At 47.1% G+C, this 54,600-nt stretch carries 55 protein-coding genes; 29 read left to right on the top strand and 26 right to left on the bottom strand.

Going from position 1 to position 54,600, the window contains the following annotated elements; translation table 11 throughout:
* Positions 1-44: 44 nt before the first annotated feature.
* Positions 45-719 (bottom strand): hypothetical protein, encoded by a 675-nt coding sequence (locus tag L976_RS20800; RefSeq protein WP_047539733.1) that lies wholly within the window; start codon positions 717-719, stop codon positions 45-47.
* A gap of 269 nt (positions 720-988) precedes the next feature.
* Between L976_RS20800 and L976_RS20795 the strand changes: the two genes are divergently transcribed.
* On the top strand, positions 989-1,444 hold the full coding sequence (locus L976_RS20795; RefSeq protein ID WP_047539732.1) for a GNAT family N-acetyltransferase: 456 nt from the start codon (positions 989-991) through the stop codon (positions 1,442-1,444).
* A gap of 57 nt (positions 1,445-1,501) precedes the next feature.
* Here the strand turns inward: L976_RS20795 and L976_RS20790 are convergent, their stop codons facing one another.
* Positions 1,502-2,689, bottom strand: a complete 1,188-nt coding sequence (locus tag L976_RS20790; RefSeq protein WP_047540837.1) for a benzoate/H(+) symporter BenE family transporter — start codon at positions 2,687-2,689, stop codon at positions 1,502-1,504.
* Positions 2,690-2,818: 129 nt separating this feature from the next.
* Between L976_RS20790 and L976_RS20785 the strand changes: the two genes are divergently transcribed.
* From L976_RS20785 to L976_RS22525, 3 genes are all read left to right on the top strand, one after another.
* Positions 2,819-3,394, top strand: a complete 576-nt coding sequence (locus L976_RS20785) for a helix-turn-helix domain-containing protein (protein WP_047539730.1) — start codon at positions 2,819-2,821, stop codon at positions 3,392-3,394.
* Between the two features lie 95 nt (positions 3,395-3,489).
* Positions 3,490-3,813, top strand: coding sequence for a rhodanese-like domain-containing protein (locus tag L976_RS20780; protein WP_037425005.1), 324 nt, complete (start codon positions 3,490-3,492; stop codon positions 3,811-3,813).
* Between the two features lie 36 nt (positions 3,814-3,849).
* Positions 3,850-4,014, top strand: coding sequence for a hypothetical protein (locus L976_RS22525; protein ID WP_037423241.1), 165 nt, complete (start codon positions 3,850-3,852; stop codon positions 4,012-4,014).
* Positions 4,015-4,075: 61 nt separating this feature from the next.
* Here L976_RS22525 and azoR read toward each other — a convergent pair whose 3' ends face one another.
* From azoR to L976_RS20750, 6 genes are all read right to left on the bottom strand, one after another.
* Positions 4,076-4,672 (bottom strand): FMN-dependent NADH-azoreductase, encoded by a 597-nt coding sequence (gene azoR / locus L976_RS20775; protein ID WP_047539728.1) that lies wholly within the window; start codon positions 4,670-4,672, stop codon positions 4,076-4,078.
* Between the two features lie 133 nt (positions 4,673-4,805).
* Positions 4,806-5,243 carry a thioesterase domain-containing protein gene (locus tag L976_RS20770; RefSeq protein WP_047539726.1) on the bottom strand — a complete coding sequence of 146 codons (438 nt, stop codon included), beginning with the start codon at positions 5,241-5,243 and terminating at the stop codon, positions 4,806-4,808.
* A 39-nt stretch (positions 5,244-5,282) separates the two neighbouring features.
* Positions 5,283-5,720 carry a D-aminoacyl-tRNA deacylase gene (gene dtd, locus L976_RS20765; protein WP_047539725.1) on the bottom strand — a complete coding sequence of 146 codons (438 nt, stop codon included), beginning with the start codon at positions 5,718-5,720 and terminating at the stop codon, positions 5,283-5,285.
* A gap of 15 nt (positions 5,721-5,735) precedes the next feature.
* Positions 5,736-6,338, bottom strand: a complete 603-nt coding sequence (locus L976_RS20760) for a hypothetical protein (RefSeq protein ID WP_047539722.1) — start codon at positions 6,336-6,338, stop codon at positions 5,736-5,738.
* Positions 6,335-7,291 (bottom strand): alpha/beta fold hydrolase, encoded by a 957-nt coding sequence (locus tag L976_RS20755; protein WP_156143218.1) that lies wholly within the window; start codon positions 7,289-7,291, stop codon positions 6,335-6,337. The genes L976_RS20760 and L976_RS20755 overlap by 4 nt, the downstream gene beginning before the upstream one ends.
* A 45-nt stretch (positions 7,292-7,336) precedes the next feature.
* The gene (locus L976_RS20750) at positions 7,337-8,350 is read right to left on the bottom strand and encodes a virulence factor BrkB family protein (RefSeq protein ID WP_047539720.1); all 1,014 of its coding nucleotides are present in this window, start codon (positions 8,348-8,350) and stop codon (positions 7,337-7,339) included.
* An 81-nt stretch (positions 8,351-8,431) separates the two neighbouring features.
* Between L976_RS20750 and L976_RS20745 the strand changes: the two genes are divergently transcribed.
* The 3 genes from L976_RS20745 to L976_RS20735 all read left to right on the top strand — a co-directional run bounded on the left by L976_RS20745 (position 8,432) and on the right by L976_RS20735 (position 10,861).
* Complete coding sequence (locus tag L976_RS20745) at positions 8,432-8,653, top strand: hypothetical protein (RefSeq protein ID WP_037423215.1); 222 nt, start codon at positions 8,432-8,434, stop codon at positions 8,651-8,653.
* 29 nt (positions 8,654-8,682) lie between these two features.
* Positions 8,683-9,336 carry a DUF2959 domain-containing protein gene (locus tag L976_RS20740; RefSeq protein ID WP_047539718.1) on the top strand — a complete coding sequence of 218 codons (654 nt, stop codon included), beginning with the start codon at positions 8,683-8,685 and terminating at the stop codon, positions 9,334-9,336.
* Between the two features lie 310 nt (positions 9,337-9,646).
* Entirely contained in the window at positions 9,647-10,861 is a 1,215-nt protein-coding gene (locus L976_RS20735) for a 4Fe-4S binding protein (RefSeq protein WP_047539716.1), read from the top strand.
* Positions 10,862-10,946: 85 nt separating this feature from the next.
* Here the strand turns inward: L976_RS20735 and katG are convergent, their stop codons facing one another.
* Positions 10,947-13,133: a catalase/peroxidase HPI gene (gene katG, locus L976_RS20730; RefSeq protein WP_047539714.1), complete on the bottom strand. Its 2,187-nt coding sequence runs from the start codon at positions 13,131-13,133 to the stop codon at positions 10,947-10,949.
* A gap of 375 nt (positions 13,134-13,508) precedes the next feature.
* On the opposite strand from katG, the gene L976_RS20725 reads away from it, so the two are divergent.
* Positions 13,509-14,537, top strand: a complete 1,029-nt coding sequence (locus tag L976_RS20725; RefSeq protein ID WP_047539712.1) for a diguanylate cyclase domain-containing protein — start codon at positions 13,509-13,511, stop codon at positions 14,535-14,537.
* 83 nt (positions 14,538-14,620) lie between these two features.
* Here the strand turns inward: L976_RS20725 and typA are convergent, their stop codons facing one another.
* The gene (gene typA, locus L976_RS20720; RefSeq protein ID WP_037425027.1) at positions 14,621-16,432 is read right to left on the bottom strand and encodes a translational GTPase TypA; all 1,812 of its coding nucleotides are present in this window, start codon (positions 16,430-16,432) and stop codon (positions 14,621-14,623) included.
* 974 nt (positions 16,433-17,406) lie between these two features.
* Between typA and glnA the strand changes: the two genes are divergently transcribed.
* Positions 17,407-18,816, top strand: coding sequence for a glutamate--ammonia ligase (gene glnA, locus L976_RS20715; protein ID WP_037425030.1), 1,410 nt, complete (start codon positions 17,407-17,409; stop codon positions 18,814-18,816).
* Between the two features lie 573 nt (positions 18,817-19,389).
* Complete coding sequence (locus L976_RS20710; protein WP_226871843.1) at positions 19,390-19,647, top strand: YceK/YidQ family lipoprotein; 258 nt, start codon at positions 19,390-19,392, stop codon at positions 19,645-19,647.
* Positions 19,648-19,789: 142 nt separating this feature from the next.
* Here the strand turns inward: L976_RS20710 and L976_RS20705 are convergent, their stop codons facing one another.
* Positions 19,790-20,911, bottom strand: coding sequence for an aminotransferase class V-fold PLP-dependent enzyme (locus L976_RS20705; RefSeq protein WP_047539710.1), 1,122 nt, complete (start codon positions 20,909-20,911; stop codon positions 19,790-19,792).
* A gap of 4 nt (positions 20,912-20,915) precedes the next feature.
* Positions 20,916-22,094 (bottom strand): PrnB family protein, encoded by a 1,179-nt coding sequence (locus L976_RS20700; protein ID WP_047539708.1) that lies wholly within the window; start codon positions 22,092-22,094, stop codon positions 20,916-20,918.
* 281 nt (positions 22,095-22,375) lie between these two features.
* Between L976_RS20700 and L976_RS20695 the strand changes: the two genes are divergently transcribed.
* The 4 genes from L976_RS20695 to L976_RS20680 all read left to right on the top strand — a co-directional run bounded on the left by L976_RS20695 (position 22,376) and on the right by L976_RS20680 (position 25,716).
* Positions 22,376-23,719: an anaerobic C4-dicarboxylate transporter gene (locus L976_RS20695; protein ID WP_037423187.1), complete on the top strand. Its 1,344-nt coding sequence runs from the start codon at positions 22,376-22,378 to the stop codon at positions 23,717-23,719.
* 211 nt (positions 23,720-23,930) lie between these two features.
* Positions 23,931-24,596 carry a CHAP domain-containing protein gene (locus L976_RS20690; RefSeq protein ID WP_047539706.1) on the top strand — a complete coding sequence of 222 codons (666 nt, stop codon included), beginning with the start codon at positions 23,931-23,933 and terminating at the stop codon, positions 24,594-24,596.
* A gap of 3 nt (positions 24,597-24,599) precedes the next feature.
* Positions 24,600-25,181: a hypothetical protein gene (locus L976_RS20685; RefSeq protein WP_047539704.1), complete on the top strand. Its 582-nt coding sequence runs from the start codon at positions 24,600-24,602 to the stop codon at positions 25,179-25,181.
* 22 nt (positions 25,182-25,203) lie between these two features.
* Positions 25,204-25,716, top strand: coding sequence for a M23 family metallopeptidase (locus L976_RS20680; protein WP_047539703.1), 513 nt, complete (start codon positions 25,204-25,206; stop codon positions 25,714-25,716).
* Positions 25,717-25,752: 36 nt separating this feature from the next.
* Here the strand turns inward: L976_RS20680 and L976_RS22520 are convergent, their stop codons facing one another.
* On the bottom strand, positions 25,753-25,911 hold the full coding sequence (locus tag L976_RS22520) for a DUF2986 domain-containing protein (RefSeq protein ID WP_037425046.1): 159 nt from the start codon (positions 25,909-25,911) through the stop codon (positions 25,753-25,755).
* Positions 25,912-26,214: 303 nt separating this feature from the next.
* Here L976_RS22520 and L976_RS20675 point away from each other — a divergent pair, with 303 nt between their 5' ends.
* A complete protein-coding gene (locus L976_RS20675) occupies positions 26,215-28,389 on the top strand; it encodes a TonB-dependent receptor (RefSeq protein WP_047539701.1) in 2,175 nt (724 codons plus the stop codon).
* A 77-nt stretch (positions 28,390-28,466) separates the two neighbouring features.
* Here L976_RS20675 and L976_RS22985 read toward each other — a convergent pair whose 3' ends face one another.
* Positions 28,467-28,586: a YqaE/Pmp3 family membrane protein gene (locus tag L976_RS22985; RefSeq protein WP_229777800.1), complete on the bottom strand. Its 120-nt coding sequence runs from the start codon at positions 28,584-28,586 to the stop codon at positions 28,467-28,469.
* Positions 28,587-28,806: 220 nt separating this feature from the next.
* Here L976_RS22985 and L976_RS20670 point away from each other — a divergent pair, with 220 nt between their 5' ends.
* The gene (locus L976_RS20670) at positions 28,807-29,985 is read left to right on the top strand and encodes a GGDEF domain-containing protein (RefSeq protein WP_047539700.1); all 1,179 of its coding nucleotides are present in this window, start codon (positions 28,807-28,809) and stop codon (positions 29,983-29,985) included.
* Positions 29,986-29,989: 4 nt separating this feature from the next.
* Here the strand turns inward: L976_RS20670 and L976_RS20665 are convergent, their stop codons facing one another.
* The 4 genes from L976_RS20665 to L976_RS20650 are packed head-to-tail and all read right to left on the bottom strand — an operon-like array spanning position 29,990 to position 33,262.
* On the bottom strand, positions 29,990-30,676 hold the full coding sequence (locus tag L976_RS20665) for a TIGR01621 family pseudouridine synthase (RefSeq protein ID WP_047539698.1): 687 nt from the start codon (positions 30,674-30,676) through the stop codon (positions 29,990-29,992).
* 32 nt (positions 30,677-30,708) lie between these two features.
* On the bottom strand, positions 30,709-31,965 hold the full coding sequence (locus L976_RS20660; protein ID WP_037423161.1) for a sensor histidine kinase: 1,257 nt from the start codon (positions 31,963-31,965) through the stop codon (positions 30,709-30,711).
* Positions 31,966-32,014: 49 nt separating this feature from the next.
* Positions 32,015-32,692 carry a response regulator transcription factor gene (locus L976_RS20655; protein WP_047539696.1) on the bottom strand — a complete coding sequence of 226 codons (678 nt, stop codon included), beginning with the start codon at positions 32,690-32,692 and terminating at the stop codon, positions 32,015-32,017.
* Between the two features lie 48 nt (positions 32,693-32,740).
* On the bottom strand, positions 32,741-33,262 hold the full coding sequence (locus L976_RS20650) for a hypothetical protein (RefSeq protein WP_047539695.1): 522 nt from the start codon (positions 33,260-33,262) through the stop codon (positions 32,741-32,743).
* A 409-nt stretch (positions 33,263-33,671) separates the two neighbouring features.
* Between L976_RS20650 and L976_RS23410 the strand changes: the two genes are divergently transcribed.
* Positions 33,672-33,836: a hypothetical protein gene (locus L976_RS23410; RefSeq protein ID WP_052184045.1), complete on the top strand. Its 165-nt coding sequence runs from the start codon at positions 33,672-33,674 to the stop codon at positions 33,834-33,836.
* Between the two features lie 38 nt (positions 33,837-33,874).
* Here L976_RS23410 and L976_RS20645 read toward each other — a convergent pair whose 3' ends face one another.
* The 3 genes from L976_RS20645 to pepB form a co-directional block, all read right to left on the bottom strand.
* A complete protein-coding gene (locus tag L976_RS20645; RefSeq protein ID WP_269430393.1) occupies positions 33,875-34,450 on the bottom strand; it encodes an EAL domain-containing protein in 576 nt (191 codons plus the stop codon).
* 45 nt (positions 34,451-34,495) lie between these two features.
* Positions 34,496-34,930, bottom strand: coding sequence for an IS200/IS605-like element ISShes8 family transposase (gene tnpA, locus L976_RS20640; protein ID WP_039978090.1), 435 nt, complete (start codon positions 34,928-34,930; stop codon positions 34,496-34,498).
* A 208-nt stretch (positions 34,931-35,138) separates the two neighbouring features.
* Positions 35,139-36,431 (bottom strand): aminopeptidase PepB, encoded by a 1,293-nt coding sequence (pepB, locus tag L976_RS20635; RefSeq protein ID WP_047539691.1) that lies wholly within the window; start codon positions 36,429-36,431, stop codon positions 35,139-35,141.
* A 230-nt stretch (positions 36,432-36,661) separates the two neighbouring features.
* On the opposite strand from pepB, the gene sfsA reads away from it, so the two are divergent.
* The 8 genes from sfsA (at position 36,662) to L976_RS20595 (ending at position 43,683) form a co-directional block, all read left to right on the top strand.
* The gene (gene sfsA / locus L976_RS20630) at positions 36,662-37,366 is read left to right on the top strand and encodes a DNA/RNA nuclease SfsA (protein ID WP_047539689.1); all 705 of its coding nucleotides are present in this window, start codon (positions 36,662-36,664) and stop codon (positions 37,364-37,366) included.
* Positions 37,367-37,529: 163 nt separating this feature from the next.
* The gene (dksA, locus tag L976_RS20625; protein WP_037414555.1) at positions 37,530-37,973 is read left to right on the top strand and encodes an RNA polymerase-binding protein DksA; all 444 of its coding nucleotides are present in this window, start codon (positions 37,530-37,532) and stop codon (positions 37,971-37,973) included.
* 139 nt (positions 37,974-38,112) lie between these two features.
* Positions 38,113-39,009: a tRNA glutamyl-Q(34) synthetase GluQRS gene (gene gluQRS, locus L976_RS20620; RefSeq protein ID WP_047540833.1), complete on the top strand. Its 897-nt coding sequence runs from the start codon at positions 38,113-38,115 to the stop codon at positions 39,007-39,009.
* Positions 39,010-39,292: 283 nt separating this feature from the next.
* Positions 39,293-40,594, top strand: a complete 1,302-nt coding sequence (locus tag L976_RS20615) for a polynucleotide adenylyltransferase PcnB (protein ID WP_047540831.1) — start codon at positions 39,293-39,295, stop codon at positions 40,592-40,594.
* Positions 40,594-41,082 carry a 2-amino-4-hydroxy-6-hydroxymethyldihydropteridine diphosphokinase gene (gene folK / locus L976_RS20610; RefSeq protein ID WP_047539687.1) on the top strand — a complete coding sequence of 163 codons (489 nt, stop codon included), beginning with the start codon at positions 40,594-40,596 and terminating at the stop codon, positions 41,080-41,082. Before L976_RS20615 ends, folK begins: the two co-directional genes overlap by 1 nt.
* Before the next feature lie 56 nt (positions 41,083-41,138).
* Positions 41,139-41,933 (top strand): 3-methyl-2-oxobutanoate hydroxymethyltransferase, encoded by a 795-nt coding sequence (panB, locus tag L976_RS20605; protein ID WP_037429053.1) that lies wholly within the window; start codon positions 41,139-41,141, stop codon positions 41,931-41,933.
* Between the two features lie 77 nt (positions 41,934-42,010).
* Positions 42,011-42,856, top strand: a complete 846-nt coding sequence (gene panC / locus L976_RS20600) for a pantoate--beta-alanine ligase (RefSeq protein ID WP_047539685.1) — start codon at positions 42,011-42,013, stop codon at positions 42,854-42,856.
* A gap of 299 nt (positions 42,857-43,155) precedes the next feature.
* Entirely contained in the window at positions 43,156-43,683 is a 528-nt protein-coding gene (locus L976_RS20595) for a hypothetical protein (protein WP_047539683.1), read from the top strand.
* 101 nt (positions 43,684-43,784) lie between these two features.
* Here the strand turns inward: L976_RS20595 and L976_RS20590 are convergent, their stop codons facing one another.
* Positions 43,785-46,292, bottom strand: a complete 2,508-nt coding sequence (locus L976_RS20590; RefSeq protein WP_047539681.1) for a S8 family serine peptidase — start codon at positions 46,290-46,292, stop codon at positions 43,785-43,787.
* A gap of 399 nt (positions 46,293-46,691) precedes the next feature.
* On the opposite strand from L976_RS20590, the gene L976_RS20585 reads away from it, so the two are divergent.
* Positions 46,692-47,111, top strand: a complete 420-nt coding sequence (locus L976_RS20585; protein WP_037414543.1) for a curlin — start codon at positions 46,692-46,694, stop codon at positions 47,109-47,111.
* 14 nt (positions 47,112-47,125) lie between these two features.
* Complete coding sequence (locus L976_RS20580) at positions 47,126-48,631, top strand: curlin (protein ID WP_037414540.1); 1,506 nt, start codon at positions 47,126-47,128, stop codon at positions 48,629-48,631.
* 140 nt (positions 48,632-48,771) lie between these two features.
* On the opposite strand, the gene L976_RS20575 is transcribed toward L976_RS20580, so the two are convergent.
* Positions 48,772-49,443 carry a helix-turn-helix transcriptional regulator gene (locus L976_RS20575; protein WP_037414538.1) on the bottom strand — a complete coding sequence of 224 codons (672 nt, stop codon included), beginning with the start codon at positions 49,441-49,443 and terminating at the stop codon, positions 48,772-48,774.
* 364 nt (positions 49,444-49,807) lie between these two features.
* Positions 49,808-50,416 (bottom strand): DUF2238 domain-containing protein, encoded by a 609-nt coding sequence (locus L976_RS20570; protein WP_037414536.1) that lies wholly within the window; start codon positions 50,414-50,416, stop codon positions 49,808-49,810.
* Between the two features lie 156 nt (positions 50,417-50,572).
* On the opposite strand from L976_RS20570, the gene serA reads away from it, so the two are divergent.
* A complete protein-coding gene (gene serA, locus L976_RS20565; RefSeq protein WP_047539679.1) occupies positions 50,573-51,802 on the top strand; it encodes a phosphoglycerate dehydrogenase in 1,230 nt (409 codons plus the stop codon).
* A gap of 135 nt (positions 51,803-51,937) precedes the next feature.
* Positions 51,938-52,891, top strand: coding sequence for a tRNA-modifying protein YgfZ (gene ygfZ, locus L976_RS20560; protein ID WP_047539677.1), 954 nt, complete (start codon positions 51,938-51,940; stop codon positions 52,889-52,891).
* Between the two features lie 55 nt (positions 52,892-52,946).
* Here the strand turns inward: ygfZ and L976_RS20555 are convergent, their stop codons facing one another.
* Entirely contained in the window at positions 52,947-53,963 is a 1,017-nt protein-coding gene (locus tag L976_RS20555) for a response regulator (protein WP_047540828.1), read from the bottom strand.
* A gap of 60 nt (positions 53,964-54,023) precedes the next feature.
* On the bottom strand, positions 54,024-54,600 hold a 577-nt coding region (locus L976_RS20550; protein WP_197062289.1), incomplete at its 5' end, for an Hpt domain-containing protein.

Raw genomic sequence — 54,600 nt, 5'->3', positions numbered from 1 at the left:
AATCACCATTCAATTCTGCCCGTCCTATTTTGCCAATGGTGCAACTATTTCTGTGCAGTTATTGATTTAACTAAAGGGTCTGAATTAAATGATATCCTATACTCATTTCCCCCTTTAGCATTGTTTGTAACCATTAAATAGTTTACATAACCAGACTTATTCATTGGACTATTATTACTAACGCTAAACTCATTGTAGAAATGAGTAAAATCATCTGACTCTGAAAATATAAAATATCCAAAACAAATTTTATTATCACATGACACACGGTACTCATTTAGAATAGAACTATATTTTGACTTATTTAAAAACTCACTAATACTGTTCTCAAAAACTATTGTTTCAAACGACTTGTCTGGCATTGTCGAGAAAACATCTATAATTTCGTAAAAGTTAGCTGAAGCCAAAATTGAATTTAGCTTAGTACTATCAACAACATTGTCATCACTAACTATCCCTGTATCATAACCTCCATTAAGCTCCATTTTATGCTCAGTCAAAGAGTGCAAGGAACTATCACTTGCTCGTGGTTCTTTTATATTTGTTAACACATCAAAATTAACATTAGCAGAGTTAGAATCATCGACCAAAACGATATGGCTATCTTTCATAAAGGATATATCGTTAACATTAGCTTCATTATTATTTTCAAAAAAATACAATGTAATAAAAATTAAAACGAGTAGAACAAATAAAAAGAAAACGCTCTTCCTTAACATAACAATCCCTGTAGTTTTAGTAAAAATTAAAACGCTTAATATAAGACAATAACATAATATGTTTTTACCTTGCCTTCAAACAAAAGTAAGCACAAGCTTTCTTGCTCGCCTCTCGATAAAACCAAGGGATGAAGCATCATCCTTTAAGCAAAACTCTTGGCCTACCCTTTGCTTAATCACCGCAGCGTTTTACCCCTAAAAACAACCAAACGCGATGACGTTATGATGGATAAGTGACAACACAGGGAATTTTAATCTTGAGAGCAACAATGAAAATAATACTAGATGATCTAAAAGGGCCTGAAATTGCAGCACTTTTAACGGAGCACCTTAAAGATATGCGGGCAACCTCGCCGCCGGAAAGTGTGCACGCATTAGACTTGGATGGCCTGCGCCAACCCAATATTCGCTTTTGGACACTGTGGGATGGCCGAAATCTGACGGGCTGCGGTGCACTAAAATGGTTAGATGCTGAACATGCAGAGATCAAATCGATGCGAACCGCAGCAACTTACAAACAACAAGGCGTGGCATCCCAGATTCTGCAGCACTTGATCAATGACGCCAAAGCCGCTGGCGTGCAACGCCTCAGTTTAGAAACCGGCTCGATGGCCTTTTTCCTGCCCGCACGTTCTCTCTACGCTAAGTTTGGCTTCGAGCTGTGTGGCCCCTTTGCCGATTACACGCTCGACCCCAATAGCCTGTTTATGACCAAAAAGCTCTAGGCCTCTTCACACATCAATCCACTAAGGTAGCAAACCTCAGTCTAGACCTAACCACAGCTAAGCTTTTGCCTGTTTAGTTGTGGTTAAGGCGCGATGCTTGTGCCAGTAATGCATTAAAAATCCGAGTAATAATCCCCAGAATGCACTGCCGATCCCCAATATACTCACACCCGAGGCGGTGACGAGAAACGTAATCACCGCCACTTCTCGCTCGTCGTTATCCGCGAGCGCTGCGGTTAGACTGTTGCCTATGGTGCCAAGCAGGGCAAATCCTGCAATCGCGAGCACCAATTCCTTTGGAAACGCGGCGAAGAGCCCCACTACAGTGGCGCCGAGTAAACCAGTGATAAAGTAAAACACGCCGCCCCACACTGCCGCCCAGTAACGGGTCGCGGGATTTGGGTCAGCTTCTTTACCCATACAAATCGCCGCCGTAATGGCCGAGAGATTAAAAGCAAAGCCGCCAAAGGGTGCAAACAATACGCCCATCAGACCCGTCACAGTAATTAATGGCGAGATAGGCGGGCGATAACCATGGCCGTGAAGCGCTGCCACCCCAGGCATATTTTGTGAGGCCATCGTCACCACAAATAAGGGCAGCGCCACGCCCACTACGCTGGTGACAGAAAACGCAGGCGCTATCCATACAGGGGCGGCGAATTGCAGCTCAAGCTTATCGAGTTGCAGGAGATCCAATTGATAACTCATCCCTATTCCCGCTACGAGGGTGAGTAACATAATGTGGCGCGGCGCCCAGGGCTTAAGCACAACAAACACTAATAACATCAATAGGATTAAACTCAGTTGAGTCTGCATGGCTTGAAACAGCCCTAAACCAAACTGCAGTAAAATCCCCGCTAACATGGCCGAAGCGACTGACTGTGGCATGATACGAATAAGCTTATCCATCCAACCCGCCATGCCGCATAGGGTGATCAACAAAGAGCTAATCAGGAAGGCACCGACGGCTTCGTGGATACTCAATCCCGCCAGGCTGGTGACCATTAGCGCCGCCCCGGGGGTCGACCATGCCGTAAGCACCGGATTTTTATAATAGAGAGACAGGCCAATACTGGTGAGCCCCATGCCGACCCCCAAAGCCCACAGCCATGAACTCATTTGTGCCGATGTCGCACCCACGGCATCCGCCGCCTGCAGAATAATCACCGCAGAACTACTGTAGCCCACCAGCACGGCAATAAAACCCGCCGATATTTTTGATAGTCCCAAAGCCTCGCGCCACATCATCCCTACTCCTAATCCTACCTTTGCCTCGAGCATCGCACCATTACCTGTGCGCTATAACGCACAAAATGGACAAGATAGCACCTGTGCGTTATAACGTACAAATAATTTTTTAAGTATCAGACCACAATGCAGACCATCAACAGCTATCTTGCCGCGACCCTAAAACAACTGCGCAGCCAAAAGGGTTGGAGTTTAGATAAAGCGGCACTCGAGACAGGCGTGAGCAAGGCCATGATAGGCCAGATTGAGCGCGGCGAATCTAGCCCCACTATTGCTACCTTGTGGAAAATCGCTAGCGGTTTTAATACCTCGCTCTCAACTTTTCTGGAGCCGACACCCGAGAGCCAAGGCGCGGTCTTTCGTAACGCCGATGCATTACGCCAAAAGCCTGCAACCGACGGCATGTTAGTGGCGTCGCTATTTCCCTTTGAGCCACGCTTTGGTTTTGAGATGTTTGAACTCACCCTATTACCGCACTATGAGCGCCTTTCCGAGCCCCATGAGGCGGGCGTGACCGAGCATGTGATTGTACTGAGCGGCACCATGGAAGTATTAGTCGATGGCCATTGGCAGCCATTACAGCAGAGCGAGGCCGTGCGCTTTGCCGCCGACAAACCCCACGGTTACCGCAACTTAAGCGATCAACCCGTGGTGTTTCATGATCTTATCCACTATCACAGGGAACCGCCTGCCACCGAGTAACGCCGACAAGCCAAGCACCCAACAGATTGCCGCTTGCGCTCACCAATTCATTAGAATAAACTTATTGAAAGTTTTCTAATCATAGAGGCAAAGCTATGTTTCAATCTTTACTGGCTAAATTATCTGGCAGCAGCAACGGTGAAAAATGTTGGCAATTGATTGATCAAGGTGCGCGCGTTATCGATGTGCGCTCACCGGAGGAGTTTGCCTCGGGTCATTTGCCTCAGGCCATCAACGTGCCGCTGCCAACACTCGACCAATGGTTGCATCAGGTTGACAATAAACAGCATCCCTTTGTGCTTTACTGCGGCGCAGGTATTCGTGCCCAAAAGGGCTGCGATATTCTCAAAGCCAACGGTTTTGAATGTGTGATCAACGGTGGTTCGCTAAAAGATTTAGTCTGCTGCCAGCCAAGCTAAAACCTAAGCAAAGCAACCATGCGTGAGGAGGTGCAGATGACAACAAAGTGCCCGCGCCCAACTAGCGGCGAACAACCGCCGCAGCCCAAAGTGGTTCGCGAAACCCGCTACAGCGTGAGCCGCAACCGTGGCCAAGCAAGCACTAAGGTTCGCTATATCGAAACCAACACCATATCCCTTGGCTGCAAGCTTTGCGAATAATCGCGTTCTGTGTAAACAAAAATGCCAGCATTTACGCTGGCATTTTTTATTATCTTTACGATTAAACCGCTAACTTATCGATACTGGCTTTAGCTTCGCTGATACCTTTTTGGTTGGCTTCTGGGCCCATGTTCAGCGCTTCAGCATATACCACTTCCACGTCGGTGATACCGATAAAGCCGAGGAAGGTTTTTAAGAAAGGCACAATGTGATCGGTTGGGCCATCTTTATGGGCGCCACCACGGGTGGTGATCAACACGGCGCGTTTGCCTTCTACTAAGCCTTTAGGACCGTTTTCGGTATAAGTGAAAGTCACACCGGCACGGGCCACAAAATCAATCCAGTTTTTCAGTTGGGTTGGAATGTTGAAGTTGTACATCGGCGCGGTGATCACGATTGTGTCGTTCGCTTTTAACTCTTCAACTAAGGCGTTCGACAGGTCGAGCATCTCTTGCTGACGTGCGGTTAACTCAGCGCCGCCACGTAGGCCAGAGGCGATTTCGCCATCAACCATTGGCAACACATCTTTACCCGCTAAATCGCGAACTGTGATGGCCGCGCCTTGGTCTTCCCATTTACCGATCAGGTGGTCAACTAACAAGGCAGATTGTGAATAACCGCCAAGAATACTGGATTTTAACACTAGGACTTTAGACATAATCTGCTCCGAAAATTGAAATTCTTGAGAGTCTTTCAGCTTGCTCTCGACTCTATGGGCTTAGTTTATTAGTCCATAAAAAAGAAAAAAAGCGGATAAAATTTGAGATTGATTTCGATTTTTTAGAAAGGTTTTACATTTTAGGCACACTAACATACAAGCCATCGAATTGGGCGCAGAGTTTTTCGTCACAAAAGAGTTGTACTTCGAGTTTTACTTTGGCTTTGCGCCCCCGTAGCAGCGGGCTTAAATTCGCATCCGGCCAACGTACTTTGACCTCGGGTGCACAGTCGACGGGCGCCAAGTAACGGATATGGGCATCGGCTAACACTATGTCGCCATCCACATTGAGGAGTTGCTGTTGCAGCCATACCATGCCCCAACCTGTGAGGGTCATAAGGGTATAAATGCTGCCCGCAAACATGGTGTGATGCAGATTGATATTCGGCGCGAGTGGCGCACTCACGCTCAATTCACCATCAGAAAATGACAGCGGCGCTATCTGCATAAACTCACTCACAGGTATAGTGCGGTGCCAGGTCTGGCGTAATTGGTTTAATAATTCGTCCATGTGCATGTCCTTACTGCCGTTGGCACACTGTCCTGTAGGTTAAACCTGTAAATGGAAGGTCACTGGGCCATCGTTGACGAGTTCAACCTTCATATCAGCAGCAAATTGCCCTGTTTCGGTGGTCACGCCCTTGGCGCGGCAAAAGGCGACAAACTCTTCATACAGGCCAAGCGCTTGTTCTGGTGTGCCCGCCCCCGAAAAGCTCGGCCTTAGCCCACGCTCAGTATCAGCGGCCAAGGTAAATTGTGATACCACTAAAAGCGAGCCTCCCGCTTGAGTCAAATTGAGATTCATTTTGCCGTTTTCGTCGGAAAACACTCGATAACTCATCACTTTAGTAGCTAGCTTTTCCATCTTCTCGCGGTTATCTTCCCGCTCAACCCCAAGTAAAACTAACAAGCCCTTATCAATTGCACCTATGGTTTGATTATCTACAGCCACACTGGCGCGGCTGACTCTTTGAATTAAAGCGATCACAACTTTTCCTTTAAATTAAGACTTAACAACGGGCATCAAAGGAATTGGGCGCAGATACTGCTCAATTCCCTCCGGCAAGGACTTAGCGATTTCAGCCAAGCCGCCATCGGTCCACAGCATAAAACGGCGAAGCTCCTCGATTTCGACCTTATCAGCAAAGGTCACAGTACCTTGGATTTGGATCACCGCACCTTGCTCGCGCAATACAAATTTAGCGAAGTTTAGCTTGGCGTTTAGTTCGCCAATCACCGCGGGCAGTTCAGGGCTGGCCTGCAACTGTGGATGCACCGCATAAAAACGGTTCATCAGAATACGGTCAATCCCCGCAGCATTTATACTGGGTTCGAGCATAAAATCATTATTGCCAAATTGCACCGCAACCTTATCCGCCCCGACTTTGGTGGCTAAATAGTTGGCATTAATTAAGGCCTGATACAAAGCATCAGCGGCGGCCTCATTGGTCATTCCCGCCAATTGCACCACTTTAGGCGCCACAGGGGCGCGAGCCTCAGTCGACTCGACAGCTAAAGATGACGATTGAGATTCTGGGGTTGAGGATGAGGTGGCCGCGCAAGCCGTTAATCCTAAAATGGCGGCAATAATCATAGCTAATTTCATGCAAACTCCTGTCGCTTTATCCAAGACCACATGGCTTGAATTTCGAGTGTGACGGCAAGTGAGAGTATTTCACTATTCAACGAATGCCCGCCATCAACAATAGTGTGGATTTGTATCCAAGGGTTATCGATTTTTGCCCCAAATGCGGCTAATAAGCGTGCCGGACAGACGGCATCCTGCGTGCCTTGTAATAGCAGAGTACGCGCAGAGACTTGAGATGTCACCCGTTGTAATACACTGAACATATTGAAGTAATCATTTTGCGCATAGTGCAGCTCAATTTGAGCTAAGGCGAATAGCGGCGGCGCAAGCCGCTTAGGTAGGCCAGTTGGTACGCCCGCTAGGGTTAATTCCCATTGGATCCAACGGCGGGCAAAGTCATGGCGAGTTACCTCATCTTGGGCGTTAAATCCTAGCTGATAGTGCGTAAATAAATCCGCCAATCCAATAGAAGGCGCGGCAAATTCACGGTATGCCTGTGGATATAACTGCGCTGCGCCCGAGGGCGCATAGAGCCATTCAATCCCTTCTTTTGATGGAATAAACAGCGCCCATAATACTTGAGCTATTACCCGCTCCGGAAATAACCCACTGTAAATTAAGGCTAAGGTGGCGCCAAATGAGCCACCCGCTAAGCACCAACGCGCTATGCCTAAGTGAATGCGAATCGCCTCAATATCGCTGATGAGTCCATTTAAATGATTGTGTTCCAACTCGCCAGCGGGCAGTGATTGCCCCGCACCACGTTGATCTAACAGTAAAATCCAATAGTGCTCGGGGTTAAATAAACTGAGCTCACTCACACTAGCGCCTGCGCCAGGACCACCATGCAGATAAAGCAGCGGGATACCCTGCGGATTACCATATTGAGCGAGGTGTAACTGCTGCCCATTGCCCATCATCAGCCAATCACGGCGGATAAAAGCGGCAAGCGGATGGGCATCAGTGATCATAGGTGGGATAAGGCTCGCTGAATGTCTTGGTGAATGATAACTTAGCTACGGCTTATCCAGTGTAGTCGATGAAGGCGCGTTTGCAGCGAGTTCACCAGTCACCTCAAGCACTTGGCTTGCTTGGGCAGATGTGGTTTCGGGCTCCGCGGCGGGTGTATCCTGCACCGCTAAAGGCTGCCCCTCGAGGTTAGTTTCGTTGATATCGCTGCTGGACTCATAGTCCAAATACTCGGGCATGGCGGCGGTAATTTCGGCGCCCAGCAGCACGATCATCCAAGATAAATATACCCAAACAAATAGAATAGGAATGGTCGCCAGCGCACCATAAATGGCTTCATAACTTGGAAATTTCGTCACATACAAGGCAAAACCTTTTTTCCCCAACTCGAATAGCAAGGCCGCCACCACTGCACCGAGTAGTGCGTGCCAAAACTTCACCTTTTGATTCGGCACCACCATATAGAGCAGTAAAAACGCAGCCACCGAAAATAACAGCGGCAAACGTTCGATAAACAGCGGCATTACGCCAGATAAGGTGTCGCCCTCAAACAGCTTTAACGACACCACATAGGAGGTCGCGACTAGGCTCGCCCCCACCAGCACAGGGCCTAAGGTAATCACCATCCAATACATGGAAAAGGCCACGACCACAGAACGTTTTTCCTTAGTGCGCCAAATATTATTCAGTGACTTATCAATGGCGGAGATCAGCATAATCGCCACCACCACTAAGGCCGCAATCCCCACCGCTGTGCCTTTAGAGGCATTACCCACAAATTCATTGATATAGACTTGTACCGTATCGCCCGCTGCGGGCAGAAAATTCTCGTAAACGAAGGCTTCAATTTGGCCGCGGATCCCCTTAAACACAGGAAACGCCGACAGCATAGACATAGTCACCGCCACCATAGGAACGAGCGATAATAGGGTGACATAGGCCAAGTGGCCCGCACGAATATTGATTTGATCTTCTACTAGGCGCTGGCGTAAATGCAGCAGGAAGTGCCAAATCCCAAGGAGTAAGACTCGAATTTGTGCCAGATCTATCTTCTTAGTCACGGGTTTCTCTTGATTCTGTTGGTATAGACTCGTTATCTTCGTACAATAAACACTTAATTTACAAGTCTAAGGAGTGAATTGATGTCACAACAAGGATCCACTGGCAATGTTATCGCCGCAATCGCTAGTCTGTTTTTCCCCGGCCTAGGCCAACTGCTACAAGGGCGAATTTTGGCAGCATTGCTATTCTTCGTGGTCACTGTAGTCGGCTACGCCCTTTGGTGGTTAATTGTGCCCGCGGTAATTGGTGCTATCTTTCACCTCTGGAGCATTATCGATGCGGCGCGTTTTAAAGCCGACTAACTTCATCTGACTCAGTGACGGAATACCCAATGAAAAGATTGATCACCTCTAGTCTGATAGCGGCAACGCTATTACTGACGGGCTGCCAGAGTGCCTATTACGGTGCCATGGAAAAAGTGGGCTACCACAAGCGCGACATTATGGTCGACAGAGTGAAAGCCGCGAAAGAATCCCAAGAGGATGCGCAAAAAGAGTTCAGCTCAGCACTCGAGGAGATGCAAGCCCTACTCAACCACAATGGTGGCAACCTCGAAAAGGCCTATAACAAGGCTAAAGATGAATACGAGTCAGCCCAAAGTGCCGCCGATGATGTAAGTAATCGCATCAACAAAGTCGAAGATGTTGCCGAGGCGCTATTCGATGAGTGGCAAACGGAAATTGGTGAGATCAGCAAAGCGAGCCTACGCCGCAACAGTGAAACTAAGCTCAAGGAAACCCGTCGCTCCTACGAGCAGTTGATTAAAACCATGCGCCGCGCCGAATCAAAAATGCCGCCCATTCTCACCGCTATGAAAGACAATATGCTGTATTTAAAGCATAACTTAAATGCCCAGGCGATAGGCGCGATTAAAGGTGAATTTGCCAACTTACAAACGGATATCTCAGGCTTAATCAAAGAGATGAATAAATCTATCAACGAGTCTACTCGATTTATCGAGGCCCTTGATAACTCAAAAGGGTAAGGCCATTTAGCTTGCTCAAACTGGCTGTTAATTCCGTCAAACCAATCTGAATTAACAGCTTAGCACTGATGCTCTAACCCTCTAAACACCTCGGCAAGCTGCGATGGCGGTTTGCTGTTGATTTTATCCTCCCTGCATTCCCAGTTTCGTTTGTGCAAGGCTAAGATTTTTAGCTTTGTGAGCGATGGCGCGCTTTAGTGTGATGATTCAATCAATATTGGATCTAACGCACAAATTCACTTTAGGCTCATAAACTTATCTACAAAAGATTGCTCAGATTGAATACGTGTATTCTATTTGCAGTATTAACATGACCTTTATTGAATCCCTTACCCTAATGTTGGCCCTAATGTATATTGCCTCCCTAAGCTATTGGAGTGGTAAAAAATGGGGAGCAGTAACCACCTTACTCCTGAGTGTTGGCGCCGTGGCGATTAGCCTCTACTGGCCCTTGGCGCTCGCCCTAATCATTGCCTTGCCCCTTGCACTTATTGCCCATAAGTTTGCTCCGGTGGAGTATAAGGCCGAGATAAAAATCAACGCCCTGCGTGAAGGTTGCCAACACCTGCTCGCACTCTCGTTGTTTTTAGTCGCCATCCAATACTGCATTAATGCTATCCAACTCAAACAAGGGGTCACGCCTTGGTTAATGCGCCCTGATGTTGTCGATGCCTTTTTGCCCATCGCCGGCGGGATTGAATTAAAAGCCATATTGACGCTCAACCTGTGGGACCAAATCCATCCCGCCGCCGCAGTGATGCTCGCCGCCGTGCTACTCACTGGCCTACTCTGTAAACGCGCCTTTTGTGGCTGGGCCTGCCCCTTAGGACTTGCCGGCGAATACCTTTACGCCTTGCGCAAACGCTTTATCAAAGCAGAACTTGCGCCCCCAGCATGGCTAGACTGGCCACTACGGATGCTGAAATACTTATTACTGCTAGGGCTGTTTTATGTAGTGATCGGCATGCCAAGCGAGTCGATTCCCTATTATCTGCAGGGTAACTACCACAAGATTGCCGACCTTAAGATGGCACTGTTTTTTGTCACACCAGGGCTTATTACCTTAGCCTGCTTTGCTCTTATCCTCGTCCTCGCCGCATGGCGTCGCCAAGGTTTTTGCCGCTACTTGTGTCCCTATGGTGCCATGCTCGGACTGTTAAGTTTTGCCAGCCCACTCAAAATCCGCCGCGATACTCAGCATTGCCTGATCGAAGCCAAGGGTATGAAGTGCGACAAATGCACCCGCGCCTGCCCAGCCAACATCATAGTGCATACCAAAACCACGGTTCGCAGCGACGAATGCCAAGCCTGTATGCGCTGTGTGGCGGCCTGCCCTAAATCGGCGGCACTCGGTTTTGGCCTTAAATCGGGTCACAGAGTTAGCCATAAAGGATTGTTAGTCTTGTTATTATTGGCGCTCTTCCTCCTGCCACTCGGCGCTTATTTAGCCGGGTTCTGGCATAGCCAAACACCGGACGCTATCCGCATGGAACTTATCCAAGTGATTGACCGAGTGGGTCATTAACTCTCTGATTTGTTAATAAGAGACATAAAAAAGGTGCAGTCTAAGCTGCACCTTTTATGGTCACGATAAGCTTGAGTGCCAGTGACTAAGCCAAATCGAACCTGTCGGCATTCATTACCTTAGTCCAAGCGGCCACAAAGTCATGCACAAACTTCTCTTTGGCATCATCCTGCGCATAAACCTCAGCATAGGAGCGCAAAATCGAGTTAGAGCCAAACACCAGATCGACACGGGTAGCGGTCCACTTCACTGCGCCAGTTTTACGCTCGACTATCTCATACAAATTAGTACCCGCAGGCTTCCAGTTGTAGGCCATATCGGTAAGATTCACAAAGAAATCATTAGTTAACACACCCACTTTGTCGGTAAACACGCCGTGGCGTGTACCGCCATAGTTAGTGCCCAACACCCGCATTCCCCCAACCAACACTGTCATCTCATGGGCGGTTAACCCCATAAGTTGAGTGCGATCGAGCATCATCTCCTCGGGCTGAACTATATAATCCTTTTTCTGCCAGTTACGATACGCATCGTGCAAAGGCTCAAGTACGGCAAAGGATTCCACATCGGTCATTTCCTGCGTGGCATCACCACGGCCAGGCATGAAAGGTACTGTGATATTGACTCCCGCAGCGTGGGCGGCCTTTTCAATCGCCGCAGCGCCACCGAGGACAATCAAGTCGGCAATACTGACCTTTTTGCTTAAGCTTGCCTGCAACGCGCTCAACACCTGCAATACTTTTTGCAAACGCTCGGGTTCGTTGGCCTGCCAATCTTTTTGTGGTGCTAAACGGATCCGTGCGCCATTGGCGCCACCGCGGAAATCCGAGCCTCGGAAGGTGCGCGCGCTGTCCCACGCGGTTGCGACCAATTCGGAAACACTGAGTCCCGAGGCTAATAATTTCGCCTTCAGGTCGACAATCTCACTGGCATCCAAACGATAATCAACGGTTGGGATGGGGTCTTGCCAAATCAGCTCTTCACTCGGCACTTCTGGCCCTAAATAACGGCTCTTAGGCCCCAGATCGCGGTGAGTTAACTTAAACCAAGCACGGGCAAATACCTCGGAGAAATAGGCGGGATCTTGATAAAACTTCTCGGAGATCTTGCGATACTCGGGGTCCATTTTCATCGCCATATCCGCATCGGTCATGATGGGGTTAAACTTGCGATTCGGGTCGCCCACTGAGACGACTTTATCTTCCTCTTTAATATTAATAGGTTCCCACTGAGAGGCGCCCGCGGGGCTTTTTTTCAATTCCCAATCGTAATTTAACAGTAGGTGAAAATAACCGTTATCCCATTGAGTGGGATGAGTCGTCCAAGCGCCTTCGAGACCACTGGTAACGGTATTCGCGCCAGTGCCTGGGCCTTTTTTGTTGAGCCAGCCCAAACCTTGGGCCTCAAGTTCTTCGCCCTCGGGTTCAGGGCCAAGATCCTGTGCCTTACCATTGCCATGGCATTTGCCCACCGTATGACCACCGGCGGTTAAGGCCACGGTTTCTTCATCATTCATCGCCATTCGTGCAAAAGTGACACGCACATCTTGAGCGGTGCGCAGTGGATCGGGTTTACCATCAACCCCTTCAGGATTCACATAAATCAGCCCCATCATTACGGCAGCTAAGGGATTTTCAAGGTCACGCGCGCCCGAATAACGGCTGTTAGGATTATCACTTGGCGCAAGCCATTGTTTTTCAGAGCCCCAATAAATGTCTTTTTCAGGATGCCAAATATCCTCTCGACCGCCGGCAAATCCATAGGTTTTTAAGCCCATAGACTCGTAGGCCACATTACCCGCGAGGATCATCAAATCTGCCCATGAGAGTTTGTTGCCGTATTTTTTCTTAATCGGCCAGAGTAAACGGCGGGCTTTATCAAGGTTGGCGTTATCGGGCCAGCTATTGAGTGGGGCAAAGCGTTGATTACCCGTCCCCGCACCGCCACGGCCATCGGCAATGCGATAGGTTCCCGCAGAGTGCCATGCCATGCGGATCATCAAGCCACCATAATGCCCCCAATCGGCTGGCCACCAATCTTGGCTATCGGTCATAAGAGAATGTAAGTCCTGCTTCACGGCAGCGAGATCAAGGGTCTTAAAGGCTTCACGGTAATTAAAGTTGGGATCCATGGGATCCGTCTTCTTATCATGCTGATGCAAAATATCGAGATTTAGTGCCTTAGGCCACCAATCCATATTGTTGCTGGCAACGGCTGAATTTGCCCCATGCATCACGGGGCATTTACCTTGAGAGTGTTGAGTCTTGTCCATGGAATATTCCTTTACTTATGGCTAACGAAGGGAATGACCCTATAAGGCGTCATTAGGCTTATCTGGTTTGGACGTCTTCTAAAACGTTTATCGTTTGCATTAATCCCTTCTGCACTGTTCCAAAGTAACGATTAATGCACCATTCGGTCTGTATACTAAACAAGCAAAATGACAACATTTCAAACTTTTGCCACTAAAGCTAGGTAACTGTAACAAGAACAGCAAACCCTAGCTCAAAAAGCGGGCACAGATCACACTATTGGTGGTTTTTACATCACTATCTTGATTTTAATCAGAACGGAAGATGGTTTTATCACTAATACTCATCTCAAATAAGAACAATAAAACGCTTATATTCTTACTTGAGGTGAATCTATGCGACAGAGACGCTTGCAACTTATGCAGTCACTTTTTGATGAATATATTGAGATGTACGCTGCACGGGATGACAAACTCACAGCCCGCTTTAGCGATACTTTTAGTGGTTATGCAGGTAGCAGCGATATTCTTGTCACCAGTAAAGATGAATGGGTAAAAATAACCCGTCAGGACTTCGCCCAAGTCCCCGAACGGATCCATATTGAAGTATTAGATCTTTCACTACAGGATCTTGCCGAAGATATTATTGTTATTACAGCGTTTTTCCATATACACCTCCCTATTCCAGACTCGATACTCAGCCAAGAAACCGCAAGGTTAGTGCTGATTTTTCGCCAAGAAAGCAACGATTGGAAAATCGTCCATAGTGGAATATCCATTCCCTATGGTTTAGCAAAACAAGGCGAAATTTACCCGATGACGAGTTTAGAAGAGCGCAATCGAGAGCTAGAGTCCATTATACAAGCGCGAACCTATGAACTTGCCGAAGCGAACAACAGACTCGAAAAACTCAGCAATACCGATGGGTTAACCAATATTGGCAACCGTAGATTGTTTGATCAAATGCTGCAAAAGGAATGGAGTCGTGGGCAACGCAACAACACGCCACTCTCGCTTATCATGCTCGATATTGACCACTTTAAATTATTTAACGATTTTTATGGCCATCTCGCTGGAGATGATTGTCTCAAGATGCTGGCGAACAGCTTATCTCAATCAGGTCGTCGGGCAGGTGAATTGGTTGCACGCTATGGCGGCGAAGAATTTGTTATTTTACTCCCCAATACGGATCACCAAAGCGCACTCGACACCGCCAAGCACGTACATCAACTTATTCAATCGCTTGCTATACCCCATATTAAAACAGACATAGGAATTGTCACGGTCAGCGTGGGGGTCGCGTGTTTACTCCCCTCAGATAGACATAATGCCTTAGAATTAGTCCACCAAGCAGATACCGCCCTTTACTTGGCGAAGTCCGCAGGTCGTAACTGCATACGCTCAGTACATGAACCTGAAATATAGCCATTAAAAAGCCCCGCTAAGTTGCCTTAGCAGGGCTTTATTCACTGTATGGCAGTCACTTTACGTGACCACCACAACCACCATTAACCGCGGCTAGCGCGCTTACGGTCGTTTTCAGTTAAGTGTTTCTTACGAACACGGATGCTCTTAGGTGTTACTTCAACTAATTCGTCATCATCGATAAACTCAAGCGCTTGCTCGAGTGTTAAAGTGATTGGCGTAGTCAGTACTTGAGCTTCGTCAGTACCAGAAGCACGCATGTTAGTTAGCTGCTTACCTTTCAGGCAGTTAACTGTCAGGTCGTTAGAACGTGAGTGAATACCCACAACTTGACCTTCGTAAACTTCGGCTGCGTGGCCAATAAACAGACGACCACGGTCCTGCAGACCGAACAGTGCGAATGTCAGCGCCTTACCCGTAGCGTTAGAGATCAATACGCCGTTAGCACGTTGACCGATATCGCCACCTTTGTGCGGACCGTAGTGATCGAATGAGTGGTAAATCAGACCAGTACCAGAAGTTGCAGTTAAGAACTCAGTTTGGAAACCAATTAAGCCACGGCTTGGGATGATAAAGTCAACGCGCACGCGGCCTTTACCGTCAAGCTGCATATCTTTCATCTCAGCCTTACGGATACCCAGCTTCTCGATGACTGTCCCTTGATGCTCTTCTTCAACGTCAACGGTCAGGGTTTCGTATGGTTCACACAGTTCGCCATCGATGGTTTTTAAGATAACTTCTGGGCGAGAAACCGCTAATTCATAACCTTCACGACGCATGTTTTCGATCAGGATAGATAAGTGTAATTCACCACGGCCAGATACCGCGAAACGGTCTGGGCTGTCGGTTTCTTCAACACGCAGTGCCACGTTGTGCACTAATTCCTGTTGCAGACGCTCAAGAATGTTACGTGATGTCACGTATTTACCTTCTTTACCTGCGAAAGGTGAAGTGTTGACTTGGAACGTCATGGTCAGCGTTGGTTCGTCAACTGATAGTGGTGGTAGTGCTTCAACATTACCAGCGGCACACACAGTGTCAGAAATCTTCAGCTCGCCTAAACCAGTAATCGCTACGATGTCGCCCGCGTTTGCAACGTCAACTTCGGTACGCTCTAAGCCCATGTAACCTAATACTTGGCCCATTTTACCGTTGCGTACTTTACCGTCAGCACCAATTACGCTCACTTGTTGGTTAGCTTTGATGCTACCACGCTTGATGCGACCAACACCGATTACACCTACGTAAGAGTTGTAATCAAGCTGAGAAATTTGCATCTGGAACGGACCTTCAGCATCTGCTGCAGGTGGAGATACTTTTTCAATGATAGTCTGGAACAGTGGCGTCATATCTTCACTGACGACATCCGGATCTAAAGTTGCAAAACCGTTTAATGCAGAAGCATAAACGATTGGGAAATCTAATTGCTCGTCAGTCGCACCTAAGTTATCGAACAGGTCGAATACTTGGTCGATAACCCAATCAGGGCGTGCACCAGGGCGGTCAATCTTGTTGATAACAACGATTGGCTTTAAGCCTTGGGCGAACGCTTTCTTGGTTACGAAGCGAGTCTGTGGCATTGGACCGTCAACGGCGTCAACCAGCAGTAATACTGAGTCAACCATAGACAGAACGCGCTCAACCTCACCACCGAAGTCGGCGTGGCCTGGGGTGTCTACGATGTTGATGCGGTAGTCGTTCCACTTGATGGCAGTGTTCTTTGCCAGAATCGTGATTCCACGCTCCTTTTCAAGATCGTTGGAGTCCATCACCCGCTCAGTAGCTTCTCCCCGGGTCTCAAGGGTTCCTGATTGCGACAGCAGCTTGTCAACCAGGGTCGTTTTGCCATGGTCAACGTGCGCAATAATGGCGATGTTACGTAAATTCTCTAGCACAGATAAACCTCTTACCATCAAACAAAATTAGGGATATTACAATATTCGTTACAGCAATCTACGTTGAGTCGCCATAAAAAAGCGTGACATTCTACTCCAGAGCGGCCATATCGCACAGGATTATTTTTGAACACTTATAAAACTATTTTTTGGGGCCTATGCTAACGAATCAGTTATGGCGATAAGGCAAATAACCCAAATGCACCGTTAACGCGCAGACAATTGCCACGTTATCTCGAACTCAATACGACTAACCAGCTGAAATTACTATTTTTCACTGGAATGTCATTGCAGACTATGCGCTCAAGGCCGCCATAAGTATAGCGAATAACCCCAATTCGGCAGCCCCGTTTTTTCGTCCAAACACATCAGTATGCCAAACCGCTACCTAAGTATTTTCTCTATAGCCTAAATAAATGGCTTTAGACGCAGTTTCAATAAACTCTATTCCCACCTAAGAACAACAAGACTAATCAATTGATTTTTAATGATAAGAAATGAAAACAAGCCAAAATCATTATCAGAAAAACAGCTTAGCATCTCACTGTTTTGTGACATTATGGCGAGCACTGAAAACAGTGAGCTTACGCGGTTATCTAGACTTATTTATATGCTAAATTCATTCTGTTTTGCTGAGCCTAATGGATAGTAACAGGCTAACAGCGAGTATGCTGCTCAGCTTGAATATGGATATGAATTAACCAAGCAAGCCGATGCTCATCGTCACTGCACTAAAATGGGGGGCGAATGGCGCGCACCAAAATGGATGAATGCACCAAAATACCACATCAAAACGCACCAATAAGGTGCAACACAGAGTTAAAGATAGTGCGATAAAACACATATTCATTAATTATCAACAAGTTAAATTGTTGGCATAGATATCGCTTTATAGCTAGTAAGTTTTGCTCAAGCACAACTTGAGTTAAAAGATTATAGAAGGGACATCCCTTTACCCTACCGGAGACTTGAGAATGTCAGTTGAATCAGTTTTAAAGCAACTTGAAGAATTAGAAGTTAAGTTTGTTGATTTACGTTTTACCGACACCAAAGGTAAAGAGCAGCACGTATCTATCCCAGCTCATCAGGTAGACGCTGACTTCTTCGAAGACGGTAAAATGTTTGACGGCTCGTCAATCGCTGGCTGGAAAGGCATTAACGAATCAGACATGGTACTGATGCCAGACCCAACTACGTTCGTACTGGATCCATTCACCGAAGAAACCACTGCGCTGATCCGTTGTGACATTCTCGAGCCAGGCACTATGACTGGTTATGACCGCGACCCACGTTCTATCGCGAAAAAAGCGGAAGAATACTTACGCTCTACCGGTATCGCTGACACTGTATTAGTTGGACCAGAACCAGAATTCTTCCTGTTCGACGATGTCCGTTTCGGTACTGACATGTCTGGTTGTTTCGTGAAAATCGACGCTAAAGAAGCGGCATGGAACTCTGGCACTAGCTACGAAGGTGGCAACACTGGTCACCGTCCATTCGTGAAAGGCGGTTACTTCCCAGTAGCTCCTGTTGACTCATCACAAGACTTACGTAGCGCTATGTGTTTAGTGCTCGAAGAAATGGGTCAAGTGGTTGAAGCTCACCACCATGAAGTGGCGACTGCGGGTCAAAACGAAATCGCAACTCGCTTCAATACCCTGACTAAGAAAGCGGACGAAATCCAAATTCTGAAGTACGTAGTACACAACATGGCTCACGCCTACGGTAAGACTGCGACTTTCATGCCTAAGCCAATCGTTGGCGACAACGGTAGCGGTATGCACGTTCACCAATCTCTGGCGAAAGATGGCGTAAACCTGTTCGCAGGCGACAAATATGCTGGTTTAAGTGAAACTGCACTGTACTACATCGGTGGTATCATCAAGCACGCTCGCGCACTGAACGCTTTCACTAACCCAAGCACTAACTCTTACAAGCGTTTAGTACCACACTTCGAAGCGCCAGTGATGTTAGCTTACTCAGCACGTAACCGCAGCGCTTCAATCCGTATTCCAGTGGTACCAAGCCCTAAAGGTCGTCGTATCGAAACTCGCTTCCCAGATCCACATGCAAACCCATACTTAGGTTTCGCAGCACTGCTGATGGCGGGTATCGACGGTATCCAAAACAAGATCCATCCAGGCGAAGCGATGGATAAAGACTTGTACGATCTGCCAGCGGAAGAAGCGGCTGAAATCCCACAAGTAGCGACTTCATTAGAAAACGCCCTTGAAAACCTGCAAGCTGACCACGAGTTCTTAACTCGCGGCGGTGTATTTAGCGAAGATTTCATCCAGTCTTACATTGCACTGAAATCTGCAGAAGCTGAGCGTGTAAGCCGTACAACTCACCCATTAGAGTTTGAAATGTACTACAGCCTGTAATGGCTAGATGCATGCAATTACTCACTGTATAAATGCATGCATAAAGTATCAAAGCCCCAACAGTTTTGCTGATGGGGCTTTTTGTTTCTTGAAGGTATACGCTTCTTTCATGCTGGTGCAATGACCAACACTTTTCTCTAAATGGCGACATAGCCAACCACTTATTTATCATCAAAAGAAAGCATACCAGCAGACACCACTGCAATAACAACAATAGGGACAGATGTCGTTTAAGACTGAGCTAAACGCGATATAAAACTAACTTATAGGCAGAGGCGTTAACTACTGCGACACTAAAGTTGGGAGTCTCTTTACTGTTGTCTCATTACTGCTGCTGAATAATTGACACATATATTCATGTGGTTAGAATGCCGACTTGCTAAAACTGAATATATCGGTGTCGAACAAAACCAGTTCGGGTTCCATAAGACTAACGCCCAAAGTTAATCAAGCGAGTCGCTCATACCGAAACAATGCGGTTTTTCACATATAAACAATGGAGTGGTTATGCGTTGGTTGACTTGCTTGGTCGTGTGCTGTTCTCTCACGGGATGTGCAACAATAACATCGAGGATGGGAGAAAATTCAACTTGGGGGCATTCTTTCTCCAGTGTTCAAACTGCTGTTGATAATGGCGAGGAGTGTGCGATAGTTTCTGCGTTATCCGCCCCGCCACTGCTACTGTTTACTATCCCTCTGACACTGGTCGATATGGGTAGCTCGCTGATCGTCGATACCGTGATGCTGCCAGTCGATTTGGCTATCACGCCCAGTAATCCCAAGCTCCGAACCCCGCGTTCTATGTTCTGCCACTATAACTACAGCATTTGAGCATATTCGCCCCAATAAATGACCTCAGCCTCAGGGCATGGGTTAACGACATCGGCATTAGGGGGCGCCTTGGCGCCCCAGAGCCATGCTCACTGTTCGAGGCTATTACGCCATGTCGGCTGAGCAAGCTATGCTCAATCAGTTAACGATGGGCGTTTATTACCTCCAGTAACCTTAGGATATCGGCCTCATCGTTATAAATATGTGGCGATACGCGTATCCCTAAACTGCGGGCATCGACACTGATATTCGCCTCAGCCAATGCCGCCATGATCGGCGCTTGCCGCTCGCCAAATTGCAAAATCAGCGTACCGCTACGCTTATCGATTGCCCTCGGCGAGACGAGCTCATTGTCCAATGCCTGTACCACTGGAGCCATCAGTTGCAAGTTATGCTCACGCATCGCCAGTGAGCCAATATTGGCAAAATATTGAATACTATGGGCGGCAATAGCGTAGGGGACGATAGAAGGCGTGCCGCCCCAAAACCGCAACGCTGTTGGATGATAGCGAAAATCATGAATATCAAACTCGAAGGGATTTTCATGGCTAAACCAACCCACATCCTGTGGCTGACATTCGGGCAAAATAGCCGGATTGACCCACAGATACGCAGCGCCGGGGCCGGAGCATAACCATTTCACACTCGAACCAATCATAAAATCTGGCTGTAGCTTGGCTAAATCCAGCGGCAAAATCCCAGCCGATTGCGCCACATCCACTATGCTCAAGCAGCCACGCTCACGGGCAAGGGGGATAATCTGCGCGAGGGGGGCCTGTTGTCCCGTGTTAGAATAGGCATGGCTGACAAAGACTAAATCGACATCGTCGCTGATATGTGCGTCCCACACATTGGGGTCGGTAACATCTAAGCCCTTGGGAATAAAGCGCAGTTCACAACTTGCGGGCAATGCCTTTTTAAGGGCGAATCCCATGCTAGGAAAATCAATCTCGCTCATCAGCACCACGGCGCCATCGCGATTTAATCTATCCAGTGACATCACCAACTTGGTCAATGCGCTCGATAGATTCACCTGCGGGCAAAAGTCCTGCGGCTGACCATTAAAAAGGCTTGCCAGCGCCGCGGTAAAGTTATCGATGACACCTAACCATTGACCCCAAGGCTCGCGGCCAGACTCCTGCCAAGGTGCAAAAAACGCCTGCTTAAACGCCTGCTCGGTCGATTTGAGTGGCCGCCCCACGGAATGGTTAAGCAGATATCCAGGGCCTGCGAGGCAAAAATCCTGTTTTACATTTAGCAGCATGGCCTTACCTCAAACTGTCTTTGAGTTTTTTCAAATCATAATAACGGGTGCGAATATCGTCACGTAATACAGCCGCGCGTCTATCCCTTAAACGCTCAAGGGAGGCGAGTAACACAGGCAATGGTGGACCACTGGCGGTCACTTTGGCTAAATGTTGTTGTTCCATGCTGACCGAAGGCTCAGCAATATACTTAGTCACTAATTCATTGTGATGTTGAATCGCAGTTTGCCCATGTAATTCACAGACTTCGATAAACAGCTTGAGATTTTCTTGATACCAGTCCTGATGCACACAGCCCTTGGCCTGCAAAAAGTCATCCATCAAATTAGGGCGGCGCATGCATTCCCGCAAGATTTGCTGATCCTCCGGCATCATGTATAAAAACTTATCCACCAGCATTTGCGAATAAGATGCTTCGTTGGCAAAACATAAACCTAGGGTTAAATCGATAACGTTAATCCCAGCAAAGTCGCCCGCATTGGCGCCACGATACACCACAGAACCAACCCGATAGGGTTTGTAATATGGGCGGACACAGTAGAAGAAACGGTCCGTATCTAAACGATTGAATAACTGCGTATTCGAATCAATCACATCCTGCAATGCCTGCTTAGCGACGCGCAGTAAATCGTGACTAATTGGATGAGAAATCCCCAAAGGCTGGATTTTTAATAGCGCATCAGCTGCACGTTTATAGGCCAAAATGCCTTTAGTGTTGTAATCCACAAACAGTTTTTCATCGGGCAGATCGGTAAAGCGTTTGTAGATACCATTATGGGCGCGGTTATGGGTGGTTAAATGGGCGGTAGCAAAGCGCGGCGTGACTCCAATTGAGGCGCCGATATGCATCGCCAGCGCTGACGCTTCAAGAAGTGGCGAGGTGGTCTCCCGTGTTGGCTCAGTAATTTCATGGCGGCGGCAGGCGGCCATATACAGGCCAACATTGCCTAGCAAATCAAAAGCACTATCAAAGCCTTCGTCGGTATTACCCTCATCGAGCAAAGCCTTAATCAGCCCTCGCCCTTCGCTTTCTAGAGTTTGCTTAAGCTCGGTACCGATATCTTGCACATTAGCACGGTCGATCTGCTGGTAATAAAGCTGTTCAAGCTGCGAGTTGAGTTCTACAAAGCGGCTGCGGATCCACTCATCGAAGGCTTCGGTATTATAGGTGGCAGGTTTCACTTGGACATCCTTGGCGATTGTTATGGTTATTTTTACCGGAGCAAGTACTAGGGCATGTTTCACTTGGCTACAGGCGCCATTAGCGCTTCCGAGTTAACAAGGATGCAACTTCTGGCGACACGTTTCTAGCGCTAGCTCAAATTTATGAAAAATCTAATGCCACTTTTTATTTACACCTTGCGCCAGCGCAAGTTATCAAAGTCAATCGCCTCGCAAAATAACGCCAAATACAGCTAGTCCTAATACAAATAGCGCGGCAGGTTCCGCAGGGGTAAATCAAAATGATTTTAATGGAATTTATTGTCGTACTCGGCTGCTTGCTACTGGGCACCCGCTATGGTGGTATGGGGCTCGGGTTGATAAGTGGTATAGGTTTATTTTTACTGACGTTTGTCTTTGGTCTCGCCCCCGGACAGCCACCAGTGCAAGTGATGTTAACCATTCTTGCGGTTATCGGTTGTGCCGCAGTATTGCAAACCGCAGGCGGCTTAGATGTGATGATGCAGTTTGCCGAACGTTTACTGCGCCGCCATCCACAGTACATCACCATTCTGGCACCGTTAACTACATGGACGCTCACCTTTTTGTGCGGTACAGGCCATGTGGTTTACACCATGTTCCCGATTATCTCTGACATTGCTCTGAAGAAAAACATTCGCCCAGAACGCCCCATGGCGGTCGCCTCCGTCGCCTCACAAATGGCGATTTGCGCCTCCCCTGTATCAGTCGCAGTCGTTTCTATGGTATCGATTTTGGCGGCGCAGCACGGTGTCGGCCATGCCTACAGCATGCTAGACATTTTAATGGTGTCGGTGCCCGCCTCTCTTTGCGGTGTGTTAGTGGCGGCACTGTGGAGCCTACGTCGCGGCAAAGATTTAGATAAAGACGAAGAGTTTCAAGAACGAATTCAAGATCCTGTGCAAAGAGCCTTTATCTACGACAAGGGCGAAACGCTGCTGAATCAAACCTTCCCCAAAGAAGCGTATTGGGCAACAGGGATCTTCTTTGCCGCTATCGCTGCTGTAGTGTTACTCGGCTCCTTTAGCGAGCTGCGTCCAGTGTTTGAAGAGAAAGGCAAGCTCGCACCCCTGTCGATGAACCTAGTGATCCAAATGATGATGTTGATTGCAGGCGCATTTATTTTGATGAGCTGCAAAGTCAAGCCAGCTGAAATTGCCAATGGTCCGGTTTTTAAAGCGGGTATGGTGGCGATATTCTCGGTATTTGGCGTGGCGTGGATGAGCGATACTTACTTTATCAGCCATATGGATGTACTGAAGGAAAACCTCTCCCACGTAGTGCAAAACCAACCTTGGACCTATGCCCTAGTGCTGTTTTTAATCTCCAAACTGGTCAATAGCCAAGCGGCCGCGCTCACGGCGATTGCACCGATGGGATTAGCTTTAGGTGTCGATCCTAAGCTATTAATTGCTTTTTTACCCGCCAGTTATGGCTACTTTGTGCTGCCCACTTATCCAAGCGATTTGGCCTGTATCGGTTTCGATCGCTCAGGTACCACTAAAATTGGTAAGTTCATCATTAACCACAGCTTTATTATTCCAGGGTTGATTGGTGTTAGTACCGCATCAACCGTGGGTTATCTGTTGGCAACTGCGCTACTGTAAAGTTAGTTTGCGTTAATAAGCACATATAATCAGGCCGATAGCACATTAACGCTATCGGCCTGACGAATTAAAGATGTGCAAGCGCTCAGTACGAAAGTATTAAGCTCCCGCCACATTCCCTTATAAGCTAGACGTCTTTAGCAACAGCAGCATACAATCCCGCCTTATATCATGCTGAATCAATTTATCTTTTGAGAATGTCATACTAAAGATGATTAAAGGTTTTCGCTTATGGATGCTGATTGTGGGTCTGGGGCTTAGCGTCAGTTTTCTCGGCTATCAGTTGCTTACACGCTATCACTTCAACACTGCTCACCAAGTGGGTGACATTATCGACTCCCTCAATGGAATCGAGATTTACTATAACGGTGGCGTTAACACTAATGAGGGACGCAACCTCTCCCTCGACGGCTATAACCTCGGCATAAAATATCAGTGCGTAGAATTTGTTAAGCGCTACTTTTACCAACGATATCAACACAAAATGCCTGACAGTTTTGGGTACGCCAGAGACTTCTTCGATAATCTGCTCACTGATGGCAGTTGGAATGAAAAACGTGCACTGCGCCAATTTACCAATGGCAGCCAAAGCAAACCTATGGCAGATGATTTGCTGGTCTTTGCCCCATGGATGTTTAATCCCTATGGCCATGTCGCCATTATCGCGGCCGTCACGGACAACAGTATCGAAATCGCCCAGCAAAACCCCGGCCCATTTGCCCCATCAAGGGAATATTTTCCATTAGAACAACGGGCTGGACTCTGGTATATAAACGCACCACGCGCCAAAGGATGGTTACGCTGGGAGGCAATAAGCCCTAAGGTGATAACAGAAACAGGCGGCTTTATCGACCCTGCGATGGCCATTAAGGAATAAGCTATGGGGATTTTTAACTGGGTAAAACGGCTATTAGCCATAAAAGCGACAACCCGCTCGCAGGCAACGGATCTTCAAGCACTCTTTGGTGGCGAGGCAACTGCGAGTCTCACTTTACCTCGCCACCAAGCTTATCCCTTAGTCACGCCAACAACTGAGACTGAATTATCCGCCTATCAACTCCATTGCTTGCTGAATGATCAAGATAAACAGCGACTCGACACTTTACTTTGCCAGGCGGGATTCGAGCAAATTGTAGGTTCTGATGCGCCATTTAATGGCGTACTGCATCACACCAACCTACAGACAACAGTATTTTTACAGCAATATGCTGATTTTGCCGGGATCTGTGTATTGCTGATCACCAATGATATCAATCTATTGCAACAGCTTATTGCCTTTAAAGCCGCGCCGCCTCCACCCTGGGAAAGTTTTCCCAATGTTGATCCTGATACACTTGGGAGTTTGCAAGGGAACCTTGAGTTTTGGTGCGATGCGTTTTGGCGACCCTATTGGTTATCACTTGGTGAAACCGAGCGCCTGCAATATCCAATAAACTGGCGTGAATTCAGTGAGTTTCACTAAAAGATTTATGTAAGAGATAACAATGAAACTGAAATATATCGCATTCACTCTCGCACTCTTTTTCCTTGCCGGATGCTTGGTGCCAGAACAACCTATCATCCCCGTAAAAGGTGCCACGAATAAGGATTGGAATAGCCAAACCTTTTGGTATGAGCCTTGGGGAAGTTCAGGCACACACAAGGGTATCGATATTTTTGCCGCAGCCAATACCCCCGTGGTCGCACCAACGCCCATGCTACTGCTGTACAAGGGTGACTTTTTAAAAGGCGGAAAAGTCGTTGTTGGACTCGGCCCTAAATGGCAAATGCATTATTTTGCGCACCTAGGCAGCATTGAAGCATCTTCAGGCTTATTCGCGACAGGTGGAGAAACGCTAGGCACAGTCGGTACGACTGGCAATGCTCAAGGTAAACCACCCCATTTGCACTATTCCATTTTAAGCCTGTTCCCAAGAACTTGGCGAATAGACACTTCAACCCAAGGATATAAAAAGGCTTTTTATCTCAATCCCATTGAGTATTTAGAGGCTAAGTAAGCTTTATTGAGGATTTAACTGTTAGAGATTAACGGCTCACTCAACGGGCACTTCTAGCTCATTTTCTGCCGCGAGAGCCTGTGCAACTCGTTCGGCCTTAGCGATATATTTAGGTTTATTACTGGTGTGAAGCTTGGCATTGGCTTTTTTCGCCTTCTGCTTAAGCGTTTGATTAATTTTCTTTTTGCGGTTCATAAGCGCTGTATCTGGGCAATATTCAAGCCGACATTATAGCCATCCTAGGCCACAGCAACAAATCAGTAGGATGAAGATAAACCCTCAATCTTAATACACCTATAATTGCTATCCGAGTCACAAGTTGCAAAAAACGCCACATTTTAGCTCGTTTGCTTTACAGATCGACTAGACAACCTTGAATGACTTCCTTATCATCCGCAGTTAATAAAAATCACTATCATTTGCAATGTTGTTTAACGGAAGAGTCTGATGCCAAGGAATTCGGTGTAGCAAATTCACACGCCCTTAGCAGGAAGTTATATGACGTTCAAAACCTCGTTTGTTGCTCTCGCTGTCTTTGCAGCACTCACCCAAACCGCTATTGCACAAGAAAAATCCGACACGGAAATAAATAAAAACAAAGAAATAGAAAGAATTACCGTGACCGCGAGCCGTATGGATAAATCCCCAAGCTCGATTCCTAATACAGTGACCATTATCGACCGCGTGCAACTCGAAGAACAGTTCCGCACCACCAAAGATCTGTCGACCATTATCGGCAACTTAGCACCAAGCTTTTCACCTAGCCGCCAAAAGATGAGTAATACGGGTGAAACCCTGCGTGGTCGTGCACCATTAATTATGATCGATGGCGTGCCGCAATCGAACCCGCTGCGCAGCGGTGGCCGCTCAGGACAAACTATCGATCCTGCAATGATTGAACGCATTGAAATTATTCACGGCGCCAATGCGATGCACGGCCTAGGCGCACAGGGCGGTATTATCAACTACATCACCAAAAAGCCCACGGGCGATAACCAGCACGTCGCCAGTTTTGATGTCACAGTCCCTGACTCACTCAAGTCTAACGGTGTCAGTTTTGGTGCCAGCTATGCGTTTTCAGGCGAGTCAGAATTGATCGATATGCTAGGCTCGGTCAGCTATCGCAATAACGGGGTTTACTACGATGCCAATCACGATGTGATTGGGGTGGACACGACGCAAGGCGAGTCCATGGATAGCCAGAGTAAGGACTTCTTCATCAAATTAGGCCACAACTTTACCGAGTCACGCCTAGAGCTGATGGTTAACCATTACAACATGGATAACAATGGCGACTGGATGGCCGTTGCAGGTAATAAACCCAATGGTATTCCAACCGGTGCCGTGGAACAAAAACAGCCCTGGGAAGCGGCTAATAACCAAGTCACCACCACTAGTTTGACCTATAGCCACGAAAACATTGCAGGCCAACAGCTCAACATGCAGTTGTTTAATCAAGACTTTAAAGCGGTGTACGGCGGTGGTTGCTTCGATAGCTTCTACGATCCTTCCTTTGAAGGCAGCGATCAAGTGGTTCAATGCGGTGTAAATAGCAAAGGCGAGCACTTATACTACGAGCAATCACGCAACTCTTCGGTTAAATGGGGCCTAAAAACTTCGTTAATCGCGAAAAACATTGCAGATACTGGCATCGATGCGGCCTATGGTATCGACTTGTTCCGCGATACAACTGAACAGGACTTAGTGAAAACTGGGTTCTCTTGGGTACCTGAAAGCACCTATGATAACTTCGCGCCGTATCTACAGTTAGACTATGATTTAATTAAAGATTTAACCGTATCAACCGGTGTGCGTTACGAGCACGCTACCCTCAATGTTGATGACTACAAAACCCTCTATGGCGCTGGCAATAAGCAAATCGCGGGGGGCGAAGCCACCTTTGATGAAACCTTATTCAATGTCGGTTTATCCTATAAAATTACGCCGGATATCCGCGTCTACACTAGCTACAACCAAGGTTTTGGCATGCCAGACATTGGCCGTATTCTGCGTGATGGAAACAGTTTCCCCGGCGCCAATCCAAGCATTAGTGACTCTTTAGCCTTAACTCCAATCGTGACGGATAACGTTGAATTGGGTGCCGATTATCAAGGTAGTTTCTTAAGTGCTAAGATTGCTTACTACCGTTCTGCTACCGATTTTGGTGCCCGTTTAGCCTTAAACAGCGACGGTTTCTATGATGTAAAACGTGAAAAAAGCGTCATTGATGGGATCGAAGCGAATGTTACCGCTTATCTAACAAGCAATGATGATTTGGGCATGAACATCGCACTGCAACGGGGCGAATACGATGTAAACGGTGATAATAAGGTCGATACTGATCTCGATGGCGCCAATATTTCCCCGAATCGTATCAACTTATTCTGGACCCACAACTTCGATAATGAAATGTCGACACGTGTTCAAGCAAATTACTTTATGGACCGTGATTTTGAAAATGCCAAAGGTGCTAAATATGCCGAGTTTGATGGTTACACCACTGTCGACGCGTCATTTTCAATGCCGCTCTACACGGGTACCTTAAGCATTGGTGTACAAAACCTGTTTAATAAGGATTATTTCAACTACTACTCACAAACCATGGGTACAAATGATCGTTATTTCAAAGGTATGGGTCGTACTGCCACTATAGGTTATACCGTAGCGTTTTAATAAATGCCTCGGGTTGAATTGATAATCAGCGCAACTTAGGTTGCGCTTTTTATTGGCTCATTGAAACACGCTATGCCTTAGTGACAACGGTAAGGCAGAAACCCGAAAAATAAACACAGCACTATGATAATTAACAGATCTTTGCCTACGCCCGCGTTTAAAAATACCACAACGGGAGGCAATAGAATCGCAATAATGACTCATAGTCATTTGTTTATATCGACAGCAGGCCATCCTTAAACCGTAATAAATGACGAGTAAGCAGTTTTTAACTTCGTCGTTAGCCCACCGGTTTGCAACCATTGCATTATCAACCTGTGGCTTGGGCGTTGTGGCACAGGTCTTCACTTAACATTCAGCCCATTTCAACAAAAATGCCAAAAGCCATCTATAGTTAAAGGAAAATTGAACGCCGCCATGGAATTTGATCCCCAAGCGCTTTTACTGATTAAATTTATTTGTCTACTGACAGGTACAGCCGCTATTGCATGGGGATTAATCGCCAAACCATTGAACATTGCCAAATTAGCCAGCATACGTTTTTCCCTTGCGAATATCTGTGTGTTTATCGGCATCATTCTCAACACTCTAAGAACCGAATCAAATAGTTACCTCTACTGGTTTTGCGCAGATATTGTTATCTTACTCGGATTTATCATGCTGCGTTGGGGCACACAATATCTGTTCCGCTTACAGCACAGCACTAAACTCGATCTCACTATGCTCGCAATCACCGCAGCACTCATGTTGATGGTTCCCCCAAATGTCCAATCTCAGCCGATACTCGCCATGCTTTTTTCAGCCAATGCAGCACTATCTTTTGTGATGCTCAGTCGAGATAACTATTACGCTATCCGCAGAGAGACTGGCAATAAGATAGCGATTGCCATGATCACTCCCTTAATAGCAATGGCTATCATCTTCATGATTCGGTTTTTCATCGCCCTGTTATCGCCGAGTGAAACGCCAATATTTATTGCCATGCACACGATTGAAGCCATTCCTGTGCTGTGGTTTTATGTGTTCTTAGCCTTACTTATCAATATCCTGATGATAGGTAATGCGATGACTCGTCTGGTGAGTAAAATCAGAATGTTAGCTGAAAAAGACCAGCTCACAGGGCTGTGGAATCGACGCGCAATGCAAAAAAGACTCACCACAACCCACCAATGCTGGCAGAAAAATGCAGAGCCTTATAGCGTGATCTTGCTCGATCTCGACCATTTCAAACACATAAATGATCACTATGGTCATGATGTTGGTGACCTCGCCCTGCTGACGGCGGCAAGATTATTTAACTCGGTATTACGAGAACACGATGTCCTGTGTCGTCATGGTGGGGAAGAGTTTTTGGTTTTACTGCCAGCCACAAGCGCACCATCCGCAAGAGCCGTTGCGGATAAATTACATCGGGTACTGAGGGAAAATCCGATTAACTGGCAGGATAAAAAAGTCCAACTTTGCGCAAGCGTGGGTTACGCCACGATTTATCAAGGATGTCAGCCAGACAAACTATTGATTGAAGCCGATCATGCCATGTATCAAGCAAAGTCTGAGGGGCGCGACCGGATCTGCCAAGCATTCCCCTCCCAATAAACACCTATCGTTCAGGCCACTCTAAAGTCTCTGGTGCTTGCCAAAATGTTAGCGCCTCACTGACAGCCTCAGTTAAAAAGAGCTCGCCCTGCTCAGGCATATCAAGATACGCATAATCCTGCCAACTGCCATCTCCATGTTGATAACGAAAATGCAGGCAATAGGCGTGCAGATAACAGCGGTCGGCGACATCGGAGCCATAGAGGGCATCGCCTAAAATCGGTACCCCAAGGCTAGCAAGCGCGACCCGTAACTGATGGGTTTTACCCGAATGGGGTTTGAGCAAATACAGCCGTAGCCCATCGCCAACACTGACGGAAAAGAATTGGGTAATCGCTGGATTTTCTTTGGTACGCAGTAACTTAAACATACTGCGGCGGGATTTAGCCATATCGCCAATCACCCAGCCTTGCTTCTTTTTCGGCTTACCTTTGGCGAGGGCAAGATAGTATTTCTGCACTCGATGGACGCTAAAAAGCTCAGTCAACTGCCGCGCCGCAGCCGGATGTTTGGCTAACAGTAACAGCCCTGAGGTCGGGGTATCGAGCCGATGCACGGCAAAGAGCTTAATCCCCAAATCCTGCTCCAGCTGCGCAACGACACCCGCGGTGCCATCTTGGCTATGAAAGTGCACATTCGGCGATTTAGAAATAACAAGAAAATCAGCCTCATTGGCTATGATTCGGTACATGGGGTTCCTAACACTGTCACGCGGATATTGGCCTAAAACTGGATAGTAACCACAAGGCCGGGATGATTATCCGAAAGAGTAATTTGCGCATTGTGCCGCGATAGAATGGCTTTGACCATAGATAATCCTAAACCTGTACCCTGCAAATGGCGGCTGGGGTCAAGCCGCACTAGTCGCTCAAACACCCTTTCCTTGCTGTCATCGGGTATCCCAGGACCGTTATCGCAAATCTTAATTTGGGCACCGGATTGAATAATATCGATACGTGCGCCTTGGCCTGAATATTTCATCGCATTGTCGACCAAGTTATATAAGGCTTGGAACAACAGATACTTGTCACCATAAATTTTATGGTCAGATAGCAGCGACAGGCTCAAGGTTTGCTCATTCGACTCCGCAACTGCATCAGCCATTTCCAGCAAATCAGTACATAGCTGCGCCAAACTCAGCTCCTGCAAATCTAAGGTTTGCTGCCCTTCCTCAATGCGTGTCAGCGAGAGCATGGCATCGAAGGTCGCAAGGCAGTGGTCAAGCTCTTCGGTCAAAATCGCACAGCCCTCACTGATTTCATCGGGGGATTTGGCCGCTAATTCCTCAAGACCAATGCGAATATGGGATAAAGGCGTGCGCAAATCGTGGGCGATATTGTCAGTCACGCCACGCACCGCCATCAGGTTATTCTCAAGAATATCCAGCACGTTGTTAAATTGCAGCGCCAACATATCAAACTCGTCCTGACGCCAACTGAGCGGCAGACGCGTATCATAATGCCCACGCTCAATTTGCTCACTTAAACGGTTGTACTGCACTAAACGGCGTAAAATTGCTTTAGAAAACAGATAGCCCAGCGCTAAGGTTAACACTATGGTCAACATCACGGCCGTGGCCGCTGCGCTGATAAATTTATCGATGAGTGTGGCTAAGTTGTCGGTACGGGTGGCGATAAGTACGGGGCCATAGCGAGTCATCACTAGGCCGCCGGTAAGGATATGCAACTTATCAGGGCCACCCGTTAAAATCGGAAAATCCCGGGTTTGTGGCAGCATAGGCATACCTTCGGGCATAAAGCTTAAGGCGCCAACCATATCATAGCTATTGCGCCAGGCGATAAGCGCCGTCTGCGGATCGGCTGCACGAATTTGCGCCGCAAAACTACGACGGTCGACAGTAAGAGCAAGCTGCTGATAACGTTGGGTTTCGGACTCAAGATACTGAGTCACTTGGTACTGCTGTTCGATAATGAGTTGCCGATAAAGGGCAAACAGCAAAGCGCCTATGATCACAGTCACTAAGGTCGAGAAGATAATAGTGATGCGCCAGGCGCTGCTTTGGTAAGGCTTAATGCCTTTGGCGTAAGCGATAACCCGCTCCCCTTACGGTTTCAATCAATTCACCGTGGCCTAACTCTTCAAACTTGCGGCGTAACTTGGCAATATGCACGTCGATCACATTGGTACGGGGATCGAAGTGATAATCCCACACGGCTTCAAATAATAGCGTCCGACTAATAACCTGATTAGCGTGTTCCATCAGATACTTAAGCAATTGGAATTCTTTGGGTTGCAGCATCAAATCGTGGCCATCTAAGGTCACGTTACGTGTTAGCAGCTCCATTTTTAAGCCACCGACCACCAGATCTGTGGTAATAGGTGCGGATTGGCCCCGTTGCATCAACTTTTCGGCACGTACAAGCAGCTCCGAAAAGGCAAAGGGCTTAGTCATATAATCATCGCCACCCGCACGCAGGCCTTTTACCCTTTCATCCACATGGGCCAGCGCCGACAGGATAAGCACTGGAGTTTGGTTGCCAGTTGCTCTAAGGGCGGCCAGCAATTTCAACCCATCGAGTTGGGGCAACATGCGGTCGAGAATCAAGAGGTCGTACTGACCACTCGTGGCTTGCAGCAGACCTTGATGACCATCGCTGGCGGTCTCAATATTATGTCCCTGCTCAAGAAATCCTTTAACGATGTAGTCGATCGTTGTCGCATCATCTTCAACTAAAAGTATTTTCATCTGTATGCTGCGCTCCCCTGTCTTCACTTAGCGGTAATACTCAGCGTGCTAATCCCACTTAAGTAAAGGTAACTGTCGTAAATTTTCAATATCGAATGCCAATTTATACTTGCCTGTATCGTCCAGCAACTTTAACTCTAAGTAACTGATACCTAAGTCATGGTCTAATTTAGCATCGGTCAGAAAGGCCTTATGATCCTGAGTCGCCATTGCAATAATGCCGGAGAAGGTTTGATGCTTAGTGCTGATAAGGCGTGCGGCTTCCACCTCGCCGACATCATCGGCTGTGACTTTACCCGCTTTTTGTTTCAATAACTTACCATCTCGCGCCCGATATTCGAAACGGGTAATTGCATTCGCCAGCGGATTAATCAACTCAAACTGGTAGACCAACTCGCCTTCCTGCATTTCCATTTCAAACTCGGCAATCACGCCAGGAAACTCCTTCTCAATTTGCTGCATCACGCTTAACGGCGGCAGATACTCACCGCTCGAAAGCATCGAATACATGCTCTGGGCTGCGGTGGCAATCCCAGATACCAACATGAATCCTAGCAACCATAGTCTCATGGTTCCTCCATAAAAATCGGCTAAGTTTGTATCTTATGAGACAATCAGTTAGATGTCGATGGCGTACCAAAATCCCATCGCTTTTATCCCTGTTTGCCCATGATGGCGCCTAGTTCATCACTCATGTGAATTGCTCAATCCACTTGATTCAAACTCAGCAAACACTGACGAATGCATTCAGTTTACCTAATAGCGACTGAAACACCGATGGAAACAAGATTAAGCTTTGATCATCTGGGGATTTTGAAGTATGACATTTACCGTAAAAACCCATCATTTAGCCATTTAAAATCACACTAATTGAATTTCAGCTGGTATTTTAGCGCATCTGTGTCGTCAAAAAGTACGATTGGCAATGCAATCCCGTTGTTCTAGAGTCAACTAAACGGCCATTTAAATCGGAGTGCATATGAAACCAATTACACGCTGGATTAGCTTAAGTTTGCTACTGCTTGGAGCATTAAGCGCCTACGCCTATGGCAGCGCCACAAGCGCTGTGACGTTTATCATCTTAGGTATGCTTTTTGAAGGAACATTTTGGATGGGATTACTCGGTAAGCGAAAAACGAAATAAACAGTCTCAGTTAATTTGCGGCTAATGCGTGATTCACCCTAACTACCCCAGTGTGAAATCGGCGCTGGCATAGCATGGGCATATCCCTGTTGATAATCGCACCCCAATAAGGTTGCCACATCAATGTGCATCAAAGTCTCCACACCTTCACAAACAACCTGCATTCCTAATCGCTGTAAATACTCAACTAAGCTCGTCAAAATTCGCATTGAATGTGAAGAGCGACAAGCTTGCTGCAAAAGGGAACGATCTAACTTGATGACATCATAGGGCAACACCATCAAACGTAAAAAATTACATTCTTGAGTGCCAAAATCATCTAATACGATGCTAGCTCCTAGTGCCCGTAGCATTTCAATCATTTCATGCTGTTTATCATCTAATAAAGTATGCTCTAACACTTCAAACCAAATTTTGATGCCCAGCACTTTTGCTTGAAGCAACAGCATTTGCAATAAATTTTGATAAGTAACACTGTATGGCATGGGATTTAAATTAATGGACAGAATGCCAACGCCTTTATCGGCCAATCTAGTTAAGTCTTTAAGAATCGACCTCAACATCCATATATCTATATGCAGAGAAGTATTTTGATCTAACAGTAAAGAATCCACCTTCTAAAGAAGGTGGCTTTGTTTTAACCCCCTAAAAGGGGGCCTTTATTCAAGAGCAAGTTGACCCTGCTCTTGCCGCTCTACTTTCTCTTGATGCCTAACGTATCTACGGATTATTTCCTCGTTAATTCCAATCGAATCGACGAAGTATCCTCTCTGCCAAAAATGATTTCCCCAAAGTTTATTCTTACGTAGGTAAGGAAATTTACTGAATATTTTCAAAGCTATCTTACCTTTTAACGCCCCCATTAAATTCGATATAGATATCTTCGGAGGTACCTTCACCACTAAATGAACATGGTCAACTTGAACATTTAGCTCCATGACTATGCATCCCATTTGATGGCAATAAACCTGAATGCATCGATAAACCTCTTTTCCGACATTACCTTTCAATATCCGAAAGCGGTACTTTGGTGTCCAGACTATATGATATTGACATCGCCAGAACACATGCGATGCTTGCTCGTATCTACTCATGTTATTTGCCTCTTTTGACTTCGCTAAAAATCAAAGATGCATTTAACATGGGTAGGTATACAGGCAAAGCCTCAAATGATGATAACCACCTACTGAAGTAGGTGGTTTTGGGCTAAAAATAAAAAACCGCCCGAAGGCGGTTTTAATACAATAAGAAGCTTTACTTGCAAGCTTAGCCGCAAAAGCAAACTCAGTCGCGAAAGCAAACTTAGCCTTTAATCAGCTCGCTGATGGTCAGCACGCCGTGGGTGGTCGCGCCAGCGCCCCATAGTGCAGAAGCAGAATCTTCGAAGGCGGCCGCTAAATCCACGTGTAACCACTTGGCTTCTGGCGAAACAAAACGCCACAGGAAGCCGGCCGCATTCGAGGCACCGCCAGCACCACCACCTTTCACTGGGCGGCTGTTTGCCGTGTCAGCATAGGCCGATGGACACATATCTTTATGCCAAGGATCCAGTGGCAATGGCCATACACGCTCAGCTACTGTCGAGGCTTTTTGTTGCGCCAGTTGTAACACTTCTGTCTGTGGCGAAAAAATCGCGTTGTAGTTAGAGCCCACCGCCATCACAGCTGCGCCAGTTAAGGTTGCTGCATCGATAATAAAAGGAGCACCCGTCGCAGAAGCCGCTTGCAGACCATCGGCCAGCACTAAGCGCCCTTCGGCATCGGTGTTAACTACTTCAACTGTGACGCCATTTTTGTAGGTGAGGATATCACCCAGCTTATAGGCACGGCCGCTGATCAGGTTTTCAGCGCAGCACAGGAATAATTTAACGCGTTTGTTCAGGCCCGATTTAATCGCTAAACCTAAAGCGGCAGTAACAGTGGCGGCGCCGCCCATATCACACTTCATGCCCAGCATGCCTTCAGAAGCTTTAATGCTGTAACCGCCGGAGTCGAAGGTAATCCCTTTACCGACCAAGGCAACAGATACTGGGGCATCGGCTGACAGCGGGTTAAAGTCTAGCTCTAACATCGCAGGTGGACGCTCACTGCCGCGACCTACAGCATGAATACCAATCCATTGCTCTGCTAATAATGCTTCACCTTCAATAATACGGTAACTGACCTTGGCACCACCGAGTTCGGCTAACCATTTGGCCGCTTGCTGCGCCAGTTTCACAGGAGACAGATTTTCAGGAGTCTCATTGATCAGTTGACGGGCAAATGTAGCCACGTCTAAGCGACGTTGTAACTCGGCTTGTACTTCGGCATCGCCGCACCATTGGATCTTGTAACCGGGTTTAGCGGTGGCAAAGCCTTGAGCGAAGACCCATTGGCTATTTAGATCCCAAAGAGAACCCACTAATGCGACGGTATTAATCCCTTGATTACGTAATTTACGCGCTGCCATTTGAATTTGGCGTAGCTCATCGCCGCCACCTAAGTGGACTAATGTACCTTCGGCATTGAAGGTCACATCGGCTTTGCCCCAATGGGCTGCGGGGGCATCTTTGGTTAACTCAACTCTCATCACTTCAGTCACTTTAAGTTCACTCATAAGGGGTCCTTATTTTAATTTGTTCTTGCTCTTATACCCATACAAGTTGAGGTGAGACGTCCTGCATCCTCAGGCTTTTGGGGTACACACAATACAACGGGGTTGGCGGCAGTTTACTGCCAGTGGCCCAGGACTGAAAGCCATCGGCCTAAGTTACCGAGGTAAAATCTGTAAACATTTGCGAAATTTGTTAGTCTTCGGAGCCAGAATCAACTAGCGACAGGGATCACATGCACTTTACTCCAGCACTGAAATCGGGAAAGCTACTTAAGCGCTACAAACGTTTTCTCGCCGATGTCCAACTCGAAGACGGCAGTGAAATCACCCTGCATTGCCCCAATACCGGTTCAATGCGTAACTGCCTGTTCCCCGGTGAAACCGTGTGGTTTTCCACGTCTAACAATCCTAAACGTAAATATGCCCATACATGGGAGTTGATGACCACGCCAACGGGTGGCCTTATCGGCATTCATTCGGGCAATGCCAACGCCCTAGTCGAGGAGGCACTTAATAAAGGTATTATCACTGAACTTAAAGGTTACGACAGCTTAAGTCGCGAAGTGAAGTACGGAGATGAAAATAGCCGTATCGATATCTTGCTGGAAGCTGCTCAAAAACCCGCCTGCTATATAGAAGTCAAAAGTTGTACTTTGCTTGAAGATGGACAAGGTTATTTCCCCGATGCAGTGAGTCTTCGCGGCCAAAAACATCTGCGGGAATTAATGCACATGGCCAGCCTTGGGCACAGAGCCGTATTGCTATTTGTGGTGCAACATACTGACATTATTAGTGTGGCACCAGCGGCACACATTGACCCTGAGTATTCTAACCTATTGAAAAAAGCTATTTTATCAGGTGTAGAAGTGCTAGCGTATCGCTGCGAAATATCCCCCGATGAGATACATCTGGCCCAATCATGCCCAGTCCGAGTATGATGTTAAGATTGAGTAAAATACTTTTTCATTTCAATTAGCGAAGGCAGTCAAAAAATTCTGTCAAGGTGAAACGAAAAATTTGCCTCGTTGTAAAGATTCTGATATAGATAGCGGCCGTTCTTAAGGACGCCCTACAAACGCAAATGATGACAGGAGATGCGTTATGCCTGAAGGCACCAAAAAACTTGGCGTACTCGCTATCGCAGGTGTAAGTCCCTACCAGGAAAAACCCGGTGAGGAGTATATGAACGCTAAGCAACTGGGTCACTTCAAGATCATTCTTGAAGCTTGGCGCAATCAGTTGCGTGAGGAGGTCGACCGTACTCTGAGTCATATGCAGGATGAAGCAGCAAACTTTCCCGATCCTGTGGACCGTGCAGCGCAGGAAGAAGAGTTCAGTCTCGAATTACGTGCGCGTGACAGAGAACGTAAACTGATCAAGAAGATCGAAAAAACTCTCCAGAAAATCGAAGAAGACGATTTTGGCTTCTGCGATTCTTGCGGTATCGAAATCGGCATTCGCCGTCTCGAAGCGCGTCCAACAGCCGATCAGTGTATCGACTGTAAAACGCTTGCAGAGATCAAAGAGAAGCAAATGGCGGGTTAATCGGCCATCCTAGGCGGGGAGTTCCCCGCCTACTTGTTTGTGCATCTTGCATAAACATCCTCTCGTTTCACTTCGCTTTTTTGTTAGTATCCCCCTAAAATACAGCCACTTTGACTGGTTATTCCTGCAAATTCCTATGATGGCGACTCACTCTTTCAACACTTCCGCTTTACATCCTTATGTTGGCCGTTTTGCGCCTTCGCCCTCAGGAGCATTGCATTTTGGCTCGCTAGTCGCGGCCCTTGGTAGTTATCTGCGGGCGCGCTCAGAGGGAGGAAAGTGGTTAATACGCGTTGAGGATATTGATCCACCTAGGGAAGTTGCAGGCGCCGCCGATGATATTTTACGCACCTTAGAGGCTTATGGTTTCGAATGGGACGATGCGGTGCTGTACCAGAGTGCGCGCACCGAGGCCTATCAGGCCAAACTCGATGAGTTACTCGCTGAGGATAACGCCTACTTCTGCCAATGCAGCCGCAAACAAATTCAAGCCATGGGTGGGATTTACGATGGCCGCTGCCATCGGTTAGCCACGCCACATCACAGTGGTGCGGTTCGGCTAGTTAATCGCGCTCAAGTGGCCGAGTTTACCGATAACCTGATGGGAAAAGTGATTGTAGATCGGGCCTTTGCTGCTGAAGATTTTATTATCAAACGTAGTGATGGACTTTATGCCTATCAACTCGCCGTAGTGCTGGATGACGCCTACCAAGGCATTACCGAGGTGGTGCGGGGCTACGATTTAATCGAAGCCAGTTGTCGCCAATTAAGCTTATATCAAACCTTTGGTCTAACCGCGCCGCAGTGGTTGCACTTACCGCTCGCCAGTTTAAGTCCGGGTTTTAAGCTGTCAAAACAAAATCACGCGCAGGCTATCGATAAACAGCATCCGCAAGCGAGTCTCAATGCAGCCCTCGCCTTTTTGGGCCAAGCACCAGTAGAGCTCACAACTGCGCCGCAAATGCTGGCCCAGGCAGTGGCCCAGTTTCAATTGTCGGCAATCCCTAAACAGCGGGAAATCCTGATCGCCCCTTAAAGCCTGACGGGCAAGTTCTCGACCTAAAAGCATCATGTTATCAGCGCTAAGTCGTGGCATAGCTCAAAAATCGCGATATACCCATCGGGACGCAATTGGTATATCATAGCCGCCAGATTTTTAATCACATAACAGATACATTCCGAGGTGTCCCATTTTTCGCCGTATTAGCCAATTCTGCAAGCAGCTATTTGAAGACGCGCCTAAAACGACCGCTCCAACTCCAGCTCAGATTGAACCCCAAACGCCAGAACTTACTTCAGGCGGCTTAAGCTTGGCGATCGTGCCTAGGGATGCGCACACCATTTCCCGCAAGCAGATCAGTGAAAATGCGCTTAAGGTACTATATCGACTGAATAAAGCTGGTTTCCAAGCCTATTTAGTGGGCGGGGGTGTACGGGATTTGCTCCTTGGGCTTGAACCGAAAGACTTTGACGTGGTTACCAATGCGACGCCGGAAGAAATCAAAAAACTGTTCCGTAATTGCCGTGTTGTTGGTCGTCGATTCCGCCTTGCCCATATTGTGTTTGGCCGCGATGTGATTGAAGTGGCGACTTTCCGTGGCCACCACGGTGAAAGCAATGAAAAGATTTCCAAAGCCAATGCCGAAGGGCGTTTGCTCAGGGATAACGTGTACGGAGAAATCGACGAAGACGCAGAGCGCCGCGATTTTACCGTTAACGCCCTTTACTACGATATTAGCGACTACTCTATCCGCAGCTATGGCGGTGGCATGGAAGATCTTAAAGCCGGCACCTTAAGGCTGATTGGCGATCCCGAAACCCGTTACCGCGAAGATCCAGTGCGTATGCTCAGAGCCGTGCGTTTTGCCACTAAGCTCAGCATGACAATTGATGAAGTAACTGCTAAACCAATCAAACAGTTAGCACCACTGCTCAAAGATATTCCTGCCGCCCGCATGTATGAAGAAGTGCTCAAACTCTTCTTCGCCGGCAAAGCCATGGCAAACTTTGAGATGATGCAGGAATATAAACTGTTTGCGCCCCTATTTCCTCAGGTTGACGCCCTATTAAAAGAAGCGCCTAAAGGTCCGGCAATGAAGATGGTGCAAGCCATCATGAAGAGTACGGATGATCGTGTTAATGAAGATAAGCCCGTCACGCCATCGTTTTTCTATGCGGCGATTCTCTGGTATCCACTGCGCCAACGCGCCGAAGATATTGCTGTTGAAAGTGGCCTTACTTTATATGATGCCTTTTTCGCCGCCATGGGCGATGTGATGGAGCAGCAATGCCAAACCATTAGTATTCCTCGCCGTTTTAGCACACCAGCCAAGGATATCTGGCAACTACAACTTCGCTTTGAGCGCAGCCAAGGCACGCGCGCCTTTAAACTGTTAGAGCATCCGAAGTTTAGAGCGGCATACGACTTACTGTTACTGCGTGGCGAAGTCGAAGGGGGCAATCTGGCCAAGAGTGCAGCCTGGTGGCAACAGTTTGTTGAAGCGGATGAAATCGAGCGTTTGGCGATTGCCCGCAGCGGTAATAAAGCCTCGAGCAGCCGTAATCGCAATTCACCTCAGCGTCGCCGTCGCCGCCCAAGTGCAGCCAAAGCCGAAGAATAATGACTCAAGTGTTTGTCGCCCTTGGAGCGAATCTTGAAGATCCCCAAGCACAGCTGGACAATGCCGTAGCGGCCTTGTCCACCTTGGCTGAAAATCAAAGTCTTAGGGTATCTCCCTATTACCGTTCAACGCCAATGGGTGAGGTTGTGCAGCCTGACTATATCAATGCTGTCGCAGGCTTTGAAACTCAGCTGGCCCCGCTGGCCTTATTAGATGCACTGCAACACATTGAAAATACCCAAGGCCGTGTACGCCAAGAGCGTTGGGGGCCCAGAACATTAGATCTAGACTTACTCTTGTATGACAACGCCATTATCGATGAGCCCAGACTCAAAGTGCCGCACTACGGCATGAAAGAACGTAGCTTTGTGCTAGTTCCTTTAGCTGCCATTGCGCCCGATCTCGTGTTGCCCTGTAAAACGCCGCTACACAGCCTTATCAGTGAAAAATTCTTGGCCGAGTTACAACTACTGGGCAATGATCATTGAAGTCAGCCCCCAGTTAGCTTATAACACCACTTCCATTTGGTTTGAAGATCACCCATATGTCTAAAGTTACTAGCTCAACCCTGTTGAAATACAAACAGGAAGGTAGAAAATTCACCGCTCTGACAGCCTATGATGCCAGCTTTGCCAGCGCGTTCGACGGCGAAGGCATCGATGTGCTACTGGTCGGCGATTCTTTGGGAATGGTTCTGCAAGGCCACGATGATACGCTGCCCGTCACGACAGCCGAAATCGCCTATCACACTCGTTGTGTGCGTCGCGGTATCGAGCGATCACTGCTGATCGCAGACATGCCGTTTATGAGTTACGCCACGCCAGAACAAGCCATGGAAAACGCCACCGCACTAATGCAGGCGGGTGCCAATATGGTCAAGCTGGAAGGCGGTCACTGGTTACTCGAAACGGTTACTAAACTGACCGAGCGCGGTATTCCTGTCTGCGCCCACTTGGGCCTCACCCCGCAATCGGTACACGTTTTTGGCGGTTTTAAAGTGCAGGGCCGCGATGCTGAAAATGCCCAGCGCATTCTCGATGAAGCTAAGGCCTTAGAGGCGGCAGGCGCGCAGCTGTTAGTGGTTGAATGTATTCCAGCATCGCTTGCTACCGCCATTACTCAAGCATTAACTATCCCTGTAATTGGCATTGGCGCGGGCGCCAGCACCGATGGTCAGATTCTGGTGATGCACGACGTGCTTGGTATTTCGAGTGGTTATATTCCACGTTTTTCAAAGAACTACCTCAAGCAAACGGGCGAAATCCGCTCGGCGGTTCGCGCTTATATTGAAGAAGTGGCCAATGGCACCTTCCCGAGTGCAGATCACACGTTCAACTAAGAGTGCTAGCACTCATAAAGCTAAATTGTGCTAAGCACACAGACTACTCATTTTAGGTTTTAGCAAGGTAAGAGTTAATGATCACTAGCGCCCATATCGATGATATTCGTACTCAAGTGCGAGCATGGCGTGCCAAGGGCGAGACTGTCGCCTTTGTGCCGACCATGGGCAATCTCCATCAGGGACACATCACCTTAGTGAAAGAAGCGGCGAAAAAATGCGATCATGTAGTCGTGTCTATCTTCGTCAATCCCATGCAGTTTGGGCAAAATGAAGATCTCGATGCCTACCCGCGCACCTTAGAGGCCGATAGCCAAGCCTTAACCGCAGCGGGCGCCGAGCTGTTGTTTACTCCAACACCGGCGATTATTTACCCCAAAGGGTTAGCGCAGCAAACCTATGTTGAAGTACCGGGGATCTCCGATGTACTCTGCGGTGCTAGTCGTCCCGGCCACTTCCGTGGCGTCGCGACCATCGTTTGTAAACTGTTCAACATAGTGCAGCCCGATGTCGCGTTCTTTGGCAACAAGGATTATCAACAACTGTTAGTGATCCGCACTATGGTTGAGGATTTGTCGCTGCCGATTGAAATTATCGGTGTAGATACAATTCGTGAAGCCTCGGGCTTAGCCATGAGTTCACGCAATGGTTACCTTACTGCAGAAGAAAAGGCCGCAGCGCCCGCACTGAAAAAAGCCATTGATGCCATGGCACAAGGGATCAAGCAAGGCGTGAGTATCGAACAAGTCACCGCAGAAGCCAAAGCGAGCCTTATCGCCGCAGGCTTTACACCGGATTATTTAGAAGTTCGCCATGCCACCACGCTGGCCCATGCGGAAGCTACGGACCAAGCCCTGGTGATTTTGGCGGCCGCTTACTTAGGTAAAGCGCGTCTTATTGATAATCTGCGCTTTGATCGCTAAACATCTATTTAAGATTTGAGAAAAGGAGCTTAGGCTCCTTTTTTATTACCTCAGAACGCTGGTATTGCTGGCGTTCCAGTGAAGCGTCAAATAAATTCCAGCGTCAAAAAACTGGTTTTATTCTTTCACTTACGCCATAGTACTCACCAATGTTAACGTTAAGTAACATATGTTTATACTACATGGATTTATAACTGCTAAAGTTTAAAGGGAGATAAGTGAGACAACTCCATTTAACTCTAGCTTAATACCCATTGTGATAACTTCATTCATTGCGTATAAAAAGGATTTGTCGTCGAATGGCAAGACTCATAGTGACTCTTATTTGTATGCTTTTGCCTCTCACGGCGCTCGCAAATACCGTCTATAAATGTCGCAAAGGCGATAAAGTCATCTTTAGCCAAATCGCCTGTCCGCAGGAATACAGTCAGCATAAAATTGAATATCAGTTGGGTACTAGCAACGAAATTGATTCGGATAAACGTGAAACCAAAGTAGACCCATTGCAAGCTTTGTTAAATAATCACTCCTTACCCCCAAAGAAACTGCTGCAATTACTCGACGGTGAAATCTATAGCCTCAAACAAGAGAATAGCTATTTTGAAATCCTAAGGGCCAGTGAATTACAGAAACTAGAACGGCAGCGATATTGGCAAAATAAAGACAAAAGTGATCCCGATTATTTAAAGCAACTGAGTAAGATTAATGATCATTTTGATAAACTCACCACAATCAATAGCCAACTTATACAGCAATTATCGGATAGAAAAACCCAAATAAATGCCGATGTAGAACACGAAGAACCCCAAAAAAATGACACGCATTAGTTGAGCATTAAACGTAAATGGTAACTACCGACTAAACAGCTAGTTTAGGGGTTGAAAGCAAAAAGGCGACCTTTCGGTCGCCTTCATTTTTAAGGACTAAATTAGAATTGTGCTACTACTGGTGCAGAACATAAGATTCCAGTGGTTTCACATACTTGGTAAGTCACACTTGATGCAGACGTAGTGAAGCGATCACGATAGTTGCCATCGTTCTCAGTTGTCACCACTAACTGACCGTCACGGTATAGAGCAATACTTTCGCCTAATGCACTATCCCATTCAATATCTACCATAGCGCTACCACGGCGTGATACCAATGCGCGAGTGACGGATGCGTTGATACTATGCTCATAAACTTGAACTTCCATGGTCACAGTATTGCTGTGTTCCATTGAGTCAGTCACAGTGAGGGCCACAGTGTAAGTACCTGCCGCAGCAAATACATGGCTAGGGTTCATTTCAGTTGAAGTTGAACCATCACCAAAATCCCAGCTGTAGCTCACGATATCATCATTCGCATCGGTACTAGTGTTAGTAAAGGCGACACTTAAACCTTCAACTGCATACTCGAAGCCCGCCACTGGTGCCGCTGGAGATGCTTCGCCTAAGCCGCTGATCACTAAGCCCCAGTTATTAAGAGTACCCGTGTCAGCCGCTGCATTGTCATCTACTGATAATGACCAAGTACCCCGTGCGTTTTCACCATCAAACGCGCTTAAGTCCCAACTCTTAACAATGTTGTCAGCGCTGCCACCATCACGGTTATGTAGAACCACTTCAGTACCTGCTGGTGAAGTTAACACAACGCGTAAGTCACCAATCCAAGTGTGGCTGATATTGACATCGGCGGTCACGCCAAAAATCTGCACATCATCAGTAACTTCAATCGTGCTCACAATACCACTAGCATTGTTATCAGGGATAGCAACAGCATTCTCATTGCCATAGGTAAAGTCATTTAATCCTTGAGGGAACACATTCAGTGAAACGACTTTAGCCTTTTCAATGGTGCCATCGGTACCTGTTACTGTAATGCTGTAATCACCCCAAGCTGTTTGCGCCGTTGTCGCAACATCTAAGGTAAATGAACCACCAGCAGAAACAGTTGAGGCTGATAAGGACACACCTTCTAGCGCTGGAGAAACAGAGACAGAAAGCGCCACATCGCCTTCCCATCCAGCAACACTACCAACACTAAAGTTATAGCTTGCAGTGCTACCCGCTTCGACAGATTGTGACACTGGCGATACGGTAAACTTGTAGCTAGGAGATGGGTTAGCCTGCTCGAGTGCGTTAGCCACATTGAGGCGAGTACCAGCCACGGTTTTACCCGTTAAATCTGCATTAGCATCACCTGATGCCATCAGTAAGGATTTCATTTCTACTGGTGAGAGATCTGGATTTAATGACCACACCAGAGCTGCGGCGCCGGTGACATGTGGAGTAGCCATAGAGGTACCAGAATACGTCGCGTAACCACCACCTGGAACAGTAGAGAGAATCGCGGAGCCTGGTGCTCCCATATCGACGCTAGTTAAACCCCATTGTGAGAAGTCTGACATACGGTCATTACGATCCGTACTTGCAATCGAGAGGACAACGTCAGAATCGTAGCTTGAGGGATAATGTGGGCTCGCATCGTTATCGACCGCGTCATTACCCGCTGCTGCAACGAATAAAATGCCTGCTTCACCACCCGCTTCAATCGCATCTTTTAAGGCTTGGCTAAAGCTACCGCCGCCCCAAGAGTTGTTGGTGGCTTTGATATCCACGCCATGGTTAACCTTCAGATCCGTAAAGTAATCTAAACATGCAATAGCGCCAGCTGTAGAACCATAACCATCGGCATCAAGGAACTGACAGGCGGCAATTTTAACGTCCCAGTTCACCCCAACGACACCCACACCATTGTTGCCTTTAGCACCAATAGTGCCAGATACGTGAGTACCGTGACCATTACCATCCATTGGGTTACCGTTATCATTTACCGCACTGTAACCGTGAATATCATCGATCACGCCGTTACCATCGTCATCGATACCATTACCTGGAATTTCGCCAGCGTTAACCCACATGTTGGCTTGCAAATCTGGGTGATTGTAATCAACCCCAGTATCGATAACCCCAATCACCACATCCGAGCTACCCGTGGTGATTTCCCAAGCCTCTGGCGCGTCGATATCTGCATCGGCACTACCGCCATTTTGGCCAGTGTTGTTCATGCCCCACAGGCTAGCAAAGCTTGGATCATCGGGCGTACCTATCGCCTTAAGAATGTAGTTGGGTTCTGCATATTTTACCGCTGGATGACGACTAATCACCTTAATCGCATCTTCAATATTAGCGCCTTTACGCAGGGCTAAACGGGCAAGTTTACCATTGAGTAAATGCTGGAATTTATCGTCTACGCCATCAGCATTTGCATCGGTTAAGGTGCCGCGAATTAAACGCTGTGCTGCTGCACGTTCGGCTTTAGTCACATTATCTTTGTACACCACAAGGATGGCGTCTTTTTCATAGACTGGTGCATCTTTTGCCATTGCAGGCACCGCTGACAACGTCATCGCTCCTGCAATTGCTAACGCCAATGGTGAGAGTTTTATTGACATACTTAAGCTTCCTATAGTCCTTTACGTTGAAATTCTGGAACGGCAATTACGCAGCCACCATTCAAAGTGAAATGGATAAAAACGACGAATTTCCAGCATGTTTGCCTGCAAATTGTTGCCATAATGTTTCAATTTAAAAAAGACGCTGCACGCTAAATACAACTTAACTACTAGACCAACTCGGTGAGGTAAATACCGCCTAAACGCAGGGTTTTATCGACAAAAAACAAGATATTCATGGAATTAACAAAAGTTAATCTGGTTAGCATTTAAATTACACCTCAAAAATAAATACCCTTTTGGCCAATTGTCTCTAAGCACTATGGCTCGTACCTTGATGCCTGAGTTGGAAGGAGTCTGTGCTCTGACCAAAACACCAATACATGCAAGGAGTCACTTGTGCCAAATCCATTAACACGCTTTTTGGTACTGCTGCTCTTGATATGTAGTTGCCTGACATCATCCCATGCGGCAGATGTCAGTGAATTGCCCGTCACACTGCAGGCGCTAATTGAGCGTTCAGGGCGCGATAATCTTATCGACCTAGTGCAGCAAGGCACGGCAAACCAAGGGATAGTGTTTCAATCAGGGAACGATAACAGCGCCTATGTGACGCAAGCGGGTAACGATAACGTATCGCTTGTGACACAGATTGGAACCAATAATGAAGTCCAACTACGACAAGTCGGCACTAAAAATATGGCTTCGATTACCCAGATTGGTAATGACAACCTGGTGCAATTGAACCAGCTAGGAAGCGGCAATTTTTCGATTCAACAGATTGCGGACGGTGCCGCAATCTCAATAACTCAGTATTAAACAGGGAGAGTCACATGAAATCACAAGCAAAAATGTCATTGATTGCATTAGCCATTACTGCGGGATTAAGTGGTAATGCGCTAGCAGCAAGCACAGTCAACGAAATCAGCGTTGAGCAAACAGGCCAAGGTCAAGATACCTTAGTCGCTCAAACTGGTGTCATTAACGCAGCAGCAGTAACCCAAACGGGTAACGACCAAGTTGCCACCGTATTACAAGACGGTGTGTGGCATGAAGCACAAGTCAACTCAACTGGCGATGCTAACAAAGTGACTGTTAGCCAACAAACAGATTGGCACGTAGCCTCTGTTGATGTGGAAGGCAATAATAACGAAGTTGAAGTGACTCAAGACGGCTTCTTCAACCAAAGCAGCAACGATGTCGTGGGCAACGACAACCTTGTTTCAGTTAGCCAATTAGGCGAGCTGAACGAAAGCTATGTTGAAATCACTGGCACAGAAAACAGTGCATTTGTTGAGCAAGAAGGTGATGAAAACCTTGCCGTATTCCGTGTTCAAGGCGACAACAACGACGGTGATATCAAACAATACGGTAATAGCAACCAAGCGGGTCTTATTGCACTCGATCTGACTGCCAACGTGGGTAACAACAACGACGTATCAGTTGAACAAATTGGTAACAATAACTTTGGTGCAGCCAAAGGCATCGCTGGTAACGACAACAGTGTTGATATCTACCAAAAAGGTGATAACCACACTGGCTTTGTTTACGCCTTAGCCGGTAGCGAAAACGATATCAGCATGAAGCAAGAAGGCAGCAATAACATTGCTTACCTCTCTATGACTACGGGTGATGATAACACTATCGACATCGCTCAAGATGGTGATAGCAACACAGTTGGTGATTCTTTAGTTGCTGATATTCAAGGTGATGATAATGATATCGCCATCAAGCAAAAAGGCGATAGCAACGGTGCAGAGTTCCAAGTATGGGGCGATAGCAACGACGTAGACTTAAAACAACGTGGTGATGCTAACTTCGCAACCTTTGGCGCTTACGGTACTGACAACGACTTCGACTTATCCTCTAAAGGTGATAACAACGAGCTGGTTGCCTTCGCAACAGGTGAGGACAACAGCATCGAAATCAGCCAAGAAGGTGATGCGAACTTCGCTTATGTGGATGCCGTGGGTAGCGACAACGAAGTGGATGTTGAGCAAGATGGTGATCAAAACGAGACCATCATTAGCGTAACAGGTAACAACGCCGATGTAACTGCACTGCAACACCGTGGCGATCTGAACCTTATCGATTTAATCATCGAAGGTGATGAAAACTCAGCAGAAATCACTCAAGCGGGTAACGGCAACTGGGTCGGTGGTGATAGCGGTAGTTCATTTGCTGCCAACTCATTTGGCGTGAGTGGTGACAACAACAGCCTAATGATCTCCCAAACAGGTAATGACAACTTAGTATTAGGCTCACAAGCGGGTAACAACAACAGCATCAGCGTAACCCAAAATGGTGATATGAACGTTGCGACTGTTGTGCAATACTAATCTTTAAATATGAGTCGCCTTCAAGTTGAAGGCGACTAAATAAAAACGGGAACATTGATAATGTTCCCGTTTTTATTTGCCTATCACACGCAAAAGTACATCGCTATTCGTCTTATCGTTTGGGTATCACAAACAAAGGCTTAACTACAAAACTCAAAATGGGTTTGATAGGTCTGAGCCCACCTTAATAACTCGACACGATTTCGTGACTGGGTTTTACGGAAAATCGATGAAATATGCGCCTTTACCGTGTGCTCACTGATGCAAAGACGATGGGCAATTTCCTTATTTCTCGCGCCGCTGGAAACGAATTGAATGATGGTTCTTTCTCTAGAGGTAAGCGCTTGCAGCATGGCCACAGTGTCGGCAGGCATATCATGTTGTCCATCCAACTTTTGCACTACGCGACGAAACATCTTACTGAGCAAAGTTCTATCGTACCAAAGCTCATCGGCAACCATTTTACGCAATCCGGTCAACATCAAATCCATACGCTGGTCAGTAAACAGTAGTCCGCGTATGCCAAGCAGCATAGCTGACTCTTGATCTAAGGAATTGCGCTCAACTTGATACAGAGCCACAGGAATATGGGGGACAAGACGAGATGCCAGCAAAGGGATCCCTTTATTGTCTAAGGCCGCACCTTTCTGGGCGATTAAACAAAAGCTGCGATGCCCTTTGTCTAAATCTAACTCTAACTCTGAGGCATGTTTAACGATCCGTGTTTTCAATCCGATAGATTCAGCAAGTATCGCTAGATGACAAGGCGCCGCCACTTGATGTAAAAATACTAACTCATTGATAGTACCCAATTTACTCTTCTCCCTGAAAAGTATTTCATTATCTTTTTATCCGGCTTAATGAAATCTGCTTAAATCTCAGCATACATCTCATTAACATAGCCCATTTTGACTAGTTACCGTATGAATGCCATCACCCAAATGTACTAATAACCTCTATTTATATGTAGTAAATTCGACTAAGTCCCTAAATAGTATTTAATTGCTAGCAATTAATACTAAATGAGATAGAGATCACATTCATCTTTATACCTTAGTCTATGAAAACATCAATCGAAAGTTTAAACAAAAAATTAACACCTGAAGATGACATTTTTGAGAATAAAAATCCCCTTTGAATCTAATTCAAAGGGGATTGGATGTTCTCAGACTACGATTAGGCTTGAGTCAGGAGTTTAGTGATTTGCTTATCCTGCACACGGGATAAACTGAGTAGCGCCACGATGGCCCCAATTAAGGCTAAAAACATATCCGATTGAGTATCCCACATGTAACCTTGTGTGCCTAAGAATGCCTCAGCACCTTCGCCCGTTGCAGCGGCCACCCACCACTCAATAAGCTCATAGAAAGCACTGAAAGCGAGTACAAAACAAGTGACCAAAAAAGCGCACCAAGCGCCGGGTTTGACGGCTTGATTGCGTAACATAATCTCACGGGCCAACATGGCAGGAATAAAGCCTTGAGCGAAATGCCCGACCTTGTCGTAATTGTTACGTTCACTGCCCATCCATTGGGCAATGGTGTCAAATAATGGCACTTCAGCATAAGTATAGTGCGCGCCGACAAACAGCACACAACAATGTACAAGTACTAAAAAATACACTATTGGGGTTAGCTCAAAGCGTTTGCGGGTAAAAAATAATAGCGGAACCGCCACTAATGCAGGTAAAGCTTCAAGCCACCAAGTGAAAGTATCAGCAGGTTTTATCGCCGACCAGACTAATACTGAGAGGTAAATACCGCACCAAGCGATTTTATTATTCAATGTTTCTTCCTCTTATGCGATATTGTTCTAATTTTAGAATATTAACTTTAGCCATCTAGCCCTCCACAGTGAGCAAAAAAAGTGCTACTTTGATGAGCCAAGGTTGTCAGCATAACATACAAGAACCACTTCAATTAATTAGAGGGTACCCATATCATGGCGAAACATTCGCTTGACAAGGATAAGATCAAAATCCTGTTGTTGGAAGGCGTCCACCAATCTGCGGTAGATGTGTTTGAACGCGCGGGATACACCAACATTGAGTATCACAAAGCCTCGTTAGGTGATGAAGCCCTGCATGAATCCATCAAAGATGCTCATTTTGTTGGTATTCGTTCCCGTACCCAACTCACCGCCGATGTATTAAAACGTGCCGAAAAATTAATTGCGATTGGTTGTTTCTGTATCGGCACTAACCAAGTGGATTTAGCGACCGCCGAATTACTCGGTATCCCCGTTTTTAACGCACCATTCTCTAATACTCGCAGCGTGGCTGAACTGGTATTAGGCGAAATCATCATGCTGATGCGCGGTATTCCTGAACGTAACGCTATCGCCCATCGTGGTGGTTGGATGAAAACTGCCGCAGGCAGTTACGAAGTCCGTGGCAAAACTTTAGGCGTGATAGGCTATGGCCATATTGGAACTCAGCTGGGGATCCTGGCAGAAACCTTAGGCATGCGTGTGGTGTTCTTCGATATCGAAGACAAATTGCCATTGGGTAATGCCCAGCAAATCCATTCAATGGAGCAATTGCTGGCACAGTCCGATGTAGTGAGCTTGCACGTGCCTGAAACGCCGCAAACCAAAGACATGATAAGTACTGCCGAATTCGCCGCTATGCGTAAAGGCAGCATCTTTATCAACGCTTCCCGCGGTACTGTGGTCGATATCGATGCGCTTACGGTGGCACTAAAAGAGCGTCACCTTGCGGGCGCGGCGATTGACGTTTTCCCCATTGAGCCACAATCGAATGATGATGAATTTATCAGCCCATTACGCGGTTTAGATAATGTGCTACTCACGCCACATGTGGGTGGTAGCACCGCCGAAGCACAGGAAAATATCGGTATCGAAGTGGCAGGCAAATTAGCCAAATACTCAGATAACGGTTCAACCGTATCGGCCGTTAACTTCCCTGAAGTGTCTCTGCCAATGCATAAAGGTACCTCACGCCTACTGCATATCCACCAAAATCGTCCAGGCGTGCTGATCAAAATCAACAAAGCCTTCTCTGAAAAAGGCATTAACATTGCCGCTCAGTATCTGCAAACCACGGCAGAAATCGGTTATGTGGTAATGGAAGTCGACACTCACCAAGCAGAAGAAGCCTTGGTTGAGCTTAAAGCCATTGAAGGCACACTGCGTACTCGCGTGTTGTTCTAAAGCCTAAACCGCTTAGGTTTGCCCCCATCTAAGGCGCACATTTCATTTAAGATATGTGCGCCTTATGCTTTTGAGGCCAGAGGAATTCCGCTACAATCAAGCCTCTTGCATCGCCTTCATTTTCAGGATCTCGCTATGACTATTGCAGTTTCGACACCCAATTGGGATCTGGACGCCTCCACGCCTCCACTTATGCTCGCCAACTTATCCCACCTAGGCCTTATCAAAGTGGTTGGCGAACAGGGCCGCAGTTTTATCCATGGCCAAGTGACCACAGATATCAGCTCACTCGAAACCAACCAATGGCGCTGGGGCGCACATTGTGATCCTAAGGGAAAGATGCTGGCTAGCTTCCGCACCTTTGCCATCCAAGATGCGCTGTTGATGTTGATGCCAAAGGACACTATTGCAGTGGATCTGCCACAACTGCAAAAATATGCGGTATTTAGTAAGGCGACCCTGACCAATGCCTCTGATGAGTGGACATTACTCGGTGTGGCGGGTGAACAGGCTAAACAATTTGTCAGCCAACACTATGGTGAAGTCACTCAGGAACTCACTCTCATCGAGCATGGCGCCATTTTAAAAGATGCGGATCGATTTATATTGGTTCTACAACCACAAGCCGCAAGTGCCCTCATTGCCGAGCATACCGTATTTGATGCCAGCGCTTGGCAAGCATTAGAAATTGCTGCGGGTTACCCCAATCTAGCGCCAAGTCATGCTAATCAGTACGTACCGCAGATGTGTAACCTACAGGCTATCAACGGGATCAGCTTTAACAAAGGCTGCTACATGGGTCAAGAAACTGTGGCTCGGATGAAATACCGTGGTGGTAACAAGCGTGCGCTCTATATTCTTCAAGGCACCACTTCCTTAAATATCAATTTGGAAACGGGTATCGAGATAGAATTGGAAGACGGTTATCGCAAGGGTGGACAAATCATTGAATTTGTTCAACGTGGTAATCAAGTGCTGCTCACCGCAGTGCTCGCCAACGATACCGAGAGTGATGCCAAACTGCGTTTCGCTGATGACGAGCAATCTAGCTTACGTATTCAAGCATTGCCCTACTCGCTCGAAGACTAGTTTCTCGATGATAAGCGAATCGTATTGAAAAAGGCGCTCTAGGCGCCTTTTGCTTTTAATGCTCGAAATAAGTATCTCGAATCGCCACCACCTCGGGCAAGATTTGCTTAAATTCGGCCACCAGCTTAGGGTCAAAATGTTGCCCTGCTTGACTTTCGAGTAACTCGACAGTGGCTTCAATGGTCCAAGGCTCCTTGTAAGGACGGCGCGAAGTCAGCGCGTCAAAGACGTCCGCTATCGCCACAATCCGACCTTCAATCGGAATATTTTCCCCCGACAAACCATTAGGATAACCCGAACCATCCCATTTCTCGTGGTGGGTTAAGGCGATACGCCGCGCCATTTGCAGCAGTGGGTCGCCATGCTCACCAATGATCTCAGCACCAATGGCGGCATGTTGCTGCATGATTTTCCACTCTTCAGCATCAAGCTTACCCGGCTTTTTCAGTACCGCATCGGGCGTGCCGATTTTGCCAATGTCATGCATAGGTGCCGCGTTATACAACAACTCACAGAAGGTACTCGGTAAACCTAGTTTGATAGCGAGCAGCCGCGCATAATGGCTCATACGCACAACGTGCAGACCCGTTTCGTTGTCTTTGTATTCGGCGGCGCGACCTAAACGGCGAATGATTTCAAAGCGGGTTTCTTCTAACTCTTGGGTACGTTCTTTAACTTGTTGCTCTAGCAAGCGTTTTTGATCGTACAGCGCGAGATGAGTTTTGACTCGCGCCTTCACCACGGGAGCGCTGACTGGTTTGGTAATGTAGTCAACCGCACCTAAGGCAAAGCCCTGTGCTTCATCGGCAACCTCAGATAATGCCGTCACAAAAATCACAGGAATGTGGCAAGTTAAGGGCTCCTGTTTAAGCTGCTTACAGACTTCATAACCATTCATGCCGGGCATCATGACGTCGAGTAAAATTAAATCAGGCAGTGTTTTGGCTACAAGGGCTAGCGCTCTTGGTCCATCAATCGCGACTTTGACCTTATAGTCATCACCGAGTATGCCCACCAAAATATCGATATTTTCTGGAGTATCATCGACGACTAATATTGTTGCCTTATCCATCAACACATTCACCTTTCCAGTGGCTTTATCAATGATCAATACTGCGCATAATTGACCGTTTTACGTTAAGTCTACAAGTACTTCATCAATCAACTCGACGGCCTCATCGAATTGATATTGATTAATCATCGTTAGCGCTGGACTCAACTGCTGCCATAACTGCGCACTCACTTGCGGTTTAAGTGCATCCATTTGGGCAACTGCATCGGAATCCGCTTCTTCTAAACTTTGGCGTAATCGCGTTAAGGCCTCAATGAGGGCTTCTGGTGGTAAATGCTCCGCCGTCGGCCCACTAGATTCTTCAAACTCAGGTTTAACTTTTTCAATTGCTTGGCAAATCGATGCCACTAACGTTTGGATTTGGTCCAACTCCGCTTGGAACTCAGTATTTTCACTTAAGTGAAGTTCCAATTGCCGAGCCAATTCCGCAAGCGTTGTGGAACTTAAATTGCCCGCAAGTCCCTTAAGCGTATGGGCCATTCGCACCGCATCCTCACGTTTATTGCTGGCAACGGCCTTGTTGATTTGCTCGACAACATTACGTTGGCTAGTAACAAAACGATCAAAGATCCTTTGGTAAAGGCGCGTGGAGTTTTGTACTAGCTGCAAGCCTCTATCAATATCAAGCTCAGGGTGT

The sequence above is a fragment of the Shewanella sp. ZOR0012 genome, from assembly GCF_000798835.1.
In the GTDB taxonomy this organism is placed as follows: domain Bacteria; phylum Pseudomonadota; class Gammaproteobacteria; order Enterobacterales; family Shewanellaceae; genus Shewanella; species Shewanella xiamenensis.
This window is presented reverse-complemented; position numbering and strand designations above follow the sequence as displayed.

Bases quoted from the DNA above. Each gene is read 5' to 3' on its own strand.
- L976_RS20780 (WP_037425005.1), top strand. From the start codon at position 3,490: ATGTTTCAATCTTTACTGGCTAAATTATCTGGCAGCAGCAACGGTGAA.
- serA (WP_047539679.1), top strand. From the start codon at position 50,573: ATGGCGAAACATTCGCTTGACAAGGATAAGATCAAAATCCTGTTGTTG.
- L976_RS20725 (WP_047539712.1), top strand. From the start codon at position 13,509: ATGCGACAGAGACGCTTGCAACTTATGCAGTCACTTTTTGATGAATAT.
- L976_RS20755 (WP_156143218.1), bottom strand. From the start codon at position 7,291: ATGATCACTGATGCCCATCCGCTTGCCGCTTTTATCCGCCGTGATTGG.
- L976_RS20670 (WP_047539700.1), top strand. From the start codon at position 28,807: ATGGAATTTGATCCCCAAGCGCTTTTACTGATTAAATTTATTTGTCTA.
- azoR (WP_047539728.1), bottom strand. From the start codon at position 4,672: ATGTCTAAAGTCCTAGTGTTAAAATCCAGTATTCTTGGCGGTTATTCA.
- L976_RS20760 (WP_047539722.1), bottom strand. From the start codon at position 6,338: ATGAAATTAGCTATGATTATTGCCGCCATTTTAGGATTAACGGCTTGC.
- L976_RS20705 (WP_047539710.1), bottom strand. From the start codon at position 20,911: ATGCTGCTAAATGTAAAACAGGATTTTTGCCTCGCAGGCCCTGGATAT.
- L976_RS23410 (WP_052184045.1), top strand. From the start codon at position 33,672: ATGAAACCAATTACACGCTGGATTAGCTTAAGTTTGCTACTGCTTGGA.
- folK (WP_047539687.1), top strand. From the start codon at position 40,594: ATGACTCAAGTGTTTGTCGCCCTTGGAGCGAATCTTGAAGATCCCCAA.
- L976_RS20580 (WP_037414540.1), top strand. From the start codon at position 47,126: ATGAAATCACAAGCAAAAATGTCATTGATTGCATTAGCCATTACTGCG.
- L976_RS20595 (WP_047539683.1), top strand. From the start codon at position 43,156: ATGGCAAGACTCATAGTGACTCTTATTTGTATGCTTTTGCCTCTCACG.
- glnA (WP_037425030.1), top strand. From the start codon at position 17,407: ATGTCAGTTGAATCAGTTTTAAAGCAACTTGAAGAATTAGAAGTTAAG.
- L976_RS22520 (WP_037425046.1), bottom strand. From the start codon at position 25,911: ATGAACCGCAAAAAGAAAATTAATCAAACGCTTAAGCAGAAGGCGAAA.
- L976_RS20770 (WP_047539726.1), bottom strand. From the start codon at position 5,243: ATGGACGAATTATTAAACCAATTACGCCAGACCTGGCACCGCACTATA.
- tnpA (WP_039978090.1), bottom strand. From the start codon at position 34,930: ATGAGTAGATACGAGCAAGCATCGCATGTGTTCTGGCGATGTCAATAT.
- L976_RS20695 (WP_037423187.1), top strand. From the start codon at position 22,376: ATGATTTTAATGGAATTTATTGTCGTACTCGGCTGCTTGCTACTGGGC.
- L976_RS20590 (WP_047539681.1), bottom strand. From the start codon at position 46,292: ATGTCAATAAAACTCTCACCATTGGCGTTAGCAATTGCAGGAGCGATG.
- L976_RS20650 (WP_047539695.1), bottom strand. From the start codon at position 33,262: ATGAGACTATGGTTGCTAGGATTCATGTTGGTATCTGGGATTGCCACC.
- L976_RS20735 (WP_047539716.1), top strand. From the start codon at position 9,647: ATGACCTTTATTGAATCCCTTACCCTAATGTTGGCCCTAATGTATATT.
- gluQRS (WP_047540833.1), top strand. From the start codon at position 38,113: ATGGCGACTCACTCTTTCAACACTTCCGCTTTACATCCTTATGTTGGC.
- L976_RS20740 (WP_047539718.1), top strand. From the start codon at position 8,683: ATGAAAAGATTGATCACCTCTAGTCTGATAGCGGCAACGCTATTACTG.
- dksA (WP_037414555.1), top strand. From the start codon at position 37,530: ATGCCTGAAGGCACCAAAAAACTTGGCGTACTCGCTATCGCAGGTGTA.
- L976_RS20665 (WP_047539698.1), bottom strand. From the start codon at position 30,676: ATGTACCGAATCATAGCCAATGAGGCTGATTTTCTTGTTATTTCTAAA.
- L976_RS20655 (WP_047539696.1), bottom strand. From the start codon at position 32,692: ATGAAAATACTTTTAGTTGAAGATGATGCGACAACGATCGACTACATC.
- sfsA (WP_047539689.1), top strand. From the start codon at position 36,662: ATGCACTTTACTCCAGCACTGAAATCGGGAAAGCTACTTAAGCGCTAC.
- L976_RS22525 (WP_037423241.1), top strand. From the start codon at position 3,850: ATGACAACAAAGTGCCCGCGCCCAACTAGCGGCGAACAACCGCCGCAG.
- panC (WP_047539685.1), top strand. From the start codon at position 42,011: ATGATCACTAGCGCCCATATCGATGATATTCGTACTCAAGTGCGAGCA.
- katG (WP_047539714.1), bottom strand. From the start codon at position 13,133: ATGGACAAGACTCAACACTCTCAAGGTAAATGCCCCGTGATGCATGGG.
- L976_RS20785 (WP_047539730.1), top strand. From the start codon at position 2,819: ATGCAGACCATCAACAGCTATCTTGCCGCGACCCTAAAACAACTGCGC.
- L976_RS20675 (WP_047539701.1), top strand. From the start codon at position 26,215: ATGACGTTCAAAACCTCGTTTGTTGCTCTCGCTGTCTTTGCAGCACTC.
- L976_RS20745 (WP_037423215.1), top strand. From the start codon at position 8,432: ATGTCACAACAAGGATCCACTGGCAATGTTATCGCCGCAATCGCTAGT.
- L976_RS20680 (WP_047539703.1), top strand. From the start codon at position 25,204: ATGAAACTGAAATATATCGCATTCACTCTCGCACTCTTTTTCCTTGCC.
- L976_RS20685 (WP_047539704.1), top strand. From the start codon at position 24,600: ATGGGGATTTTTAACTGGGTAAAACGGCTATTAGCCATAAAAGCGACA.
- ygfZ (WP_047539677.1), top strand. From the start codon at position 51,938: ATGACTATTGCAGTTTCGACACCCAATTGGGATCTGGACGCCTCCACG.
- pepB (WP_047539691.1), bottom strand. From the start codon at position 36,431: ATGAGTGAACTTAAAGTGACTGAAGTGATGAGAGTTGAGTTAACCAAA.
- L976_RS20800 (WP_047539733.1), bottom strand. From the start codon at position 719: ATGTTAAGGAAGAGCGTTTTCTTTTTATTTGTTCTACTCGTTTTAATT.
- L976_RS20710 (WP_226871843.1), top strand. From the start codon at position 19,390: ATGGGAGAAAATTCAACTTGGGGGCATTCTTTCTCCAGTGTTCAAACT.
- L976_RS20690 (WP_047539706.1), top strand. From the start codon at position 23,931: ATGATTAAAGGTTTTCGCTTATGGATGCTGATTGTGGGTCTGGGGCTT.
- L976_RS20790 (WP_047540837.1), bottom strand. From the start codon at position 2,689: ATGTGGCGCGAGGCTTTGGGACTATCAAAAATATCGGCGGGTTTTATT.
- panB (WP_037429053.1), top strand. From the start codon at position 41,139: ATGTCTAAAGTTACTAGCTCAACCCTGTTGAAATACAAACAGGAAGGT.
- L976_RS20795 (WP_047539732.1), top strand. From the start codon at position 989: ATGAAAATAATACTAGATGATCTAAAAGGGCCTGAAATTGCAGCACTT.
- L976_RS20555 (WP_047540828.1), bottom strand. From the start codon at position 53,963: ATGGATAAGGCAACAATATTAGTCGTCGATGATACTCCAGAAAATATC.